Source organism: Enterococcus sp. AZ171, from assembly GCF_051714005.1.
Taxonomy (GTDB): domain Bacteria; phylum Bacillota; class Bacilli; order Lactobacillales; family Enterococcaceae; genus Enterococcus_B; species Enterococcus_B pernyi.
Window position 1 is genome coordinate 173,014 of record NZ_JBIORA010000001.1, and the last position, 57,671, is coordinate 230,684.

51 protein-coding genes and 1 pseudogene (1 of these 52 running past the window's edge) are annotated in these 57,671 nt (G+C 38.9%); 41 read left to right on the top strand and 11 right to left on the bottom strand.

The window, feature by feature from the left end; translation table 11 throughout:
* Positions 1-40 precede the first annotated feature (40 nt).
* The 6 genes from IGJ49_RS00850 (at position 41) to IGJ49_RS00875 (ending at position 6,500) form a co-directional block, all read left to right on the top strand.
* Complete coding sequence (locus IGJ49_RS00850) at positions 41-757, top strand: NAD-dependent protein deacylase (protein WP_438722180.1); 717 nt, start codon at positions 41-43, stop codon at positions 755-757.
* Complete coding sequence (locus IGJ49_RS00855) at positions 754-1,590, top strand: chorismate mutase (RefSeq protein WP_438722181.1); 837 nt, start codon at positions 754-756, stop codon at positions 1,588-1,590. Before IGJ49_RS00850 ends, IGJ49_RS00855 begins: the two co-directional genes overlap by 4 nt.
* A gap of 4 nt (positions 1,591-1,594) precedes the next feature.
* Entirely contained in the window at positions 1,595-2,122 is a 528-nt protein-coding gene (locus IGJ49_RS00860) for a transcription repressor NadR (RefSeq protein ID WP_010734380.1), read from the top strand.
* 25 nt (positions 2,123-2,147) lie between these two features.
* Positions 2,148-3,707 carry a hypothetical protein gene (locus IGJ49_RS00865; protein ID WP_438722182.1) on the top strand — a complete coding sequence of 520 codons (1,560 nt, stop codon included), beginning with the start codon at positions 2,148-2,150 and terminating at the stop codon, positions 3,705-3,707.
* Positions 3,708-3,771: 64 nt separating this feature from the next.
* A complete protein-coding gene (locus tag IGJ49_RS00870) occupies positions 3,772-3,987 on the top strand; it encodes a hypothetical protein (RefSeq protein WP_153829970.1) in 216 nt (71 codons plus the stop codon).
* A gap of 47 nt (positions 3,988-4,034) precedes the next feature.
* Positions 4,035-6,500: a hypothetical protein gene (locus IGJ49_RS00875; RefSeq protein WP_438722183.1), complete on the top strand. Its 2,466-nt coding sequence runs from the start codon at positions 4,035-4,037 to the stop codon at positions 6,498-6,500.
* A gap of 185 nt (positions 6,501-6,685) precedes the next feature.
* On the opposite strand, the gene def is transcribed toward IGJ49_RS00875, so the two are convergent.
* A complete protein-coding gene (gene def / locus IGJ49_RS00880; protein ID WP_010734376.1) occupies positions 6,686-7,249 on the bottom strand; it encodes a peptide deformylase in 564 nt (187 codons plus the stop codon).
* A gap of 242 nt (positions 7,250-7,491) precedes the next feature.
* Here def and rpsO point away from each other — a divergent pair, with 242 nt between their 5' ends.
* The 4 genes from rpsO (at position 7,492) to IGJ49_RS00900 (ending at position 12,580) form a co-directional block, all read left to right on the top strand.
* A complete protein-coding gene (rpsO, locus tag IGJ49_RS00885; protein ID WP_010734375.1) occupies positions 7,492-7,761 on the top strand; it encodes a 30S ribosomal protein S15 in 270 nt (89 codons plus the stop codon).
* Positions 7,762-7,938: 177 nt separating this feature from the next.
* Entirely contained in the window at positions 7,939-10,050 is a 2,112-nt protein-coding gene (gene pnp, locus IGJ49_RS00890; RefSeq protein ID WP_023518942.1) for a polyribonucleotide nucleotidyltransferase, read from the top strand.
* Between the two features lie 174 nt (positions 10,051-10,224).
* Positions 10,225-10,482 carry a GlsB/YeaQ/YmgE family stress response membrane protein gene (locus IGJ49_RS00895; protein WP_010734373.1) on the top strand — a complete coding sequence of 86 codons (258 nt, stop codon included), beginning with the start codon at positions 10,225-10,227 and terminating at the stop codon, positions 10,480-10,482.
* Between the two features lie 100 nt (positions 10,483-10,582).
* A complete protein-coding gene (locus IGJ49_RS00900; protein WP_010734372.1) occupies positions 10,583-12,580 on the top strand; it encodes a KUP/HAK/KT family potassium transporter in 1,998 nt (665 codons plus the stop codon).
* 137 nt (positions 12,581-12,717) lie between these two features.
* On the opposite strand, the gene pepG1 is transcribed toward IGJ49_RS00900, so the two are convergent.
* Positions 12,718-12,861 carry a type I toxin-antitoxin system toxin PepG1 gene (gene pepG1, locus IGJ49_RS00905; RefSeq protein WP_077151249.1) on the bottom strand — a complete coding sequence of 48 codons (144 nt, stop codon included), beginning with the start codon at positions 12,859-12,861 and terminating at the stop codon, positions 12,718-12,720.
* A gap of 259 nt (positions 12,862-13,120) precedes the next feature.
* Between pepG1 and IGJ49_RS00910 the strand changes: the two genes are divergently transcribed.
* Positions 13,121-14,419 carry a hemolysin family protein gene (locus IGJ49_RS00910; protein ID WP_010734371.1) on the top strand — a complete coding sequence of 433 codons (1,299 nt, stop codon included), beginning with the start codon at positions 13,121-13,123 and terminating at the stop codon, positions 14,417-14,419.
* 46 nt (positions 14,420-14,465) lie between these two features.
* Here IGJ49_RS00910 and IGJ49_RS00915 read toward each other — a convergent pair whose 3' ends face one another.
* The 3 genes from IGJ49_RS00915 to IGJ49_RS00925 all read right to left on the bottom strand — a co-directional run bounded on the left by IGJ49_RS00915 (position 14,466) and on the right by IGJ49_RS00925 (position 17,321).
* Complete coding sequence (locus IGJ49_RS00915) at positions 14,466-15,842, bottom strand: MATE family efflux transporter (protein ID WP_010734370.1); 1,377 nt, start codon at positions 15,840-15,842, stop codon at positions 14,466-14,468.
* Positions 15,843-16,059: 217 nt separating this feature from the next.
* Positions 16,060-16,383, bottom strand: a complete 324-nt coding sequence (locus tag IGJ49_RS00920; RefSeq protein ID WP_019722687.1) for a DUF960 domain-containing protein — start codon at positions 16,381-16,383, stop codon at positions 16,060-16,062.
* A 329-nt stretch (positions 16,384-16,712) separates the two neighbouring features.
* Positions 16,713-17,321: a 50S ribosomal protein L25/general stress protein Ctc gene (locus tag IGJ49_RS00925; RefSeq protein WP_023518943.1), complete on the bottom strand. Its 609-nt coding sequence runs from the start codon at positions 17,319-17,321 to the stop codon at positions 16,713-16,715.
* Positions 17,322-17,642: 321 nt separating this feature from the next.
* Between IGJ49_RS00925 and IGJ49_RS00930 the strand changes: the two genes are divergently transcribed.
* The 10 genes from IGJ49_RS00930 to IGJ49_RS00975 all read left to right on the top strand — a co-directional run bounded on the left by IGJ49_RS00930 (position 17,643) and on the right by IGJ49_RS00975 (position 24,819).
* Positions 17,643-18,359, top strand: coding sequence for a 16S rRNA pseudouridine(516) synthase (locus tag IGJ49_RS00930; protein ID WP_010734367.1), 717 nt, complete (start codon positions 17,643-17,645; stop codon positions 18,357-18,359).
* 84 nt (positions 18,360-18,443) lie between these two features.
* Positions 18,444-18,755, top strand: a complete 312-nt coding sequence (locus tag IGJ49_RS00935; protein WP_010734366.1) for a type II toxin-antitoxin system RelB/DinJ family antitoxin — start codon at positions 18,444-18,446, stop codon at positions 18,753-18,755.
* Complete coding sequence (locus IGJ49_RS00940) at positions 18,748-19,065, top strand: hypothetical protein (RefSeq protein WP_438722184.1); 318 nt, start codon at positions 18,748-18,750, stop codon at positions 19,063-19,065. The genes IGJ49_RS00935 and IGJ49_RS00940 overlap by 8 nt, the downstream gene beginning before the upstream one ends.
* Before the next feature lie 132 nt (positions 19,066-19,197).
* The gene (locus IGJ49_RS00945; RefSeq protein ID WP_010734364.1) at positions 19,198-19,893 is read left to right on the top strand and encodes a YjjG family noncanonical pyrimidine nucleotidase; all 696 of its coding nucleotides are present in this window, start codon (positions 19,198-19,200) and stop codon (positions 19,891-19,893) included.
* A gap of 83 nt (positions 19,894-19,976) precedes the next feature.
* The gene (udk, locus tag IGJ49_RS00950; protein WP_010734363.1) at positions 19,977-20,606 is read left to right on the top strand and encodes a uridine kinase; all 630 of its coding nucleotides are present in this window, start codon (positions 19,977-19,979) and stop codon (positions 20,604-20,606) included.
* A gap of 332 nt (positions 20,607-20,938) precedes the next feature.
* Complete coding sequence (locus IGJ49_RS00955; protein ID WP_023518945.1) at positions 20,939-21,541, top strand: TVP38/TMEM64 family protein; 603 nt, start codon at positions 20,939-20,941, stop codon at positions 21,539-21,541.
* A gap of 25 nt (positions 21,542-21,566) precedes the next feature.
* Positions 21,567-22,055: a GNAT family N-acetyltransferase gene (locus IGJ49_RS00960; protein WP_175401354.1), complete on the top strand. Its 489-nt coding sequence runs from the start codon at positions 21,567-21,569 to the stop codon at positions 22,053-22,055.
* Between the two features lie 434 nt (positions 22,056-22,489).
* Positions 22,490-23,863, top strand: coding sequence for a hypothetical protein (locus IGJ49_RS00965; RefSeq protein ID WP_023518946.1), 1,374 nt, complete (start codon positions 22,490-22,492; stop codon positions 23,861-23,863).
* The gene (locus IGJ49_RS00970) at positions 23,844-24,290 is read left to right on the top strand and encodes a YaiI/YqxD family protein (protein WP_438722185.1); all 447 of its coding nucleotides are present in this window, start codon (positions 23,844-23,846) and stop codon (positions 24,288-24,290) included. Before IGJ49_RS00965 ends, IGJ49_RS00970 begins: the two co-directional genes overlap by 20 nt.
* Positions 24,291-24,465: 175 nt before the next feature.
* Positions 24,466-24,819: a DUF2512 family protein gene (locus IGJ49_RS00975; RefSeq protein ID WP_438722186.1), complete on the top strand. Its 354-nt coding sequence runs from the start codon at positions 24,466-24,468 to the stop codon at positions 24,817-24,819.
* A gap of 191 nt (positions 24,820-25,010) precedes the next feature.
* Here IGJ49_RS00975 and IGJ49_RS00980 read toward each other — a convergent pair whose 3' ends face one another.
* Positions 25,011-26,756, bottom strand: coding sequence for an ABC1 kinase family protein (locus IGJ49_RS00980; RefSeq protein WP_438722187.1), 1,746 nt, complete (start codon positions 26,754-26,756; stop codon positions 25,011-25,013).
* A gap of 178 nt (positions 26,757-26,934) precedes the next feature.
* Between IGJ49_RS00980 and IGJ49_RS00985 the strand changes: the two genes are divergently transcribed.
* The 10 genes and pseudogenes from IGJ49_RS00985 to IGJ49_RS01030 all read left to right on the top strand — a co-directional run bounded on the left by IGJ49_RS00985 (position 26,935) and on the right by IGJ49_RS01030 (position 40,071).
* Positions 26,935-28,002 carry a D-alanine--D-alanine ligase gene (locus tag IGJ49_RS00985; protein WP_010734355.1) on the top strand — a complete coding sequence of 356 codons (1,068 nt, stop codon included), beginning with the start codon at positions 26,935-26,937 and terminating at the stop codon, positions 28,000-28,002.
* A gap of 197 nt (positions 28,003-28,199) precedes the next feature.
* Positions 28,200-29,552: a UDP-N-acetylmuramoyl-tripeptide--D-alanyl-D-alanine ligase gene (locus tag IGJ49_RS00990; RefSeq protein WP_062805855.1), complete on the top strand. Its 1,353-nt coding sequence runs from the start codon at positions 28,200-28,202 to the stop codon at positions 29,550-29,552.
* A gap of 316 nt (positions 29,553-29,868) precedes the next feature.
* Complete coding sequence (gene cshA / locus IGJ49_RS00995) at positions 29,869-31,404, top strand: degradosome RNA helicase CshA (protein WP_010734353.1); 1,536 nt, start codon at positions 29,869-29,871, stop codon at positions 31,402-31,404.
* A gap of 709 nt (positions 31,405-32,113) precedes the next feature.
* On the top strand, positions 32,114-32,464 hold the full coding sequence (gene acpS / locus IGJ49_RS01000) for a holo-ACP synthase (RefSeq protein ID WP_010736606.1): 351 nt from the start codon (positions 32,114-32,116) through the stop codon (positions 32,462-32,464).
* Positions 32,465-32,479: 15 nt separating this feature from the next.
* Positions 32,480-33,598, top strand: coding sequence for an alanine racemase (gene alr, locus IGJ49_RS01005; RefSeq protein WP_010736605.1), 1,119 nt, complete (start codon positions 32,480-32,482; stop codon positions 33,596-33,598).
* 10 nt (positions 33,599-33,608) lie between these two features.
* On the top strand, positions 33,609-33,971 hold the full coding sequence (locus tag IGJ49_RS01010; RefSeq protein ID WP_019722700.1) for a type II toxin-antitoxin system PemK/MazF family toxin: 363 nt from the start codon (positions 33,609-33,611) through the stop codon (positions 33,969-33,971).
* A gap of 649 nt (positions 33,972-34,620) precedes the next feature.
* Positions 34,621-37,326 (top strand): YhgE/Pip family protein, encoded by a 2,706-nt coding sequence (locus tag IGJ49_RS01015; protein ID WP_438722188.1) that lies wholly within the window; start codon positions 34,621-34,623, stop codon positions 37,324-37,326.
* A gap of 300 nt (positions 37,327-37,626) precedes the next feature.
* Positions 37,627-39,450, top strand: coding sequence for an APC family permease (locus tag IGJ49_RS01020; protein WP_010736602.1), 1,824 nt, complete (start codon positions 37,627-37,629; stop codon positions 39,448-39,450).
* A gap of 164 nt (positions 39,451-39,614) precedes the next feature.
* A pseudogene (mazE, locus tag IGJ49_RS01025) lies at positions 39,615-39,835 on the top strand (type II toxin-antitoxin system PemI/MazE family antitoxin).
* Positions 39,835-40,071: a type II toxin-antitoxin system PemK/MazF family toxin gene (locus tag IGJ49_RS01030; protein ID WP_010736600.1), complete on the top strand. Its 237-nt coding sequence runs from the start codon at positions 39,835-39,837 to the stop codon at positions 40,069-40,071. The pseudogene mazE and the gene IGJ49_RS01030 overlap by 1 nt, the downstream one beginning before the upstream one ends.
* A 318-nt stretch (positions 40,072-40,389) precedes the next feature.
* On the opposite strand, the gene IGJ49_RS01035 is transcribed toward IGJ49_RS01030, so the two are convergent.
* Genes IGJ49_RS01035 through IGJ49_RS01050 form a run of 4 tightly spaced genes read right to left on the bottom strand, consistent with a single transcriptional unit; the run spans position 40,390 to position 43,786 of the window.
* Positions 40,390-41,052 (bottom strand): ABC transporter permease, encoded by a 663-nt coding sequence (locus IGJ49_RS01035; protein WP_062806264.1) that lies wholly within the window; start codon positions 41,050-41,052, stop codon positions 40,390-40,392.
* Positions 41,053-41,057: 5 nt separating this feature from the next.
* Positions 41,058-41,975 carry an osmoprotectant ABC transporter substrate-binding protein gene (locus tag IGJ49_RS01040; RefSeq protein ID WP_023518952.1) on the bottom strand — a complete coding sequence of 306 codons (918 nt, stop codon included), beginning with the start codon at positions 41,973-41,975 and terminating at the stop codon, positions 41,058-41,060.
* Positions 41,972-42,613 carry an ABC transporter permease gene (locus tag IGJ49_RS01045; protein ID WP_375152639.1) on the bottom strand — a complete coding sequence of 214 codons (642 nt, stop codon included), beginning with the start codon at positions 42,611-42,613 and terminating at the stop codon, positions 41,972-41,974. Before IGJ49_RS01045 ends, IGJ49_RS01040 begins: the two co-directional genes overlap by 4 nt.
* A 3-nt stretch (positions 42,614-42,616) precedes the next feature.
* Positions 42,617-43,786, bottom strand: a complete 1,170-nt coding sequence (locus IGJ49_RS01050) for a betaine/proline/choline family ABC transporter ATP-binding protein (protein WP_023518953.1) — start codon at positions 43,784-43,786, stop codon at positions 42,617-42,619.
* 261 nt (positions 43,787-44,047) lie between these two features.
* Between IGJ49_RS01050 and queA the strand changes: the two genes are divergently transcribed.
* The gene (queA, locus tag IGJ49_RS01055) at positions 44,048-45,079 is read left to right on the top strand and encodes a tRNA preQ1(34) S-adenosylmethionine ribosyltransferase-isomerase QueA (RefSeq protein ID WP_438722189.1); all 1,032 of its coding nucleotides are present in this window, start codon (positions 44,048-44,050) and stop codon (positions 45,077-45,079) included.
* Positions 45,080-45,650: 571 nt separating this feature from the next.
* Complete coding sequence (locus IGJ49_RS01060) at positions 45,651-48,311, top strand: calcium-translocating P-type ATPase, PMCA-type (protein WP_010736593.1); 2,661 nt, start codon at positions 45,651-45,653, stop codon at positions 48,309-48,311.
* A 64-nt stretch (positions 48,312-48,375) separates the two neighbouring features.
* On the opposite strand, the gene IGJ49_RS01065 is transcribed toward IGJ49_RS01060, so the two are convergent.
* Positions 48,376-49,068 carry a DUF975 family protein gene (locus tag IGJ49_RS01065; RefSeq protein WP_438722190.1) on the bottom strand — a complete coding sequence of 231 codons (693 nt, stop codon included), beginning with the start codon at positions 49,066-49,068 and terminating at the stop codon, positions 48,376-48,378.
* A gap of 206 nt (positions 49,069-49,274) precedes the next feature.
* On the opposite strand from IGJ49_RS01065, the gene tgt reads away from it, so the two are divergent.
* The 8 genes from tgt to IGJ49_RS01105 all read left to right on the top strand — a co-directional run.
* Positions 49,275-50,420, top strand: coding sequence for a tRNA guanosine(34) transglycosylase Tgt (gene tgt / locus IGJ49_RS01070; protein ID WP_438722191.1), 1,146 nt, complete (start codon positions 49,275-49,277; stop codon positions 50,418-50,420).
* A gap of 93 nt (positions 50,421-50,513) precedes the next feature.
* On the top strand, positions 50,514-50,891 hold the full coding sequence (yajC, locus tag IGJ49_RS01075) for a preprotein translocase subunit YajC (RefSeq protein ID WP_010736590.1): 378 nt from the start codon (positions 50,514-50,516) through the stop codon (positions 50,889-50,891).
* A gap of 314 nt (positions 50,892-51,205) precedes the next feature.
* Positions 51,206-53,803 (top strand): bifunctional acetaldehyde-CoA/alcohol dehydrogenase, encoded by a 2,598-nt coding sequence (gene adhE / locus IGJ49_RS01080; RefSeq protein ID WP_019722420.1) that lies wholly within the window; start codon positions 51,206-51,208, stop codon positions 53,801-53,803.
* A 278-nt stretch (positions 53,804-54,081) separates the two neighbouring features.
* Entirely contained in the window at positions 54,082-54,336 is a 255-nt protein-coding gene (locus IGJ49_RS01085) for a hypothetical protein (RefSeq protein WP_010736588.1), read from the top strand.
* Positions 54,337-54,535: 199 nt separating this feature from the next.
* Complete coding sequence (bglB, locus tag IGJ49_RS01090; protein ID WP_010736587.1) at positions 54,536-55,642, top strand: beta-galactosidase BglB; 1,107 nt, start codon at positions 54,536-54,538, stop codon at positions 55,640-55,642.
* A gap of 16 nt (positions 55,643-55,658) precedes the next feature.
* Entirely contained in the window at positions 55,659-56,678 is a 1,020-nt protein-coding gene (locus IGJ49_RS01095; protein ID WP_010736586.1) for a TRAP transporter substrate-binding protein, read from the top strand.
* Between the two features lie 3 nt (positions 56,679-56,681).
* Positions 56,682-57,161 carry a TRAP transporter small permease gene (locus IGJ49_RS01100; protein ID WP_010736585.1) on the top strand — a complete coding sequence of 160 codons (480 nt, stop codon included), beginning with the start codon at positions 56,682-56,684 and terminating at the stop codon, positions 57,159-57,161.
* A gap of 10 nt (positions 57,162-57,171) precedes the next feature.
* Positions 57,172-57,671 carry the 5' end (the start) of a TRAP transporter large permease gene (locus IGJ49_RS01105; protein ID WP_194179636.1) on the top strand. Its footprint extends 796 nt past the window's final position, so 500 of the gene's 1,296 nt are visible here — the first part of the coding sequence; its start codon is at positions 57,172-57,174; its stop codon lies beyond the right edge, outside the window.

Here is a 57,671-nt window from a genome sequence, read left to right on the forward strand (position 1 = left end):
CATTTTATTTCGATTATAATAGAAGAGAGGTGAGTGATAAATGTTGGAACAAACAATTGAAGAAGCAGCGACAGCGATAATTGAAAGTCAAAAACTGACCTTTCTAACAGGGGCAGGTGTGTCCACACCTTCTGGAATACCCGATTATCGTTCACTAACAGGTGTTTACCAAGGGATGGATCGTCCAGAATATTTGTTGAGTCATCAAGCGATGGATGAAGAACCACAAAAATTTTATTCGTTTCTCAAACATCTTTATCATCCCGAAGCACGCCCGAATATCATCCATCGAGAAATCGTAGAGTTGGCTAAAGAAAAAGAGGTATGGGTCGTTTCGCAAAATATCGATAGGTTACATGAAAAAGCTGGAAGTAAAAAACTAGTTAATTTTCATGGGAATCTGTATCATTGTTATTGTCGAAACTGCCATCAACCTGTTGACTGGCAAGATTATCTGACCAGTGACAAGCATCAACTGTGTGGTGGCCAGATCCGCCCAGATATTGTGTTATATGGAGAAGGGTTCCAGGATGAAGTATTAGAGCAAGCAGCTTTTGCTGTCAGTCAGGCCGACTTGATTGTGATTGTAGGGACAAGTTTCCAAGTCCATCCTTTTTGTGATTTGATCCAGTTTCGCTCACCACAAGCGAAGCTATTAGTCATCAATCAGACCCCTGTCTATCTATCAGAGGCGTACCGATTTGTCCAAACAGATGGAACGAAGGTGTTCAAAAAAGTACAGGAGAGTGTAAAATGACAGCTAAAACAGAAAAAGAAAAAATGATCGCCGGTGAACTTTATTTTGCGGGTGATCCAGAATTATCAGCCGATAGAAAATTTGCTCGAAGTCAAAGCCAGATCATCAACCAAGCGGAAACAAGTGAACTTCGCAGTCAATTACTTAAAGAGACATTTGGTGCTACCGGTGAGAAGATTTATATGGAACCAACGATCAATTTTGATTACGGCTGTAATATTTACGTAGGTGAGAATTTTTATGCGAACTTTAATTGTACATTCTTAGATGCCAGTACGATCAAAATTGGTGATAACTGCATGTTTGCCCCTAATGTTCAGCTTTATACTGCCACACATCCACTACATCCAGTGAAGCGAAATAGTGGGTTAGAATTTGCTAAACCAATCGAAATCGGCAATAATGTGTGGCTAGGTGGTGGAGTGATCATCACTCCTGGAGTGACTTTAGGAGACAATGTCGTGGTCGGGGCGGGAGCAGTCGTGACCAAATCGTTCCCAGATAATGTAGTGATCGCAGGGAATCCGGCACGGATCATCAAACGCATCGATGAACCAATGCCTGAAGAGTCATTGGAAGAGTTGAGACAATCGATTGATCAAATCGATCACCAATTAGTAGAACTACTTGAAAAAAGAATGGCTACCGTCACGAAGATCGGTGATGTCAAACGAGCAACTAACCAAGCGGTTTACGATGGAAAAAGAGAACAACAAGTGTTGGATAAAGTTGCCAGTTGGTTGAAAACACCAGAATACAGTGAGACGATCTTAGCTACTTATGCAGATATCATGAAGCACTCACGAAACTATCAAAAGAAACGAATGGAGTAGATAAATGATTGAAGGAGAAACTCGCCGAAAAGAAATTATTGAAACGCTAGTTGATGCAGAGAAACCTGTCAGTGCCAGTAAGTTTGCTACTCGTTTTGGTGTCAGCCGCCAAATCATTGTAGGAGACATTGCGTTGCTACGAGCGGCAGGAGAAGCGATCGTGGCGACGGCCAGAGGATATCTTTTGGAAGATGAACAAGACAAAAATGGGTTCATCAGTAAAATTGCGGTACAACATCAGAGAGAACAAACAGAGGAAGAACTGCAGTTGATCGTTGCTCATGGTGGCGAGATACTAGACGTCATCGTTGAGCATCCCTTGTACGGCGAACTGACAGGAATGCTTCATATCAAGACAGCAGAAGATATTCGTTCATTTATGAAACGTTATCGGAAAAGTCAGGCTTCGTTATTGTCTGAATTAACGGATGGGATCCATCTGCATACGATCCGTTACTCACATAAGGAAGTATTGCAACAAATCAAACAAGGCTTGGCAGAAGCAGGCATCTTGTTCGAAGGGAATCAATAATTTACTTTATGAGATTGAGATAGGAGTGTTTTTACTTCTATCTCAATCTCATTTTTTCTTTATTTATAAAATAATTGATTTATGCTATGGCAAAACTTTAACTATAATGAACAGAAATGCTACAAATACTTTTATTGAAAGAGGGAGAAAAATGCTTCGAGGAACAAATCAAAAAATAATTCTTTGCTTTGGAGCAGCTGAAAGCACTTTGGAACAACAGTTGAATTATAGAGAACTCAGGAAAAAAACAAATCCATATGACCCATTGGTTTATATGGAAGAGTTAGTCGACTATCTCATTCAACAACCTTTTGAGAATTTCTCTCTTCAACCCAAAGAGTTGATTGACCAAATAAAAGCAGGCAGCAAATACCCACTCTGGGAAGATATTCAAGCCATCATGATGGAGGACCCAAGGTTTCAATTGCACAGGATCTACTCGGAGCCGTTTCTTGAAGAGTATCAACAATACAAGGAAACAGGACAATTTGCCAATCATTCAATGAGAGATACTTTGATTTACAGTATACGAATGCAACTGTTAAAAAAAACAGAATTATTGATGCTTGAAGTTGCGAAAAAGCGAAGTGATCTTGCGATTTGGATACCTTTGGATTCTTATGGAGAGAATTTTGTTTCGACGATCAGAGGGGAGCAAAACGAGTATGCCGATTTTACTTTGCGTAGTTTATATCATGAAAAAGACAACCTAAAAGCTTCAATTGTCTTTTGGGAGAATGGACAAGTCGTTGCAGCTCCTTGGGAAAGAAATGCTAGATTATGGAGAAATTGTGTGGAAAATGATTTGAGAAAATCAGCGGCTATTTTCCCGTCAGAGAGACATCTTCTAATCTACGGATTATGGGTAGCACGTATCCACTTTAAATATGAAGATCAAGTTTTGTTAAAGCATTTCCAATATAAGGACACAAATGATGTTAATATCGATAAGTATAATGATATTTTAATGAACAGTACTTTTGAATATATAAAACATTGTCCTACAGAAAAAAGTAGAGAAGAATTTTTTAGTCATTGGATTGATTACCTCCCCGAAAAGGAACGCTATTTACCATTGTGGGAAAAATATTATCATATCACACAAACGATTGAAAAATTTCAATTGAAAAACATCTTTAAAGAGGTCATTTCAGAAGACTATACACAATTTGATCGTCCAGAGATCAAGCAACACTTCATAAAAAAAGGCTGTAAAATAGGGCTAGAACTTACTTTGTTGTCTCAACATGTAACAGTAGTCTTTCTATTAGACGAACTTTGTGATTTAAGAGTAGTAAAAAAAGTCCCCGGTATTACTGGAAGTGAACTTCGATATATATATCGAAACTGGGAGCGGTTCAAGCAGCGAGTCGTTTTTATTGAAAAGAAAAAATTTGTTTCTCCACCTTGGGAGTCTGATCCGGAGTTTTGGGCGACCTATCAGCCTAAGTCAAAGAGCCTGGCACAACCAGAAGTGTCTATGCTTACTGAGAAAAAAGAATTTAAACAATTGAAAACATATGCAAAGACGAACAGTCAATCACAAAGCAAGCAAACGTTACGTGTCAAGGAGCGTTTGCGCTGACTGAGAAAAAAATACGTATTTGAAAACGAAAGAGTAAAAAATAATAATTATATGGAGGTCAACGATGTTAAATCAAACAACAACTGACTTAACGAATGACTTTAGAAAAAAGTTGGATTTATTAGCTTTGTCTTTATCACTACAAGAAAATATCAATCATTTTGGTTTAAATAAAGATTATCAATTATTATTCTCAACGTATATCCAAATGATTCATGACGATCAAGACGAATTTTTTATAAAAAAAAAAGCCAAAAAGAAAATATCATTGAATCGCTAAAACGGACCAAAGATTTTTATGATTTTGAGAAAAAAGAATAAGTTCAAATGATTTTTGAAAAATTGAGAAATAATGATTCAACAGATTTCATGTTGATACCTTCTTCTTTTTATCCAGGAGAGCATGGACAAGTTTCACCTCATACATGTGGATTGACCGTTTATAAAAAAAATAATTCTTTTGTAGTGATGAAGGTGGATAAAGAGAGGTACTTCGATGATCAAACGGTTTCTTATTTTGAAATTCCTCCGACAAATATTGCGGAACTAAGTGAACTGTTTCTTAAAGAGCGATTTCATGAAGTTCGCAAACCATATTTTGTATTGAAAAGGTTAGCAGCTCTTTCCACCCAAAACGAATCGATCGGTATACCAACCATCGTCATGAAAGGACAAAAGACTGGAAATTGTTCAGTTAACGAGGTTGATGCTGCGCTAAAAACAATTTTATTTCATTGTAGGAAAGATATCTTTTCTTTAGATACGAGTGAGCAAGTGACACCTAAATGGCATTCAGAACATGTGGAATCGATTTTAGAAATGCGTAAGCGATTTCTGATGGCTTTGAAAGGCAAGAATCCAGAGCTAAATCGGCAGCTTGATTATATATATTTTCATTATTTATATAAAAAAGGGCAGCTCAAAAGTGAATTTTTAGAAAACATTGATACTAAAAAGCGTCGATGGCATCTACAAATCCATTTTCTTTTTAAGGAAGATCCTTATATTTCAGCAATATTCGATCATCCTGGAGAACTTCCAACTATAGATGAGAACCTGATCCAAGAAAAATCCAACAATATCATTAAGTCACTGGGCATTCATTCTACGAGTAAGCTTGCAGAGATTTCTTCTGCTGATTTAATAGAATATCTTGATGAACAAAAGTATATAACCAACATAATTAATGGTCGTTTACCATTTATCCAGGTTCCGATAGCTAAGGAAATGACCCAACGAATGATAGCTAGCTTAGAAAAGAAAGAACAGGAAGTACAAGAGGAATTACACCAACGCCAAGTACCAAAAGAAACAAAGATCGAGCAGAAACTGAGCGAACCTGCCTTGATTCATGTCCCACAGAAAACGATCTCTCCAATAGAAAAAAATGTCGAGAAGTTAAAACACATATTGGTTTTTGGTGACGAACAGGATAGAAAAGGCTTAATGGAAAAATTGGATCATTTAGATCCTAGACAAAAAAAGATACCCCATGATTCGAAAGTTTACATAGAAATGATTTTTCACGCCTTAAGAAAACGTTCATTTAATTACAAGGATCTAGAAAGAGCAATACAGGACAATCCTCTACTTAAAGAAATTATTCAAGTAATGAGAGATAGCATAGATTTGAACACAAACGCTGTTTATCCAATCCAATCATTGGGAGAGAGGCAAGAGTATACACAAACAATAGAATATACTAATCAAGTCTTTGAAGAGATTGTAGATGCGGGGAGCCAAAATCCCTTGATCCACCGTTCTGAATTGATCCTGATTGAAGCTGTAAAAAAAAGAGAAGATGTTGAGCTATGGGTACCATTAGATTCGCCTCCCTATCAAATGGATCAAACAATTGACGGTTTTAGAAATGAGGTGTTCGATCATGCGCTGCGAGTCTTGTATCTTCAAAGAAACCAACTGCAAGGTAGACTTGTTTTTTGGGAAAATGGGCAAAGAGCAGTTGCACCATGGGAGCGTGATCCGGAATTATGGGCAAATCGTGTGCCAAAATCAGTTATCAAAAATGAACACTTTCCTATAGAGGATCTACATATAGGGGTGCCCAAAAAAGCAACTATCGATGTACTTCTACCGTTAAACGAAGAGACCAAGAAATGTGAACGGACATTCACTTCGCTAGATCAGATCGAACCACAAAAAGCTAAAGTAGTAGTCACTGATAACCTTAAAGATTTCAAGAGGGTCGTTACCCAATTAACCACGGTAGTAAAAAAAGGTCAAGTTGTAGTTGCCAAAATGCGTTCAAATGAACAAAAAAATGAATTAGATAGTTTCAAAAGCAGCTTATTTGGAAAAGAAACTTCACAAAACAAGGAAAGTGTAATAGAAGAATCCTTAGATGAGTTGAAGCTGTACAAAAATGTAAGTACACTATTTGGAAGAATAGCACCTGATATCAGAGGCGAAGTGAGGCTAGATCCACTACACAAACCAATAAAACGATTAATTGATCAAGCTACCGATCAATCAATTCAAAGAAAAAGTCAATCGTATCAAATAAAAGTGGTGGGGATGAATGATCGAAGCACGAACACTAGAGAGGAAGCTAAAAGTAAAACCCATTGCTTTAGTAGTATTGTGACTCGGTTCAATAATCTATTTGAAAAAGGGAGAAGCACTCCAGCAGAAAATGAGACTACCAAACAAATCAATTCAGAAAAAGTTAGGATGGCTACATCGTTAACTGATTTTCGGCAAACTAGATTTGGAAAGAATCTCGGGATGCACCAGAAAACAACATACCAACATAAAAAAATGTCGGAACGTTGATTCGCTAAGCTTTTTAACTTTAAAAGAAGATGTAAGAGTATTCGATACAAGGAACAAGTGTCTCCGTTTCTCCATTTCTTAAAAATGATGGAACAAGGCTAAGATGATTTTCTACGGTAGAAAAAATGAACAGAGAAAAGCAGATGCAACTGCCACTCTCTGTTCATTTTTGTGATTCTCCATTATTACTCGATCACCAAGACGCCTTCTTTTAAGGCAAAAGGATTTTGGTCGTTGATATGGTCATAGAACATTACGCCATTGATATGGTCAATTTCATGTTGCACCACGATGGATTCATAATTTTTTAAACGGATTTTTTGTTTCTCACCGTTTTTGTCATAATACGAAAGCGTGATTTTTGCATGGCGCACAACATACCCAGGAACTTCACGATCGACTGATAAACAGCCTTCACCTTCGCCTAAGCAAGCATTCTGGACGGAATGGCTCAAGATTTTTGGGTTATACATGACCGTACTCAACGTTGGTTCTGTGATTTCTGGATCTGGATTTGGTACGTGGACCGCAATGATCCGTTTTGAAATATCAAGCTGGGGCGCAGCTAGGCCGACACCACCACGTAAATTTAATTCTTCTGCTTTGATTGGATCTTGGCTATTTTTAAGAAATTCCAACATTTCTTCTCCTAATAAAAGATCTTCCTCACTGAGTGGAAGAGCGACTTCTTGCGCTACTTCACGTAATGTTGGATTGCCTTCTCGAATAATATCATCCATTGTGATCATGGAATATGTACCCCTTTCTTATCAAACACTCTCTTTTCGGTTAATAGTTTACCATAAATTTGAAAAAGTAGTAGCCTGATTGTTTAATCAACTAGATTTTCTTAAGGATTCTACACTTGATTTATTAGAAAGATTCAGGTAAAGTATAGCTGTATGTTTAAAGCATATGTCCTGTTACTTGGTTAAACGAATCACCAACGTTTTACTCAGTCACAGGGGAATAATTAAACGAGGTGAAAGAAATGGCAATTTCAAAAGAACGTAAAAACGAAATCATCAAAGATTACGCACGTCATGAAGGAGATACTGGTTCTCCAGAAGTACAAATCGCTGTATTAACTGAAGAAATCAACCACTTGAACGAACATGCACGTGTTCACAAAAAAGATCATCATTCATACCGTGGTTTGATGAAAAAAGTTGGTCATCGTCGTAACTTGTTAGCTTACTTACGTAAAACTGACGTTCAACGTTACCGTGAATTGATCCAACGTCTAGGCTTACGCCGTTAATTTTTAACAGAAAGTGGGGTTCGCGTGAATCTCACTTTTTTACTTTAAACTATCAAACATTTCTGTGAATCAGCTTGATGGACTCCTACTAACCAAATGAAAGGTGCAAAAGGTCGCTTTCGCGGTTTTCATTTGTTTAGTAGCGTCTAGCGTTCACGAGAAAGAAAAGGAGTATTTATGTCAGAAAAACAAGTTTTTAAAACGACATGGGGCGGACGTCCCTTAGAGATCGAAGTTGGCCAATTAGCCAAACAAGCCAATGGAGCAGTATTAGTTCGTTATGGGGATACGGTCGTATTAAGTGCGGCAGTTGCTTCAAAAGAAGCGAAAGATACAGATTTCTTCCCATTGACGATCAATTATGAAGAAAAAATGTATGCAGCTGGTAAGATCCCAGGAGGATTTATCAAACGTGAAGGTCGTCCAAGTACGGAAGCAACCTTGACTGCTCGTTTGATCGACCGTCCGATCCGTCCAATGTTTGCGGAAGGTTTCCGTAATGAAGTCCAAGTCACAAATATCGTGATGAGTGTAGAAACAGATTGTTCTCCAGCAATGGCAGCAATGTTAGGTTCTTCACTAGCTTTATCGATTTCAGATATCCCATTCGATGGACCGATCGCAGGTGTTGAAGTTGGCCGTGTCAATGGCGAATATGTCTTGAACCCAACAGTTGAACAAGCAGAGACTACCGATATCGAATTAAGCGTAGCTGGTACAAAACAAGCAATCAACATGGTTGAAAGTGGCGCAAAAGAAGTTTCAGAAGAAGATATGTTGGGCGCATTATTATTTGGATTTGACGCAATCAAAAAATTAGTCGCATTCCAAGAAGAAATCGTTCAAGCTGTCGGCAAAGAAAAAATGGAAGTTTCTTTATTACAAGTCGATGCTGACTTGAAAAAAGAAATTTTTGATGCATCGTATGGCACGATGAAAGAAGCGGTCATGACAGAAGAAAAATTAGCTCGTGAAGATAATATCGACCAAGTGAAAATCGATATTCGCGAAGCTTATGCAGAGAAATTTGCGGGTCATGAAGAGGAAGCACAATTACTAAAAGAAGTGAAACAAATTACGGAAGATCTTGAAAAAGACGTCGTTCGTGAGTTGATCACGATTGACAAAATCCGTCCTGATGGTCGTAAATTAGATGAGATTCGTCCTTTAGCATCAGAAGTTGGCTTGTTGCCACGTGTTCATGGTTCTGGATTATTTACTCGTGGACAAACACAAGCACTATCATCATGTACATTGGCACCTTTAGGGGAACACCAAATCATTGATGGCTTAGGTGTAGAAGTCAGCAAACGATTCATCCATCACTATAACTTCCCACAATTTTCTGTGGGTTCAACTGGTCGTGCCGGATCACCAGGTCGTCGAGAAATCGGTCATGGTGCATTAGGTGAACGTGCATTGGCACAAGTGATTCCTTCAGAAGAAGAGTTTCCTTACACGATCCGTCTAGTGGCAGAAGTACTTGAATCGAATGGTTCATCTTCTCAAGCAAGTATCTGTGCAGGTACTTTAGCATTGATGGACGCAGGTGTGCCAATCAAAGCACCTGTTGCTGGTATTGCTATGGGATTAGTATCTGATGGTGAAAACTACACGATTTTAACAGACATCCAAGGTCTAGAAGACCATTTAGGCGACATGGACTTCAAAGTTGCCGGAACAAAAGATGGAATCACAGCACTACAAATGGATATCAAGATCCAAGGTATCACGGAACAAATCTTAAAAGAAGCATTGGCACAAGCAAAACAAGCACGTATGGAAATCTTAGAAGAATTGACTTCAACGATTGCTACACCACGTGAAGAGCTTAGCCAATATGCACCGAAAATCGAAATGATCCAAATAGATCCTGCGAAAATCAAAGATGTCATCGGTAAAGGTGGCGATACGATCAATGGAATCATTGATGAAACAGGCGTGAAGATCGATATCGATCAAGACGGTAAAGTAAGTATTGCTTCTTCTGATAAAGAAATGATCCAAAAAGCAATCAAGATCATCGAAGATTTGACAAAAGAAGTCAAAGTTGGCGAAGTCTACCTTGGTAAAGTTGTTCGTATCGAAAAATTCGGTGCATTTGTCAACTTGATCAAAGGGAAAGACGGCTTAGTCCATATTTCTCAATTAGCGAATGAACGTGTAAACAATGTAGAAGACGTTGTGAAACTAGGCGATGAAGTGTTGGTGAAAGTGACAGAGATCGACAAACAAGGTCGTGTGAATCTTTCAAGAAAAGCAATGTTGAACGAAGAGGACAAGAAGTAATTCCATCGTTTTAAGATAAAAGTTTTTTAATAAGCGTACTACTACGAAAATAATTTTATATTTTCAAAAGTAGTACGCTTATTTTTTAAAATCGATAAAGAAAAGACATAAAGGGTCAATTTAAATTTTCTTAAAAAACACTTAGTTATTTAAAGTGCAAAAGGAGGAATGGAAATGATCCATTTTTTATTCTCATTGATAGTAGGTGGCATATTAGGATTCGTTGCTGGAGCTGTTCTTAATGAAGATGTACCAGGAGGCGTCACTGGAAATATTATCATTGGTTTCTTTGGAAGTTGGTTAGGTGAATTTGTGTTAGGCGATCTAGGTCCATCTATCAGTGGCTTTTATCTTATCCCATCCTTAATCGGGGCACTCGTTTGTTTAGCTCTCTACTCATTTACTGCTGATTATTTAAGAAGGCATCGTTGACTTAGTTATTTTTATCGAATTTATTGACACCAAGGTTGAATCCTTGGATAATTAGGTGAAATTTAGGTCAATCATAGGATTGGAGAAATGAGGGGGAACAGTGACAACAAAGCATAACACAAAAAAAATCTCGATGGCAGGGTTACTCGTAGCCATGGGAGTTGTTTATGGAGATATCGGTACGAGTCCGCTTTATGTAATGAAAGCAATCGTAGAAGACAATGGCGGCTTGCGAGGGATCAACCCAGATTTTGTTATCGGAGCAGTCTCCTTGATTTTTTGGACTTTGACATTATTAACGACGATCAAATATGTCGTGATTGCATTAAATGCAGATAACCATGGGGAAGGTGGTATCTTTTCTTTATATACTTTGGTTAGAAAAGGCGGTAAATATCTGATCATACCTGCAATGATCGGTGGCGCAGCATTGTTAGCAGATGGCGTACTGACACCTGCTGTAACGGTTACGACCGCTATTGAAGGATTACGTGGGATTCCACAATTCTTTGACCGTTTCGGCAATGACCAGAACATCATCGTCATTATTACTTTAGTTATTATTTTTGTTTTATTCATGGTCCAACGATTTGGTACAGAAGTCGTCGGGAAAGCATTTGGCCCGATTATGTTTTTATGGTTCACCTTTTTAGGCGCGATGGGCTTGTTTAATTTCAGTCAAGACTGGACAGTAATCCGTGCCTTAAATCCTTATTATGCGATCCAGTTGCTATTTAGTCCTGATAATAAGCTAGGTTTATTCATTCTAGGAAATATCTTTTTGGCAACTACTGGGGCAGAGGCGCTTTATTCTGACTTAGGACATGTCGGAAAACGAAACATCCGTTTAAGCTGGCCATACGTTAAAGTATGTTTGGTATTGAATTATTTTGGGCAGGCAGCATGGCTGTTGAATGTCTATCAAAATCCAGAAACACAAGCGATCGAAAACTTGAATCCATTTTTCCAAATGATGCCGGCTAGTTTTACTGTCATTGGGGTCATATTTGCAACGATTGCGGCTGTTATCGCTTCGCAAGCGCTAATTACTGGATCCTTTACTCTAGTTTCAGAAGCAATCAAATTGAAATTATTGCCTCGATTGAAAATCATGTATCCTGGAAGCAGTATCGGACAGATGTATATTCCGGCAGTGAATTTGATTCTATGGATTGCTTGTTCACTTGTTGTTGTTACCTTTAGAACCTCACATCATATGGAAGCTGCGTACGGGCTGTCCATTACCGTAACGATGTTGATGACGACTGCCTTACTTTATTTCTATTTGCTCCAAACTGGCTATCCGAAGTGGTTGGCTCATACAATTACCTTTTTCTTTGGGGCAATCGAAGTCGTCTTCTTTATTTCAAGTATCGTGAAGTTCTTCCATGGCGGTTTTGTCGCTGTGCTGATTGCTTTAGTCATTCTAGCAGTCATGTTTGTTTGGGAACAAGGAAATATCATTCGTGAATCGGTCGCAGAAGAAGTGGCATTAAAAGAATATATTCCACAACTTCAAGCATTGAAAGAGGACAAATCCTTACCAATGTATCAAACAAATGTGGTTTTCTTAGTGCCAGATATGGCAGATGGGAAGGTCGGTCGTCAGTTCGTGTATTCTATTTTAGATAAACGACCAAAGCGGGCGAAGGCCTATTGGTTTGTCCATGTAGAAGTAACCGATGAACCTTATACGAAAGAATATCAAGTGGATATGATGGGGACCGATTTCGTTGTTCAAGTGAACCTGTTCTTAGGATTCCGCGTGCAACAAGAAATCAATGTCTACGTTCGACAAATCATCCACGATTTAATGAAACAAGGACGTCTACCAAAACAACCACAGACGTATTCATTGACTCCAGGAAGAGAAGTCGGCGATTTCCAATTCATCTTGATCGACGAAGTAGTTTCCAATGTAACAACTCTTGGGAAATGGGAACGACAAATCATGCAAGCCAAACTTGCCATCAAGAAAATCGCTACGACGCCAGAAACATGGTTTGGTTTAGAATACAGTGAAGTCAAACATGAAACAGTACCTTTGCTGATTGGTGGAACAAGAAAAACGTGGTTGAAAGAACGAAAAAATAAGTAGATAAAAAATTAGTTTATGCTATACTAAATCTGAAAAGAGGAGTTGCGTCAACAACTCCCCTTTGACAGTACCGCTTAATTAACAGCGGCATATTTCAAGTTATTTTTTACAAAATAACCGTCCTAGGCCGAGGACGGTTATTTCTTTTTGTCGTCGCTAAGCAATGCTACAACCAATGTGACCAGAGTGATGGTAAACATACCAAAGCTGAGCATCAATTGGACTGTATCGAGTGCCGACAAAAGGCGTCTCCTTTCGTAAGATTTAGAAAGTATGTGCATACGCACCACCTCGCTTTCGAAGGATAGCCACCGTCATTAAACTGTACTGTCACGTAATAGCATAGCACATGCGCACATTTTAAACCTTAATTTATAAATTTTCTTGTTATTGAATAGCTGTTGAATGCTAGTGATACAAGTGAATAAATCCTCCCATTATTTAGAGTGATCTAGTGGAGAAGCAGAAATCAAAAGCCTCCTAGTTATACTCTTTTTACGAAAAGTTGTACAATTGAAATGGAAAAGTGAGGCGAAACAAATGGTATTAAATTTTGTCATATTATTTTTGATGATAGCAATCACTGCTTTTTTTGTTGCGAGTGAATTTGCTTTGGTAAAAATCAGACGTTCCCGTTTAGAGCAATTGGAAAAAGACGACGTGAAGAACGCCAAACTAGCGCTTCATGTGACCCATCATTTAGACGATTATTTATCTGCAAGTCAGTTGGGTATCACATTGACAGGCTTGATCATTGGTTGGGTTGGCGAAGGTTCTGTGGCAGCATTGTTGGAACCTTGGATCGGTCAACTTCCGATCGGACGGGGAATAAGTGCAACGATCTCTGTCGCATTAGGGTTCATTCTGGTGACGTATGTCGACGTTGTGGTGGGGGAACTTTTGCCGAAAAGTTATAGTATCGTCAATACGGAACAAGTGGTGTTATTCGTAGTCAGACCCTTGCATTATTTTTATCTGGCGATGTTTCCTTTCATCTGGGTATTGAATCATTCGGCAGCAAGCTTAGGTAAATTGCTAGGCGTGAAACTAGTATCAGAAGGTGAAGAGACACTCTCGCAAGAAGAATTGACTTTAGTTGCCCTCAATTCTTACCAGCAAGGCGAGTTGACAAAGGATGAATACCAGTACTTAGAAAATGTCTTTGAATTTGATGACACGCTGGCAAAAGACATTCAAGTAGATCGGACATCGATGCAAGTTTTTGATGCGTCAGATACAGTCAAACAAGCCATCAAGGAATCGATTGAACGCGGGCATACGAGATATCCTGTCATACTGGAATCCAAAGATAATGTGTTAGGATACGTGACATTACCTGCGTTGATCAAACAATCTTTAGAAGATGACCAGATAACGGTGGAGTCTCTGATTGAAGAACCAATCGTGACAGCAGAAACTATCCCCATCAAAAAACTATTGACGATCATGCGAAGAAAAGGAAAACATATAGCGATCTTAAAGGATGAATATGGTGGGACAAGTGGACTTGTCACGATCGAAGATATTTTAGAAGAGATCGTCGGTGAGATTCGAGATGAAACAGATGTGGACCAAGCGTTGATTGCGAAACAAGAAGATGGTAGCTATATTGTTTCAGGTAAGTTGACGCTTGATGATTTTGAACGCTACTTCAATGAAGATGTGCCAGAATTTGAAGAAACAAATTTCATCACTCTGGCTGGTTTTATGTCGAGCTATCAAAAAGATATCGAGGCAGGTACAGTGATTACGATCGATCAATTTCAATTCACCGTTTTAGAATATGATCATGCACATATCGACTATTTCAGCTTGGTGATTTTACCAACGAATCCATAAAAAAAAGTGTTCTTCCCATAATATAGGAGGAACACTTTTTTTGAATCTAATAACTGATTTCAGCATCTTCAATTGAAAATTGCTGTTGTTCGGCATCTAACTGTTTCAAATGTTTCACAGCGCGGATATAAGAGTAGAGCAAGACAATGACAGAACCAGCCCAAGCAAGTGGTGAAGCAAGAGCAGCACCTGGATAGCCCCAGATCCCAGTCAGAATGATCGCAGCGAAAGAACGCATGATCAGCTCCATCATCCCTGCAATTGTCGGTACTTTACTTTGACCAAGCCCTTGTAAAGTGTAACGTAAGATAAATAGGATAGCTAAGATCCAGTAAAGGGAGCCGTTGATGTTGAAATACGTTTGCGCCAAATCAAAGACGACAGTTTCATTTGGGCTGACAAACAAGCTCACCAATGGTCGGCCAAGGAAAATGACAATTGCTCCGGCTAAGAAACTAAAGCCAATACTCATGACTAATGTTTGACGAACGCCTTTTAAGATACGTCCATATTGTTTCGCTCCATAGTTTTGTGCTGCAAAAGTTGCCATCGCAATCCCAAAGGACATCATAGGTTGAACAGCAAATTGATCGATTCGACCAGCTGCGGCTTGGGCAGCTACGACATCTGTACCTAAGCTGTTTAATGCAGATTGCAAGACGATTGCACCAATCGCAATGATCGAAGATTGGAAAGCCATTGGTAACGCAACATTTAAATGTGTGCGGATCTCTTGTTTATCGAACGAAAAATCTTTTTTACGTAATTGAAGCATCGGAATCTTTTTCTTGATATAGACGATACATAATAGACTAGAAGCAATTTGCGCAATCACTGTTGCAATAGCAGCACCTTCTACTCCCATACCGAAGTTGATAATAAAGATCAAATCCAAGACAACATTGATAATTACCGCAACGATCAAAAAGAGTAAAGGCGTTCGACTATCACCAAGTGCGCGAATAACATTTGACAATAAATTGAAGCTGACGGCAGCAAAGATTCCCCATAGGATGATGACGATGAATGTTTGTGCTTCATCGATGATATCTGCAGGTGTTTGCATCAACTGGAGCATCGGACGAATAAATACTAAGCTAAGGACGGTTAAAATCACAGTAACAATGACACTAATCATGACACTTGTAGCAAAACTTTTTTTCAAACCACGGAAGTCTTTCGCACCATATCGTTGTGCTGTAATAATGGCTAAACCAGCGGTTAGACCTTGAGCAAAGCCAATAATCAAGAAAGTTAATCCACCAGTAGCTCCTACAGCTGCTAGTGAGTTTTTCCCTAATGTCTGCCCAACGATGATCATATCGACCATGTTGTAAAACTGCTGAAAAACATTGCCTATCAATAAAGGGACAGTAAATAGCAAAATCAGTTTGGCTGGGCTTCCTTTTGTTAAATCGCGCATCTTGTAAACTCCTTATTTCTTTTAAAATTTAGTTAGTAGTATATAGTGTTTACCCTTGGAATATCAATTAGAATCTCATGATAAATAAATAGCTAAAATGCTTTATGTTTTCTGAAAATTTTCAGAGAAGGTCATCATAAAAGTAGCCAAGAAGTGAGTCTGCGATGAAAATCAAAGAGTCAACTACTTGGCTATCGTGCAAAACAAAGGGTTTATTTTAGTACTGTTTAATTTCACTTGGGAGAAGAATGGTTTCTCTGGTCCCATCATCATAGGCAAATACTTGCGCCGGATACTGTGGAGAATAAGGGAATGGCAAATCAATCCCCATCTCAACGGTACTGCCCGCTTGAGAAAAATGCAAGGTTACTTTTCCATGATTGTTCATTAAATCAAAAGCTAAAATATTATCTAACGGAATAACACCCTTAAGGTCTAAATCAATAATGAACCAGATACTATCGATCAGTTCATCTGGTAAACTTGATACCACACCTAATGATGCGTATCGATTACGGTTATTATCAAAACTTTCAAACATCGGCTTAGCCTCCTTTGTCTAAAAAACCGAAATGACGAGAACAACATATTATTATCAGGATAAACGAGTTATACTTTTTTAACGTTGGTTCATTCTAATAAACATTTATACAAAATGCAACAATATTTGCATACTTTTTTTAAAAGTATAAGAAACTTTTAAGAGGACTTCAAGAAACCTTATTATATAAGGATTTTTGCGCTTATCAAAAAAACAAATAAGGGTTGATAAATAGGAATATACCATTCTTAAAACAATTTTTTTTTAAGTGGGAATTAAAAAAAAACGAAGCAATGACACAAGTCACTGCTTCGTTGATCAAAAGACGTTTATTCTTCAGTTGAACCAATCACTTCTGGTTCTGCTGCTTCACCAGTTGATTCTTCTTCTTCTGTTGGTGCAACAACTGCGGCGATTTGTTCTTCTCCATCAGTAATGATCGTGTATGCGTCATTTTTCGGTAGATCCGCTACAGTGATCGAATCACCTAATGCTAAATCAGTGATATCCACTTCGATGTTTTCTGGTAATTGATCTGGCGTAGCAGAAACAATCACAGTATATAAGTTTTGAGCCAATACACCACCAGATTTTACACCAGTAGATTCGCCGACAAGGACAACTTCTGTTTCGACTTCTGTTTCTTCTGTCATATTAACAGATAGGAATTCCACGTGTTCTAATTGGTTGGTAAATGTGTTTGATTGGATTTTATGAACAAGTGTGTTGACTTTTTTTCCTTCAATGTTCATTGTGATAACTGTGTTTGCGGCATTCTCACGCAATACTTTACTAAATGTCGCACTATCAAATGAAATTGGCGTGCTTTCTACATTGTAGCCATAAACGATTGCAGGAACTTTTCCTTCATGACGCAATTTGTTTCTCAATGAACGGGGACGTACTTCTCTTTTACTTACTTCTAATGATACTGACATAACCAAAATTCCTCCTTAAAATGTGACTGTCTGCTTTGGTGTCAGACAGATTTTATTTAAGTGAATGTCACATGGTCTCTTGCACATTATCAGGTAGCGCGAAAAAACGCAAAAAGACAGATGCGCGCATCTGCCCTTAAAAAGTCAGGATTCAACTTTTCTCCACCAGGTCATTACGCTGTGTATGAGAAATCCAATTCACTTTACTCTTTAACCGTAACGCGATTCACTGAGTAAGTCAAGGAAACAACTTAGCGTTTCCATTTTGCATGGTGTATGATTCAGGTTATAATGCTTATGTAGCTAGGAAAGGAAGCAGTTATGCGGTTAGATAAATTAATAGAAAAAGAATTAGAAACATCACGTAAAGAGATGAAACGACTTTTTGCGATGAAACTCGTACGTATCGATGGTAAAGTGGAACAGAAACAGAATCGTAATGTGGATAGTTTGCTCCACTGTATCGAAGTGGATGGCGTAAAGCTACATACAAATGAAGTATACTTTATGCTGAATAAACCGAAAAGAGCAGTAACAGCGGTGACGGACATTCACAAAACGACTGTTATCGATTTGTTGGCTTCAGCCGATCGCACACAACCTTTGTATCCAGTTGGGCGATTAGACCGAGATACAACAGGTTTATCGTTGATCACTTCCAATGGCCAATTAGGTTATGAAATGTTGTTGCCTGATAAAAAAGTACAGAAAACATATGTAGCAGTTGTCAATGAACAAGTGACAGAAGCTGATCGAATTGCTTTTGAAAAAGGAATTGTTTTTGATGGTGGTTACCAATGCTTACCTGCACATTTAGAGATTCTTGTCGCGCAACATAAAAAAAGTATCGTACGACTGACGATCGAAGAGGGGAAATTCCATCAAGTGAAAAAGATGTTTTTAGCTTGTGGAAAAAAAGTCACTGCATTGCAACGAATCAGCATGGGCCCATTACAACTAGATCCGCATTTGACTGAAGGATCTTATCGCTCATTGACGTTAGACGAACTAAAAAAATTAAAAAAATATTTTAAATAGTAATAATCATGAATTGATCGTTCATTCAATGAATTTGTTTTACACTCCTATTAGGAGTAAAATAGGAGTGAGAGGTGATGTTCTATGTCTGAAATCAAAGAAAAAGATAAAACCAACGAAAAAAAGAAAGTCCAAGTGAATATCAATAAGAATCTAGCTACTGACGTCGAAAGCATTTTAGATTCATTAGGAGTAAATCCATCAATCTTAATCACTGCTTTATATAAAAGGGTAGCTGCCAGAGGAGAAATTCCATTTGAGTTATCTTTAACAAGTAAAGAGAAGGCTGAACTGCAGTTAATGAGAGTTGCGGAAGAGTCTGTTGAAACTAATCCGCCAGAAAATAGCGGTGACCACGAAGATCTAGTGTCATGGATGAGAGATCTAGATGAATAGTCATGACGTGTTCTTGATCTATATTCCCTTTAACGATGGCGGTGGAGGGAAAACTCGTCCTGCTATTGCTATCCGTGTTCGAAGCAGAGGTTCATTCTTGATTCTTCCTATTACAAGTAAATATGAGAATAAATCAAAGGCGATCAAAAAGCGATATTATGAAATAAAAGACTTAGATTCTGCAGGATTAAACAAGAAATCTTGGGTAGGTACAGGAAACCGATTTGAATTGAAGAGTAATTTCAATCCCTACAGAGTCATTGGACATTTCTCAGAAGAAGATATTATTGGACTTTCTAAAATGATTTAGTGTCATTTAATAAGCAAGTGCACAGCCGGCGGTTCTAAGGCACTTGTTTATTTCTTTTATAGATAAACAATCAACAACCCACGAAAATGCAAATAAACGAAATATCAAATATAGAAGAAATAGGAGAATCAGATGAAATATCATACATTATTATTCGACGTAGATGATACGTTGTTAGATTTTCAACAAACAGAAACAGAAGCCTTGCACCAATTGTTTGCGGAACAAGGCATTGAACTGACACCAGAGATCAGAACAAGTTATAAAGCATTGAATCATCATTTATGGCGAGAATTTGAAAAGGGGCAGATGACAAGAGATGAAGTGACAGGCAACCGCTTTGGTCTGTTGTTCCAACAGTTTGGCAAGACCGTAGATAGCCAAGCAATGGATCAACGTTATCGACATTATTTGAATCAGGGCCATCATTGGATTCCTGGAAGCCATGAATTACTGGAAGCAGTGTCAAGTGAAGCAGAACTTTATATAGTGACGAATGGGGTTTCTCAAACCCAACATCAACGATTAACAGATGCTCGGATGATTCATTATTTTCGAGAAATTTTTGTCTCAGAAGCGATTGGCGCACAAAAGCCAATGAAGGCTTTTTTTGATCACGTGTTTGCTAATATTCCTGAGTTGGACAAAGAACGAACGGTGATTATCGGTGATTCACTGACTTCTGATATCAAAGGTGGAAATGAAGCAGGGATCGATACGATCTGGTTCAATAAAAATAAGTTGCCTGAAATACCAGAGATCCAACCAACCTATCGGATTGATTCTTTAGAAGAACTTTACCCGCTCTTGGAAATCTCACCTCATTAATTTTCAGAAAAATAGTGCATTTTCCTTTTTTTTCGCTATAATAGATTAGAATGAAAAAACGGATATGAAAGAGGTTTTAGTCAATGACAAAAAGCAAGCCAATTATCATTGGTGTGACGGGCGGATCGGGAAGCGGAAAGACAAGCGTCAGCCGAGGGATTTTTAGTCACTTTCCAGACCACTCCATCATGATGCTTGAACAAGATTCTTATTATAAAGATCAAAGTCATCTTAGCTTTGAAGAACGGTTGAATACAAACTACGATCATCCTTTTGCCTTTGATAATGAACTGCTGATCCAGCACGTTGAAAAACTACTGAACTATGAAGCCATTGAAAAACCAGTCTATGATTATGTTGCTCATACGAGAAGTCAAGCAACAATCATCCAAGAACCAAAAGAAGTGATTATTTTGGAAGGTATCTTGATTTTAGAAGACGAGCGTTTACGTGATTTGATGGATATCAAGATCTATGTAGATACAGACGATGACATTCGGATCATTCGCCGGATCAAACGTGATATGGAAGAGCGCGGCCGTACCTTAGATTCTGTGATCGAACAATATTTAACAGTCGTTAAGCCGATGTATCATCAGTTTATTGAACCAACAAAACGTTACGCTGATATTATCGTTCCAGAAGGTGGCGAAAATCACGTAGCTATTGACTTGATCACAACGAAAGTTGCTAGTTTTTTGAATCACCAGTAAAAAGATAAGAACAGGTGTTAGAACTGAAGTAGCCGTTATGCCTATCTTCTAAAACCAAATAAACGGCGTTTTATAAGTAACTTCTGCGGGTAATCAGCCATAAAGGAAGTGCTCAAATCCGAGAAATAAGCGTGAAAAACCGAAAATTTTTCTTCAAATTTTTGGGATTTCACGCTTATTTCTGAAGGAGCTACTTCACGTTGTTTACTCGGGCTTAGAAGGCACAAGAGGATCAAGCTTCTGTTGCTCGAAGTTGCATACGACGATTTTGTAGTTGTTCATTACTTGTTCTTTTATGAAACATAGAAAAATGAAAAGTGTAGGAGAAGCGTATGGTTGAGAAGAAAACATGGGTACATAGAACCATCCAAGTCGCACCACTCGTTGGATTAAGTATTTTTTTCATATTGATCATGTATGGCTATCGACATGGAATCTTTCAATCAGCAGATTCTTTGCAACAATTCATGCAACAGTTTGGGAGCTATGCGATCATTTTATTTATTCTTATCCAAATCATCCAAGTGATCATTCCGATTCTGCCAGGAGGGATTTCTTCTGTTGCAGGGATGTTGATGTTTGGAAATGTCTTTGGGTTGCTGTATAGTTGTATTGGCTTGATTATTGGTGAAGCAATCGGTTTTTTATTCGTGCGTTATTATGGTACGAGTTTTGTCCGTTTTATCTTATCACCAAAAAAATTCCAAAAATTTGAACAGCTAGTCATTGAAAAAACAAACAATATCAAAAAGGTATTGATCGTTACTTTACTTTTACCTTTTGCGCCAGATGATTTGATTTGTCTCGTCGCTGGATTGACGAAGCTTTCATTTAGAGAATACATGCAAATTGTTATTCTTTTAAAACCTTGGTCGGTCGCTGTATATAGTATGATCATGTTGTTTTTATTCCAGCAAGCACAAGGGCATTTTTAGTTCATTGAATGGAGGAAGTAAAATGTTGGAGAAAGTAGTAGTAACTGAGAAAGAACTCGATGAACTCGTGACAGTTATCCATGAAGTATGGCCCGAAGCCTTTACGCCGATTATCGGTCAAAAGCAAGTCGCTTATATGTTGGAGACGTATCAATCGAAAGAACAGATCGGAAAAGAATGTGCAGCAGGGGTCAACTATTTCTTATTGAAGTTAGAGGGAAAAACGATTGGCTATACTGCTTATGAAAAGATGGGTTCTTCGATCTATTTAAGTAAACTCTATATTCTTCGAGACGTACGAGGGAAAGGTTTGACCTCAGAAGTCTTTCGTTGGTACGAACAATTAGCAAAAGAAACAGAAGCACAGGAGATTTTCTTGCGTGTCAATCAAGGAAATCAACAAGCAATCGCAGTCTATCAACATCAGGGATTTGTCATTGAGGGAGAATTGATCAGCGATATCGGCGAAGGATTTCAAATGGTTGATTATAAAATGAAAAAAAGACTCGCATAAAATGGTAGCTTGTGTTAAAGTATACGTTATGCGACGGGTCGAGAAGATCTCTGAACGTTAGAGGTCTAATTGATTTTGGCGGCACATGATCCACCGATCACCTACCGGATGTAGGCGTGCTGGACAAGACTTTTGTGGAGAAGGACTTGTCTGTCTGATTCTTTCAGGCACCAGTGAGTGGCGAACAGAAATGTTCAGCACTCAAAAATAAGCAGGGATTCCCAAATTTGCTAGTCAAATTTTGTGGAGTTCCTGCTTTTTTGTCTATCGGTTGGCTGCGGATCAGTGGGCTGCTTTCACAACCTCTATAGGGTGTTGGCTGCTTTGCTCCTATGGTATAATCAGTTTTGTACCTATAGACATATGGGTATGCCTATAGAGATGATGCGTTGACATGACAAGTAACTCATGTTTAACACGTAAGGAGTTTTTATATGATTGATAATATCAAACGATTTGGGCGGAACTTTACCCAGACGACACCTTTTATTTTGAGTAATACGGTTATCTTGGTGCCGTATCTTTTATTTTTAAGTTTGAGTGATGGGAACCAATGGTTGTCGATTTTACCCTTCACTTTGTTCTATACCTTTCGAATGACAGGTCTGTTTTTAGTTAGTAGTATTCGCTTTGGTCTGGATAGTTATACCTTGTTGATGATTTCTTTATTGATGGGTGGCGCAGGTTCGTTGATCGGGATTTTTGGCGTCCTTTATTTCCCGCTGTATTATCTGTCAAGTGTACTTTTAGGGCTAAGTGCGGCATGGCTGATCCCCACAAATATCACAGTGAATTACCATGAAAAACAACAGGGATTCACGAACATGTCAGCAAATAAATTTCCATTTGCGATCCTGTTGTTGCTTGTTTTGTTTCGGGTGATCGAGCTTCCCGGGTCGACGCAAGTCGTGATGACGTTAGCGTTATATACATTGTTCTACATTATGGCATACCATACGATCAGTCATTATCCTCGCTATGAATTGGATTTTAAAGAGATGAAGTCGAATGTGGTAGTGACCAAAGAGTTGCTTTTATTTATCGGCTTTTTCGTTTTGTTGTTTCTTTTGAGAAATGCTCGTTTGTTGATTGATCCTGCATTATTTGACGTAGCAATCTATGGATTTATGCTGTTGTTTCTATTTGCAGCTTTTTATCTTGGAAGGGCTAGAAAGCAGTGGAAATTACCTACTTGGTTAAATAGTTTTACTTTTCTGAATGGCATGTTAGGTAATTTTCTTTTTTTATTCGGGACACTTTATATCGGCCGCGTCTATGGTTTCGACTATTTAGGCGTATATATGTATTTACCTTATATTGCAGGCATGGTGTTAGCCAAAATCATTGGCAATCAAGCAATCCAGATTCCCACGATCGAACCAGTCCTCATTCAATTAGCTGGATTATTTAGTTCGTTGATGGTTCTGTTACTTCCACAAATCGGCTTTGTGGTTGGTTTATTCTTATTAAGTTTTTGGCACGCGGTAGTAGGTAGTTGGTTGAATCGTACGTATTATGAGATCGATACAGAAATACCGATGGATAATCGTGTGATCAAAAAGTTTACGACACAAAACAAAGGAAGTGTGACCCATCAATTTTTATTGATGTCATTGCTGTTGGTGACGGCACGATGGTTGGACGAACCTGTGAGTGTATTGCTCCAATTGACTGGTAGTCTGAGCGTACCAAAAGCGATGATCCAATTGTTAGTTTACGTAAAATGGATAAATGTCAGTGTATTGATCCTGGGAGTAATCGCTGTTTATCTTTTATGGAGGAAAGAACATGCAAAAAATATTCATTGATGGTGACGGCTCCCCAGTGAAAAATGACGTGATTGAAATTGCGGCATCTTTTCAATTAGAGGTGATGATCGTGACAAGTGTCGATCACTATACCAATAAAGAGTATCCAAGCTATGTACAGTTTGTATACGTCGATAAAGGGGCAGACAGTGCAGATTATAAAATCGTCGGGCTGATCAAAAAAGGTGATTTTTTGATCACTCAAGATTATGGCTTAGCTTCATTGGTCTTACCTAAAGGTGTTCGAGTCTTTCATCAATCGGGGAAGGAATTTGATACCACGAACATTGATGGATTATTAGAACAACGTTATCAAAGCAGTAAGTTGAGAAAAGCGGGCATTCGGACGAAAGGGTCGAAGCCTTTCACTCATGAAGATCACCAAAGGTTCAAAAAAGCGTTGATCCGAGCGCTTGCAGAAATTTGAATAGAATATAAAATAGGTGAACATTGTTTCTAACTAAACAGAAGCGGTGTTCCTCTTTTTTATTACTAAAAAAGTACGATATCTTTGATTGATTCTATAACAAAAGATATAATTATGAAGATTATTTAATTATATAATCATATATTTTTAACCAAAAAAGAAGGGAGTGCAGAAAATGAAACATGTGAAGGCGTTGGTGGTAAAAGCAATCATGATTTGGGCAATTTTGTGGATCGTTTTAACGGGACTGTATGGTGTTAGTTTCATGGATTCAACGATTGTCGGAGTAATCATTGTTGTCATGATCTATGTATTAGGTGATTTATTGATTTTACGAAAAGTAGGAAATATCGCGGCTACAATTGCAGATGCTGGTTCAGCTGCAGCCATTCTATGGTTATATCTTTATTTTATGAACGATATGACGGATATTTGGATGAAGGTTTTAGTACCGGCGGTATTGATCGGGATCGCTGAATGGTTCTTCCATAAGTGGTTGCTCTCGCAAAGAATCGTACCAGATGAATGAAAAATGAAATAATCAAACCAAAAAAGCTAAAATTATCAAATAGATAGCGAGTAAAAGGCTACAGACTAAAAAACAGGAATAGTCGTATCCGCAACTCTAATCATCAAGCAATGAGGTTGTGTCAAAAGTATACAGTTAAAAAAATAAACGAGAACATCCGAAAATAGTTTCATATTTTGGGATGTTTTCGTTTATTTTCGTCTTTTTTTATAATAGTTGATCAGTGTATCAATGGCTAAAAAGAGAATGACCACAGCTGCGATCGTATACGTGAATATACCTAATAGTGTAATAAAATTGATTTGATCGTCTGGTGCAGCTTGGACAAGCAACGAAGAGCCGACGATCAATGCGGCGAGTATCACACCAAATACTAAACGGTTCACCATACTTTCGATCCGGTTCATCAGTTGGTCTTGTTTTTTTAGTTCCAAATTGATTTTTCCTTGTCCAGAACGCCAAGTTTCTAGAAGGTGATAGACTTGTTGCGGGATTTTCGGTACGGTTTTGATACCATCGAGTATATCTAAGCCCGCTTGCTTCAAGGTATCTTCGACAGAGAGATGTGCTAAGAAATATCGTTGTGCAATGGGCGTAGCGACTTCCATCAAAGATACTTCAGGATCAAGGACACGAATCACTCCTTCTAATGTGCTAAACGCTTTAAGCAATAACGTGATATCACGATCGATTTGTAAGTTGTTCTGGTGGCAAATCGAGACGATCTGCGCAAAGACTTCTTGCAAGTCGATTTCTTCAAGGGGGAGGTCTAAATATTGCGTCAAAAAGCTAGCGAGTTGTTGATGGAATTCACTTTCATCAAAAGGCCCTTCTTGTTGACATAAGTTGATGACGGCTTTTTCAATACGGTAAATATCTCGTGTATAAATCGCTAAAACGATTTCCATCAGCTTTTGTCTTAGCGAAGCGGAGAGACTACCCATCATACCGAAATCAATATAACTGATTGTATATGGTTGCAATGGTTCAGTGACAGTAGCAGTCGTTTTGAAAGAAATCGAGCCTAGTTGTTTTTTGTGTTCTTTTGTGTCTGTCGTTACATTTTCTGAAAGTTCTTCAACGCTTAAAGGATGGAACAATAAATTCCCAGGATGTGGATCGGCATGAAAAAAGCCATCGTCAAAGATTTGCTTCATAAAATGTTCGATCAATCGTTTAGCCACTTGTTGTTTCAATTGAGTATTCGTAAGTGTCTCAATGAGGCGTTCATCCGTTTCTTCAAGATTCATCAATTGGTTGAAGTTCTTTCCAGACATTTCTTCCATCACAATAACTTTTTTTGTGCAAAGTGCCTCATAGATTTTAGGGGATCTAATTTCATACCAATGGTTGTTTAGATTATAGAAACGTGCACCATTTTGACTTTCTTTGTAGAAGTCCAATTCGTTTGTCAATGAACGTTTGACTTCTTGCAACACGCCTTTTAAATCGATGACGCTTGTTTCAGGAATATATTTGATCAAAGGAATCGCCCGTTCGAATAACTGTAAGTCCATCATGATTTCCTTCGCAATATTTGGATGTTGGACTTTTACAACGACTGCATCACCATTCTTTAACGTTGCACGATGCGCTTGACCCATAGAGGCAGAAGCGAAAGGTGCTTTATTGAAGCTAGTAAAAATCGTTTCTAAGGATGCGTCTAATTCCTGTTCAATCGTTTTTTTCGTCGTGACAAAGGGATCACTTGGTACATTGTCTTGCAATGTTTTGAATGTCTTAGTAAACTCAGCAGAGAGTAAGTCATCACGGACAGAAAGCATTTGCCCAATTTTTATAAAGGTTGAGCCAAGTTCTTCAAAGGCTTTTTTTACTTGTTCAGGATTTTTTTGTTGGATCAGATTAGGCAGAACATTTTCTTTGATGAATACGTGAATGATTTCTGTTAACCGGCTTCGAGAAGTAGTTTTGGTCATAACTATGCCTCCTTTCTCTTATCATAACGATAAAGAAAAAGAGCGACAACTATTCCGCTGTTTTTTGAATAAAATGACATGTACCTCACCTTTTTTCAAATAAGCTGTTTGCATCTTTTGTTTTTGTGCTAAAATATGAAGTAAAAATGAATGATATCGAATACAGGAGGAAAATCTTTTGAAGATTACTTTATTATATGGTGGACGCAGTGCGGAACACGAAGTTTCGATTCTTTCAGCGTTTTCCGTTTTAAATGCTATTTATTATGCTTATTATCAAGTACAGCTCGTATTTATTAGTAAAGACGGACAATGGGTCAAAGGCCCGTTGTTGACTGAAAAACCTACAAGTGAAGAAGAATTGCACTTGACGTGGGACCCAAGTGGGAAAATGACAGAAGGATTTACGGGTACTGTCATCAATCCAGGAGAGATCAAAGAAGAAGGAAACATCGTCTTCCCAGTTCTTCACGGTCCAAATGGCGAGGATGGCACGATCCAAGGATTCTTAGAAACCTTGAATATGCCTTACGTCGGTGCGGGTGTACTGACAAGTGCTTGTGCCATGGATAAGATCATGACAAAATATATTTTACAAGCAGCCGGTGTACCGCAAGTACCTTATGTTCCAGTTTTGAAGAATCAATGGAAAGAAAATCCTAAAAAGGTATTTGACCAATGTGAAGGCTCATTGCTTTATCCGATGTTCGTGAAGCCAGCAAATATGGGATCAAGCGTGGGGATCACTAAGGCTGAAAATCGAGAAGAATTACAGAATGCCTTAGCAACAGCTTACCAATACGATTCACGTGCCATCGTTGAACAAGGAATCGAAGCACGGGAGATCGAAGTCGCTGTTTTAGGGAATGAAGACGTCCGCACGACCTTGCCTGGTGAAGTGGTAAAAGACGTGGCATTTTACGATTATGATGCGAAGTACATCAATAATCGCATCGAGATGCAGATTCCAGCAGAAGTACCAGAAGAAGTCCATCAAAAAGCACAAGAGTACGCAAAATTAGCGTATACGATGTTAGGTGGAAGTGGCTTGAGCCGTTGTGATTTCTTCTTGACGAATAAAAATGAATTATTCCTTAATGAATTAAATTCAATGCCTGGATTTACAGCATTCAGCATGTACCCCTTGCTATGGGAAAATATGGGCTTGAAATACGGTGACTTGATTGAAGAGTTGATCCAATTAGGCTTGAACCGTCATAATCAAAGACAAAGTTTCTTTGACTAATTGAAACGTAATCAGCACAAGTATGAATGTGTCGAAGTAGTATGTATAGCAAAATAAAGGTTGTGGATGATCATCTGGTACTGATTGAAAGCGAAAGATTTTTACTATTCGACGCTATCAGTATTGGCGATTTTCACCACCTTTTTTGTTCCTATTCCTATAGGACTACTGGTCTAAATCGAAAGGACAGAGAATGGATGAACATAACAATACAAGAAATTGCTCAAGCAGTTGGCAGTCATCATGAGTCAACCCAATCAATCACAGGAGTAGAATTTGATAGCCGCAAAATCAAAGAAGGCGATTTGTTCGTTCCTTTAGCTGGCACAAGAGATGGGCATGAATTTATTGAACAAGCTATCGCAAATGGGGCAGTTGCTTCTTTTTGGAGTTGGGCAGCCGAAAAGGCACCAGAGGGGATCGAGATCATACCAGTTTCTGATCCTTTAAAAGCAATGCAAGAGTTGGCGCAGTATTATTTAAAAAAAGTTGGGGCGGATGTAGTGGCTGTTACCGGTAGTAATGGGAAGACGACCACAAAGGATCTAACAGCTTCTGTCTTAGCGCAAGGATATAAAACTTATAAAACACAAGGAAATTACAATAATAATATTGGCATGCCTTATACGATCTTGCATATGCCTCAGGATACTGAAAAAATCGTTTTAGAAATGGGAATGGATCATGCCAATGAAATTACGGAACTCTCGTTGCTGGCACAACCAAAAGTTGCAGCAATCACGATGATCGGTGAGGCTCATATCGAGAATTTAGGGTCACGAGAAGGTATCGCCAAAGCAAAAATGGAAATTGCTGACGGGTTGCTACCAGACGGATTATTGATCGTACCGAATAATGAACCATTGTTAGAACCGTTGGTTGCTCCATTGTCTCAAAAAATCAAGACGTTTGGAATCGAACAAGGCGATATTTCTGCACAACAAATCATCGAAGAAAAGCAACAAACGACATTTATCGTTGAAGGCGAATCATTCACGATCCCTTTACCTGGTAAGTATAATGTGACGAACGCGCTGATTGCTTATGCGATCGGGCAGTTTTTCGGGTTGTCTCTGTCGGAAATCCGACGAGGTCTAGCAACTGTCTCAGTGACACAAAATCGAACAGAATGGCTGACTGCTGGAAATGGGGCAGCGATCTTAAGTGATGTTTATAATGCCAATCCTACAGCCATGGGATTAGTCTTAGATACTGTAGCAAGCCTCCCAGCAGCGGGACGAAAACTTGCCGTTTTAGCCGATATGTTGGAGCTAGGAGTAGACTCGCCTCTCATGCATGCTTCAATGAGTGAACATATTTCTTCAGACATCTTCTCGATGATCTTTTTGTATGGAAAAGAAATGCAGGCGTTAAAAGATGCTTTGGCTCAGAAATATCCTGATTTGCCGGTTTATTATACCGAAGAAAATAAAGAGCAATTGATTGCAGCGGTGATTGCTGAGATCCAGCCAGATGACACGATTGTACTAAAAGGTAGTAATAGTATGGGCTTGATTGAAGTGGTCGAACGACTACAAGAAATGAAATAAAAACTGTAAACTTGCAGAAAACAATAAATTATGCTAGAATAACCTATTGCCGAAAGATGAAGAGAAATTGGACTGGCTTGATGATGAAATGCGAAAGCCAGATGTCATAACAATGATAAAGCTGAACGCGACCCGTTTGGCTTTTCTAATGCCTAAACTTCGCAAAGTGATTTTTCGGTGGTGCCACAGGGGCTAAGAATGGATGGGAAACGTGCGTGGCCACTGTCAAAAAAGCAACAGACACTTTGACCGAACAAAAGACGGGGTAGCAAACTATAGCTACATCCTCAGTTAACAACCATATAGGAGGATTCATTTGAAATTTAAAGAACTAGAATTATCACCAGAATTATTAAAATCAGTAGAACGTGCAGGATTTGAAGAAGCAACACCGATCCAATCAGAAACGATCCCACTAGCCTTGGAAGGCAAAGATGTGATTGGACAAGCACAAACAGGAACAGGTAAAACTGCTGCGTTTGGCTTACCGATGTTAGAGAAAATCGATGCAAATCGTCAAGAACTACAAGGATTGGTTATTGCACCAACACGTGAATTAGCGATCCAAACACAAGAAGAACTTTATCGTTTAGGACGTGACAAACGTGTCCGTGTCCAAGCTGTCTATGGTGGCGCCGATATCGGTCGCCAAATCCGTGGATTGAAAGACCGTCCACATATCGTCGTTGGTACACCGGGTCGTATGTTAGACCATATCAACCGTCACACATTGAAACTTGGAACAGTTGAAACATTAGTATTAGATGAAGCAGACGAAATGTTGAACATGGGCTTCTTAGAAGATATTGAAAGTATTATCTCTAAAGTACCAGACCAACGTCAAACACTATTGTTCTCAGCAACAATGCCACCAGCAATCAAAAACATCGGTGTGAAATTCATGAAAGATCCAACACACGTGAAAATCAAAACCAAAGAAATGACTGCTGATTTGATCGATCAATACTATGTACGCGCAAAAGAATACGAAAAATTCGATGTGATGACTCGCTTGCTCGATGTACAATCACCAGAATTAACGATCGTCTTCGGACGTACAAAACGTCGTGTAGATGAATTAGCTCGTGGCTTAGAAGCTCGTGGCTATCGTGCAGAAGGTATCCATGGCGACCTTTCCCAACAAAAACGTATGAGCGTATTACGTTCATTCAAGAGTGGTCATTTAGATATTTTAGTTGCTACAGACGTAGCTGCACGTGGTTTAGATATCTCAGGAGTTACTCATGTATACAACTATGATATCCCACAAGACCCAGAAAGCTATGTTCACCGTATCGGTCGTACTGGTCGTGCAGGTAAAGGTGGTATGTCAGTAACTTTCGTTACACCAAACGAAATGGGTTACTTACATGTTATTGAAAACTTAACGAAAAAACGTATGACAACTTTACGTCCACCGACTGAAAAAGAAGCATTCAAAGGACAACTAGGCGCTGCTATTGAACAAATCGAAGAAAAACTTGAAGAGAATGGCTTAGATAAATATCTGCAAACTGCGGATAAATTATTGGAAGAATACTCTGCTCAAGATTTAGTCGCTTTATTGTTGAAAACAATAGCCAAAGATCCATCCGATGCAACACCAGTAAAAATCACACCAGAACGTCCATTGCCTATGCAGAAAAAAGGCTACAACAAAAATGGTAAACGTGGTGGCGGAAGTGGCGGCGGAAACAACCGTAATCGTCGTGATAATGGCAACTACCGTGGCAACAAAAATTCAAAAGGTAGCGGTAGCTACAGCAAAAACCATAACAAACAAAAAGACAATGGTGGAAAACGCACAAACGACAAAAAACGTGGTTTCGTGATCCGCACGAACAACGACTAATCCACATGTAAAGTGGTGGTCTTAGAAGGACCATCCGAATAAGCCCGTCAGATCCAAAAATAGCTTACCTATTTTTGGCCTTGGCGGGCTTATTTTGTATTGTTTATTTGGCAATGATAGATAATGAAAAAAACAAACATACTCTCTCTTTCATTACATAAAGAAGTAGAGATCATAGGGTAAAAACCTACTAATAATGGGAAGTCTAAGAGTATTAAGTATAAATTTAACGTAGTTCCTCTTTTTAGTAGGTAATTTAGATAACTTTAATAAAAATGTTATTTAAAAAAATAAAATATTTAGCTTTTTTAGGATATAGCAACAAATTTTTGTTTTTTTTGTTTATTAAGTAAAAATAATTTCTTTTTTTATGCGTGATCCATGGTAAATTAGAATTAATACCAATAAAATGATTTTATAAACAAACAAGGCGGAAAATGATTTATATATCAGCTGTTTTTCGAATTGTAAGTCTTATTTTTTTGAAAAACGTTCGTAAAAAAAGAAATGAAGTGACTTGAACTGTTTTCTTTGCATCAGAGATTTTTATCAATCAATTCTCAATGGTTTTTTATTGGAGAAAATGAAGAAGTGGGTTTTCACTAGGAAACAACTTTCATTTTTGTTATTTCTAGACTTATTGGTGGTAAATTGTCTAAAATTTGGTAGAATTAGAGTGTTCTAAAATTTTTTGAAAAGAGAATCGTGTATGATAAAAGGGATTGGGATTGATGCAGTTGAACTGTCGAGGATTGCTAAGATCATTAAAGAAAAGCAAAACTTTATTGATCGTGTACTGACACCAAGTGAAATCGAAATGTTTCGTTTGCTGCCATTTCATCGTCAGGTTGAGTTTTTAGGCGGTCGTTATGCATGTAAAGAAGCTTTTTCAAAGGCTTGGGGAACAGGGATCGGTAAAGTTACCTTTCAAGAGATCGAAATTTTAAAAAATGGATCAGGACAACCAATTGTAACGAAATCTCCACATGAAGGAGCAGTCTGGGTCAGCATCACACATACAGACGAGTTAGCTTTTGCACAGATTATTTTAGAAGACTAGAAAGAAGGAAGAACAATGGTTATTGCTTGGCATCGTCCGACAAAAGCAATTGTACATAAACAGGCAATTACAGAAAATGTAGCAAATGAAATAGCTCGATTGAATGGGAAAGAATTGTTTGCTGTTGTCAAAGCAGATGGTTACGGTCATGGAGCAATCGAAACAGCAGAAGCTGCAAAAAAAGGTGGAGCTTCTGGTTTTTGCGTAGCTACTTTAGATGAGGGAATCGAGCTGAGAGAGGCAGGTTTCACACAACCTATTCTTGTATTGAATATGGTTCCGATCGATGCGTTGACACTTGCAGTCATCCACGATCTATCTATTACTGCGGGAATAAAAGAATGGTTGGAAGCTGCGGCTACTTATATAGCAGAACGACATCTAGAATATTTATTGAAATTGCATTTGAAAGTCGATACCGGAATGGGAAGAATTGGCTTTCTCAATAGTGCAGAAGTGAATGAGGCAGTGGAAATCATCCAGGATAGTCCCAATTTAGAATGGGAAGGGATCTATACTCATTTTTCTACAGCAGATCAAGCAGATACCACCTATTGGGAACAGCAGAACCAAAAATTCAGTGAGATCATCGAAAGTCTACCTACTTTACCAAGATATGTCCACAGCAGTAATAGTGCTACTGCATTATGGCACGAAAAAGCTACAGGCAATATGATCCGCTATGGGGTAGCAATGTATGGCTTGAATCCATCCGGTCACGCGTTAGCGGAAGTGTATCCCCTACAACCAGCGCTTGAACTTGTATCTGAATTGATCCAAGTGAAAGAGTTGCCAGCAGGAGAAGGTGTAGGTTATGGAAAAACCTATACGACTTCAGCTTCAGAATGGATCGGAACTGTACCAATCGGTTACGCAGATGGTTGGTTACGGAAAATGCAAGGTTTCTCATTATTAGTGGAGGGGAATTATTGTGAGATCATTGGTCGTGTATGCATGGATCAATTGATGATCCGTCTGCCCTATCAAATGCCAGTAGGAACTAAAGTGACGTTGATTGGGGAAAATCAACAGGCTAAAATCACAATGCAAGATGTAGCAGATCAATTGGGTACGATCCATTACGAAGTCGCATGTGTGCTAGGGCCCCGCATACCTAGAGAATATCAAGAGTGAGGAGAGGCGTATGGTAAAAAGAGGAGATATTTATTTTGCTGATCTTTCTCCGGTGGTAGGATCAGAACAAGGTGGGACAAGACCGGTCTTAGTGATTCAGAACAATTTAGGTAATCATTTTAGTCCAACGGTCATCGTAGCAGCAATTACTGCGAAAATGGCGAAACCTAAATTGCCCACACATATAGGAATCAAAGCGACCGGAACAGGGATCGAAAGAGACTCAGTCATTTTACTTGAACAAATCAGAACGATTGATAAGTCCAGATTAAAAGAAAAAGTCTGTCATTTGGAACGATCGATCATGTTAGATGTCGATCGTGCATTAAAAATCAGTGTTGGTATCGAAGCGCTTGTCCCAGTGTCAAAATAAAAGACAAAAACAGCACGCTTATACATAAAAAATAGCACCGTGTGTTTAGTCAATCATTGCGCGATTCAGCGCTTGGCAACAACAAAAAAGAGGAACTTCAATGGTCTGGGACATTCGTCCTATCGCACCACCTAAAACCGAATAAACGGCGGGAACAGAAGTAACCTCTTCGAAAATAAGGCGCCATCCACAAAAATTTGAAAAATAATTTTCGTGGATGGTGCCTTATTTCTCGAAGCTAAACATTTTGATCCCGACCTCTGGCTGTCGTGCCTTTTTTTGTTTGTGTGGTTCAGTTTTGCCGGATTTTCCAGTTCTATCGGAAGATATGGTTTATAAAATAACAATATATATATTGAAAATAAGATTATAATTTTATGAGTAACCAATTTAGACATTTTTTTAGAAACTATGGTAAGCTTTTTATAACAGATTTATTTGACTACACATAAAAAATTTATCGGGATGCTACATTTGATAGTGGACTAGTGGATAAAAGAAGATTAATTATTTATTAAGCAAAAGATGACAACATTCGGACAGTTTGATTTAACTGTCAAAAAATTAGTTGCTGGATTGAAAATAGGATTGAAAATCGTATGGTTTTCATGATAAAGTGATGCAGCTGAAACAAAAAAAGGTGATGAATATGAAATCAATAAAAAATACAATAAACTTATATTTACTTGATTGGAAACGAATTTTTAAAAATCCTGTTGCGACTCTCTTGATCATCGCAATTATGATCATTCCTTCATTATATGCTTGGTTCAATATCAAAGCATTATGGGACCCTTATGGCAATACAGGGGAATTACCGATTGCTGTTTATAGTGCAGACAAGCCGGCTGAGTTTGAAGGACAAGACGTTGCCATCGGAAAAGAAGTACTGAAATCATTACATGAAAATAAAGATTTAGGTTGGCAGTTTGTTGACTCTAAAAAAGAATTAGAAGACGGTGTACGGTCTGGGGAGTATTATGCTGGTATCTATTTGCCAGAGAATTTCTCGGAGGATTTATTAAGCTTTACGAGTGGTGATATCAAAAAGCCGGAAATTGAATATACAGTCAATGAAAAAATCAATGCCATTGCACCAAAAATCACAGATAAAGGTGCATCTACGATCCAATCACAAATCTCCAGTGAATTTATTCGGACGGCGAGCGAAACTTTACTAAAAGTCTTTAATGAAATTGGGTACGATATCGATACAAATCTGGTAAGTATCAATAAAGTAAAATCAATGATTTTATCAACAGATGAAAACTTAGATACGATCGATGGCTATACCCAACAAGTACTTGATCTACAAAAACAACTACCAGATATCAAAGACAAATTAGCGAAAGCAAATGAATTTGTTGATTATCTCCCAGAAGTGGATGAGATGGGACAAAAGGTCGTTGAATTGAACGATAAAATGCCAGAATTAAAGGAACAAGCCAAAATCATTCTTGACCTTCAACAAAAAATCCCGGAGATCCAAGATGCTGGACGACAAATTGCTGAAATCGACAACGATTTTTCATCAATCGAAGAAACGATGAATCAAGGAATCGAGGAAGCAAAACAAGGATTGACCATCATCCAACAAGTCCAAGACATTTTACCTGATGTGAAAAATTTAGAATCACAAGCGAAGAATCTCGCAGAGGATACCAAAACGGGCGCTGAACAATTAAAAGAAGCAGTACCAGGTATCACGACAAGCGTGAAGACGACGTTAGATTCGATTGGGCAAGTAGCGACCACAACAGGTTCATTAGCGAAAACAATCGAAAATGCTGTCAAAGATGGGCAATTGACAGATGATGAAAAAACGAATATCAATAACTTGTTAACTAATTTTATCAACAGTATTAATGAACAACAACAAGCAACTGACAAGTTGATTTCATTTTTGGAAGATTTACAAGCCAACGCTGGTAATACAAAACTACAACCTATTATTGATACATTGAAGAGTGTTAAACCAGTATTAACTGATTTACAAAATCGTTTAACACGATTAAATGAAGCTGTTCAAGCAGGAGATGTTTCTCAAGTTACTAGCCTTTTAGAAGAAGTACAAGCTGCTGCTAATTCTGTCAACAGATTGATCAGTAGTATCAATGTAAATGAAGTCAGCACCACCGTTGAATCAATCTTGACTCAAGTGATCGATACGATCAGTACGGCGCAAGGTGCGATGAGTAAAGCAGATCAAATCGACTTTGATTCGCTATTAAATTCAACCAAAGCAACCGTGACAAATGCGGTGGCGATCTTAGAGAAATATCAAAAAGAAATGCCTGCAATCGGTCAAGAGGTCCATGATGCAAATACGATGCTAAATGGTAATATGGAAACGATCGTAAATGGAATCAATAAGGGAGCTGACCTATACAATAACGACTTACCTGTATTAGAAGAGAAACTTGGTTTAGCTGCTGATTTTATCCAAAATGATTGGCCAACGATCAAAAATGAAATCAATACCACAATGACCACCGTCAACGATAAAATGCCAGAAGTCGAAACAGCAGTGAATGCTGCGGCAGACTTGATCACGAACGACTGGCCAAACATCAAAGCTGGTATCCAAAAAGCCGCAGACACGATCCGTAAAGGAGAAGAAGAGGTTGATCTTGGGGAAGTCATCAAACTCTTGAAATTAGATGCGACAAAGGAAAGTGAATTCTTTACGATGCCTGTGGAACTGCAAACTAATTCGTTGTATCCAATCCCTAATAATGGATCAGCAAGTACACCGTTCTATACTGCGCTATGTTTGTGGGTAGGTGCGGTCTTACTTTCAAGTGTCGCTACAACAGATTATTATTTAGATAAAAAAGCGCGTAAAAACTATACAAAACGGGAACAGTTTGGCGCCCGCATGTTGACCTTCTTGACGATGGCGATCGCTCAAAGCTTGATCGTTACTTTAGGGAACATGTTCTTGCTTGGTGTGTATGTAGTGAATCCAGTTTACAGTGTACTGTTTGCTGTTTTGATTGCTTTGTCATTTATGATGATCGTCTATGTTTTAGCAGCACTGTTTGACAATGTCGGCAAAGGGATAGCCATCATTATTCTTGTCTTGTCCATATCTGGTGGTGGTGGGAACTATCCAATTCAAGTTTCAGGGAAATTTTTCCAAATGATCAATCCTTTCTTGCCATTTACTCATGCAGTCAACCTCTTACGTGAATCAGCTGGTGGTATCTATTGGCCAAATGCGCTACATGCGATTTTGATATTAGTCGGCATATTTATTGTCGTAGGAATCGTTGGTACAGTATCCTATCCATTTGTAAGTGAAAAAATGAAGAAATTCAAAGAAGCTGCGCATGAAAGTCGAATCTTCCACTAGAAACGTGATGCCATCTATTCGTTTCTCGTAAAGGTTTGAAGTCTCAGTTTTTAAGTGAAGACGAGTTTAGGATAACGTTATTTTCCTAAGCTCGTCTTTTTTCTATACCAGAGAAAGCAAGTGGTTTAATTATGGAAATCACTCTAAAAATGAATTAAAAAAATATGGGGATTTTCTATCGATATTTTTCCCGAATTTTGTTGACATTTAAAGGTCAAGGGCGTACTATAACATCTTGTTTACTATAAAAAATGACACCTGTAATTCGTAGGGGAAAAGGTGTGTAAAGGAGCATAGAAATTGGATTACTTAAAAAGGTTGTTAGTAGGGAAGCCGTTGAAGTCGGCGGAAAACGACGAGCATAAATTAACAAGGTTTGCTGCGTTAGCACTACTATCTTCCGATGCGTTGTCATCGATTGCGTACGGAACAGAACAAATCGTTGTGGTATTAGTGGCGTTGTCTGCTGCTGCGATCTGGTATTCATTGCCAATTGCTGCATTTGTTATTATTTTATTGATTTCATTAACTCTTTCTTATCGGCAGATCATTCACGCATATCCACACGGGGGTGGAGCTTACGTTGTTAGTAGTGAGAACCTCGGTAAAAATGCTGGACTGATTTCGGGCGGGTCTTTATTGATCGATTATATGCTGACTGTTGCGGTTTCCGTCTCAGCCGGTGCAGAGGCGATTACTTCTGCTATACCAGCTCTATATGGGCATCAAGTAGCGATTTCAGTGACTATCGTCCTCTTGTTGATGATGTTGAACTTACGTGGACTGAGAGAGTCAGCTTCGTTTTTACTATTCCCAGTCTATACATTTATTCTCGTCATCTCCTTATTGATTGTCGTTGGTTTGTTTAATATTGTGACTGGGGCAGTACCATTACAAGCAACAGCATTGCCTGGTGCAGTTGTCCCTGGGGTTTCCGTCGCATTGATCTTACGGGCTTTTTCTTCTGGTTCTTCTTCATTGACTGGTGTAGAGGCAATCAGTAATGCAGTACCGTTCTTCAAAAAGCCACGGGCGAAAAACGCAGCGATGACCTTGACGATGATGGCATTGATCTTAGGATTCTTTTTTGTAGGGATCACGTTTATCAACTATTGGTATGGAATCGTTCCTGAAAAAGAAGTAACTGTTCTTTCCCAAATCGGACAAGCTGTTTTTGGACATGGGATCTTGTATTATATCTTGCAATTTGCGACAGCTTTGATTTTGGCAGTGGCAGCAAATACAGGGTTTTCTGCCTTTCCAGTATTAGCCTATAACTTAGCAAAAGATAAATTCATGCCTCATATGTACCAAGATCGTGGTGATCGTTTAGGGTACTCAAATGGGATCATCACGCTTGCATTAGGGTCGATTGTGCTATTGTTTATTTTCAATGGCTCTACTGAACGATTGATTCCATTGTATTCCATTGGTGTATTTATCCCCTTTGCATTATCGCAAACAGGAATGGTCATCAAATGGAAAAAAGAAGGCAAAAAGTGGTGGACGAAATCAATTGCGAATATTACGGGTGCATTTATCTCTTATGCCATCATTGCAATTTTATTTGTTTACCGCTTAGGGGATATTTGGCCGTTCTTCATCATCATGCCAATCGTCATGTTCGTCTTCTATAAAATTCATGATCATTATAAAAAAGTAGCAGAACAACTTCGATTAGAAGACGAAGTAAACTTACACGAGTATGAAGGAAATACGGTTTTGGTACTTGTAGGGAACGTTACGCGGGTAAATACCGGAGCGTTGAATTATGCGCGTTCGATTGGTGATTATGTTGTTGCTATGCACGTTTCATTAGATGAGGATATCGAAAAGGAAAAAGAGATCCAAGCAGAATTTAAAAAGCATTTTCCAGATGTTCGTCTTTCAATCGTCCATTCTTCTTATCGGTCGATTCAAAATCCGATTTTGCGTTATGTGGACATAGTCAGCAAGAATGCTGCAAAACAAAATTATACGACGACCGTATTGATTCCACAGTTTGTACCAAATCGCAGATGGCAGAATATCTTGCATAATCAGACGAGTCTGAGATTGCGTTTACGTCTTTCTTGGCGTGAAAATATCGTCGTAAGTACGTATAGTTATCATTTGAAAAAATAATTACATGATAGCGAGTAACAATTTTTGACCTTAGAACAGCACTTTGGTGTTCTAAGGTTTTTTTATAGTTACATGAAATTGGGTTGGGTATTCAATTTTACGAAAAATGTATTCACGTTGTATTTATATTATGATGATAATAGATAGAATGGAGGGCGAAGATTATGAAGACTAGGAAACAAGGTAATGCGATTGTTTTAACTGTACCTACTAAATTTGGCATAGAAGAAAATGTTGAGTATAGTGCTGTTAAGGGAGAAGACGATACAATCACGTTTATAAAAAAGAAAAAAATATTTTTGATGAAGCATTTGAAAATGATAAAACAATTGATGCAAGTGCTGGTTTTCCTGAGGATTCACTGGTAGGAAAGGAAATTATTTAATGGCATATACTATTAATGGCTATACGCCTAAACAAGGCGATTTTGTGATTATTAATTTCAATCCCAGTATAGGTAGAGAGATTAAAAAAAGAAGACCTGCAATTGTTGTCAGTGCGAACCATTATAATGCAGTAACAGGAATGTGTGCGGTTTGTCCAATTACTGATACGAAATATAAAAACCATATTGCATTAGATAAGAGGCATAAACTACAAGGATATATCAATCCTTTTTAAATCAAAACATTTGATTTTATGGAAAAGCAGAGAAATATACGCTTCGTAGAGAAAGCCACTCTGGCTGAATTAGGTGAAGTGGCGCAAATCATTGATATGGTGTTTGATTTTTCGTCATTATTGTCAGAGTGAGTAGCAACTCATTTATTTATAGTTTATGTAGAACTGTACATACCAGAAGATTCAGTCAATGACTATCTATCTGAATTTCAAATAAAAAAACACCACCAAATCAAGAATTTATTTCTTGAACTGGTGGTGTTTTCAACTATTTAAAAATAGAAATCCATTGGGTTCAATATGGATTCTCTATGTTCGTCATCTTGAATGCTTTGCCGCAGGGTCTAAACGGCGTTCGATGATCCCCAAGACCCAGTCGGTGATGATTGCCATGAAGGCTGTTGGCAAGGCTCCGGCTAAGATGATCGACGTACCATCTGTGGCATTTGTCCCACGAATGATGATGTCTCCTAGTCCGCCAGCTCCGACGAAGGCACCGATGGCGGTGATCCCGATGGCAACGACTAAAGCATTTCTAATGCCTGCCATAATGACTGACACAGATAGCGGTAGTTCTACCATAAAGAGACGTTGGCTGGCTGTCATCCCCATCCCTTTACCGACATCAAGGATATTTTTGTCGACTTGGATCATCCCAGTGTACGTGTTCTTGATGATCGGCAATAGCGAATACAAGAACACCGTGACGATCACGACATTGACCCCTAAACCTAAACCAATCATCAAAATCGAAACCATCGCTAAAGAAGGAATCGTTTGGATGATATTTGTAAAACGGATCACCCAATTGGCTAACTTACGTTTTCGTGAAATGAGAATACCAACGGGGATACCGACGATTGCTGCAAAAAGTACGCCATAGATCGAAATGAGAAAGTGACGTAGGAACTGTGAAAAGACATACGTACCATTCTCTTGAAAATAATAAATAAATTGTTCAAGCCAATTCATGTTTTCCATCATCGTCACTCCCCTCCAAAGTATTGGTTTTCTTTTAAAAAGCGTTCTGCGACGACAGAAGGCTCAACCAAATTATTGTCTGCTTCATAGTTCAATTGTTGCATTTTTTCAGTGCTGATCGTATTACTTAATTTTGTTAATGCTTCTGCTAAACCCGGCGTATCTTTTAATAGTTGATTATCTACAACCGGTGCAGCGTCATAAGGTGGGAAAAAACTCAAGTCATCTTCTAGCATGACTAGATCATAACTAGCAATACGTCCGTCTGTCGAATAACCTAAAACGATATCCATTCTCCCAGCTTCTACAGCGTCATAGACTAGACCGATCTGCATAGGCAAGATGGAATCAAATGAAAAGCCATATGTTTCTTTGAAGCCGTCATAGCCATCTCCTTTACGATTGATCCAGGAAGTATCCACTCCAGCGACAAGTTCATCGGCGACATTTTTCAGGTCACTGACTTTCTTTAAATTGTATTTTTCCGCAGTATCTTTGCGAACAAGAAAAACGTAGGTGTTCTCGAACCCATAAGAAGGAAACCAGGTTTGATCATACCTTTTTTCAAATTCACGTTTTACGATATCAAATGCTTTTTCAGGATCTTTCTCAGGCGGTAAATTAAGGGTAGTAGTCAAATCCGTCCCTGTATAGCGAGCGGCAGAAATAGACGCGTCGCCGTTCATCATTGCTTGATGATTGATCGTCGTCGTTGCTAAGTTATTGATGATCGTCGTATTTTTTTCCGTATAGTGTTCAACCATCCCAGCAACGATACTGGCAATGATCTGAGCTTCAGAAGTGATCCCACCGGTGATAGAAATCGTATCTTCATCAGTATTACTTGCCAATCCTGGGAAGGAGCAACTTGCAAGTAATAAGACGGTCAATACGAGAACGACACTATTTCTGATTCGTTTCATTCGTCATTCTCCTCCCTCAATGCGATCGGAGTTAACCGATTCTCCAATAGTCCTAATAAGAAATCTGCAAGCAATGCTAAGATCGTTACAGGGATCGTTCCAGCGAAAATCAAATCGGGTTGATAATTATTCAAACCGCTAAAAATCAAATCGCCTAGCCCGCCTGCGCCGATGTAAGAGGCGAGGGTTGCCCATGCAATCACATAGACTGCTGCTAACCGGATACCTGCCATGATCGTCGGCATAGCGATCGGCAATTCGACAGAAAAAATCGATTGGATATTTGTCATTCCCATGCCTTTTGCGACATCGCGGTAATTCCAATCCACATTTTTCATCCCAATATAGGTATTTCTTAAAATAGGTAAAAGGGAATAGATAAATAGGGCAATGATTGCAGGCAATTTACCGACACCGAATAAAGGAATCATAAGTGCTAATAGGGCAAGAGAAGGGACTGTTTGTAACGCACTGGTCAGTCCAATAACAATCGTTGCGACTTTAGGAAAACGCGTCAAAAGAACACCTAAAGGAACAGCAACGGCAATCCCGATGACCAATGCAATTGCTGAAATATAGAGATGTTCGAAACTTTTTGAGAGGATCTCAGCGCCATGTTGTTGAAAAAATTCGGCCATTGGTTAAACCTCCTTTGTTTCAGATGGCGTACCAATTGCATCAGTAAGCGATGGTTCTTCGCCCCAGATCACGTCATAGACGATGTCGACAAGAGAGGCTCGAGTTAAAATACCAACGACTTTATTTTGTTCATCAACTACTGGCACATATTTTAAACCACGTTTTAAGATTCGTTGTAAGGTATCACGTAAATAAGCAGATTGTTTTACATAAAAAACATCCTTGTTCAAGATATCGCCAACACTCGAGACTTTTCCACGTTTCTTATCGATTGTTTCAACATCGATAAATCCTTTTAAGGTATTTGAATTATCCGTCACTAAAAGCGTATCGACGCGTTTTTCACGCATCAATTTGATGGCTTCTTGCAATGATTTTTCTGGCGTGATCGTGATGGCTTGGTTCAGCATGACTTCGCCTACTTTTGTGGTATCTGGTTTGGCTTGAAGTAAGCGATCTTCACCGATCAATTCTTCGACAAATTCATTGGCAGGGTGGCGTAAAATATTTTGTGGCGTATCAAATTGAATGACTCTACCTTCACTCATGATCGCGATACGACTGGATAATTTGATTGCTTCATCCATATCATGTGTCACGAAGACGATGGTTTTTCCTAGACGTTCTTGCAGATCCTTGACTAAATCTTGTAAGGAATCTCTTGTGATAGGGTCTAATGCTCCAAAAGGTTCATCCATCAAAATGATGTCTTGATTCGCCGCTAACGCGCGAACGACACCGATACGCTGCTGTTGACCACCAGATAATTCATGTGGGTAACGATCAAGCATTTCACGAGGAAGTTCCACCAGGTCGATCATTTTATCTGCTGTTTTGTTCCGTTCTTCTTGGCTGACCTTCAATAATTTTTGGACAAGAGTGATATTTTCCCGGATCGTCATGTGAGGCATCAAACCGATACTTTGAATCACATAGCCGATTTGTCGTCGGAGTTCAACGGGATTGATTTCTTGGATCGACTTTCCATCAATCAAAATCTGACCTTCTGTCGGGTCCGTCATGCGGTTAAGCATTCGCATCGTAGTGGTTTTTCCGCTACCACTTGTACCGATAAAACAGATGAATTCGCCTTTTTCAAAAGAAATATTGACGTTCTCGACCGCGACTTTTCCACCTTTATAAATTTTTGATACATTCTGAAATTCGATCATCATTGCACCTCTTCTTTTCTTTTCCATAAAGAATGTTCTTATAATAGTATGCCTAAAATAACTAAGGAATACAAATTTGATGATTTATTTACTATACAAATAACTAGACTAGTAGGCGTTTTTTGAAATTATAAATAAAATATAGCTGAAAAGATAACGCAACCAATCATAAATGAATGGAAGGATAAGATTTTTGCTTTTTGGCATTGTCGGCATAAAATGGTAAAATAAAAGGGCCAAACAGAGAAAGTGAGTGACGATATGTTAACAACAGAAGATTTCGATTTTGAGTTACCCGAAGAACTGATTGCCCAAACACCATTAAAAGACCGGGATCATTCCCGATTACTTGTAGTTGACCGTAAGACAGGTGGGATGATGGATAAACATTTCCATGAAATCATTGAGGAATTAAATCCTGGTGATGCGTTAGTGATGAATAATACACGCGTATTGCCTGCGCGCTTATACGGTGAAAAAGTAGAGACGGGTGCCCACTTAGAAGTATTGCTTTTGACCAATACAGAAGGTGACACGTGGGAGACACTGATCAAACCAGCCAAACGTGCCAAAGTAGGGACAGAGATCATTTTTGGTGACGGCCGTTTAAAAGCAGTTGTGAAAGAAGAGCTGGATCATGGTGGACGAATCATTGAGTTTGCCTATGAGGGGATTTTCTTAGAGAATCTAGAAGCGCTTGGCGAAATGCCGTTACCGCCTTATATCAAAGAACGTTTAGAAGATCCAGATCGCTATCAAACTGTCTATGCAGAAGAGAATGGCTCAGCAGCTGCACCAACTGCTGGCTTACATTTCACGACAGAATTATTAGATGAAATCAAAGCAAAAGGCGTGGAGCTTGTGTATTTGACACTGCATGTCGGTCTAGGAACCTTCCGTCCAGTGAGTGTCGATAAAATCGAAGAGCATGAAATGCACAGTGAATTTTATCGTTTGACCGAAGAAGCTGCTACTCGTTTGAATCAAGTTCGCCAAAATGGCGGGAAAATCGTGGCAGTAGGAACGACTTCAATCCGCACATTAGAAACGATTGGTACGAAATTTGATGGGGAGATCAAAGCAGATAGTGGTTGGACTGATATCTTTATTACGCCAGGGTATGAGTTCAAAGTAGTTGAAGCTTTTTCTACGAATTTCCATTTGCCAAAATCCACTTTAGTGATGCTAGTCAGTGCGTTTGCTGGTAGAGAATTAACATTATCAGTTTATCAACATGCCATCGATGAACGTTACCGTTTCTTCAGTTTTGGAGATGCGATGTTTGTAAAGTAACTTTTTAAGATAAAAAAGACCCCGACTCTCGATTAGTCGGGGCTTTTGTGCTTCGGAAGGAAACAAATAAATAGAATTAGTGTAACTTTCCATAGAACATGCAAAGTACGGTGTTGAATTTCTTCTTGATAAACAAAAAATCTTGTTTTCTTTACATCTTCAACAGTTGAATCATCTCTTGTTCCTATTCAATTTTCAGATGTTCATGTTATTTAATTGTTACGTATCCCACTACTTCTTTTTTTGAACGATTTTCGTTTCAAACAATCATACGCATTCGCTATTTATAATGGTTACTTCACATGCTCGTTAAGGTGAAACTTGTACTTCTAACAACTTTGTTTGCTTATACTACTCTATCGAGAAATTCTTCTATCTATTTGTCTTTTCCTCCTTCCTTATGGTTAAATCATACCACGTTTTGGTAGCGTTTGCAATTGATATGTATTGATTATTTTAAAATATTTCTCTTCATATGTATATATGCGATATAGTTGAATTAATTAAAAAAATGATGTTATACTAAAATAGTGCGTTATACATAACGTATGATTTTTAAAGGAGGTATAGGATGGATAGTTACAAAAAAACAATAGAAGAAATAGCAGAAGAAACAAAAGTAGATATAGATCAAGGCTTGTCGATGACTGAAGCAAAAGAAAGAAGTCAAAAACAAGGCAAAAATCAATTCGAAGAAGCCCCCAAAGAATCACTCTTCAAAAAATTTATACGAAGTCTTTCAGATTTCACCACGATTGTTTTGTTAGTTGCCGCAGTCATTTCATTTTACACCGCATTTGCAACTGAACATGGAGACCTGTTCGAAGGACTCTTGATCATTGCGATTGTTATCATCAATTCAGTTCTAGCGATTGTTCAAGAAGGAAATGCAGAAAAAGCATTAGAATCCCTACAAGATATGAATAAACAAACCGCTACGGTCCTCAGAGATGGTAAAGTAGAAAAAGTAGATGCTGAGAATCTAGTTGTCGGGGATGTGCTGGTATTAGAAGCAGGATCAGCGATTGCTGCGGATGCTCGCTTAGTTGAAACATCACAATTACGTGTAGAAGAATCAGCTCTAACCGGTGAAAGTGAGGCTGTCGAAAAAGACGCAGGTTACATAAGTCAAGAAGATGACTCTCTCGGTGACCAATTGAACATGGTCTTTAAAGGTTGTACCGTTGCTGCTGGTCGTGGGAAAGCGATCGTCACAGCGATTGGTATGCAGACCGAAATGGGAAAAATCGCCGGATTATTAAATGACCATACAATGCAGAAAACACCACTACAAGTCCGTTTGAATCAATTAGGGAAGCGAATCAGTGTGATTGCATTAGCAGCTGCTGCCTTAGTCTTTTTGATTGGTGAACTTCAAGGGGAACCGTTACTTGAAATGTTCATGACTTCGATTTCCTTAGCTGTTGCCGCAGTACCAGAAACATTAACTGTTATCGTTACATTGACACTTGCTTATGGTGTACAGAAAATGGCGAAAAAACATGCGATTATTCGTCAGCTGCCAGCTGTTGAAACGCTCGGTACTGCGAATGTCATCTGTTCGGATAAAACCGGTACACTGACACAAAACCGGATGCGCGTACGTCGTGTGTGGAGTAAAGAAGATGAGGTAACAGATGTCGAAGATTCAATGACAAATAGCGCGATGGAAATTTTAAAAATGGCTGCATTATGTACAGATGTGACGGTTGAAAAAGAGGACGATGAATTGATCGTCAAAGGTAATCCAACGGAAGCAGCAATTGTACGTGCAGTTGAGGAAAACTATCATACAAAAGAAGAATTAGAAGAAAAATACCCAAGGGTTGACGAACTTCCATTCGACTCTGATCGAAAAATGATGACGACTGTCCATAAAATGGGTGATAAGTATATCTCTATCACTAAAGGCGCATTTGATGTCTTAGCACCAAAATTTACGTCTGGAGACGTTGAACAAGCAGAAGTGGTCAACGACCGTTTTGGGAAACGTGCCTTACGTGTAATTGCAGTAGGTTATCGAACGTATGACGAAAAACCACAAGAAATCACTTCAGAAGCTTTAGAAAAAGATCTACGTTTGATTGGCTTGATCGGTATGATCGATCCGCCGCGTCCTGAAAGTAAAGGTGCTATCAAGCGTGCGAAAAAAGCTGGTATCAAAACAGTGATGATCACTGGGGATCATGTCGTCACTGCCAGTGCGATTGCCAAAGAATTGGGAATTTTGACCAATAGTAACGAAGCTCTTTCAGGTGCGGAACTCCGTGCGTTATCTGATGAAGAGTTGGATGATCGAGTAAAAGATTTATCCGTTTATGCTCGCGTAACCCCAGAAGATAAAATCCGAATCGTCAAATCATGGCAACGAACAGGTGCTGTGGTCGCAATGACAGGTGATGGTGTGAACGATGCGCCAGCATTGAAAGCGAGTGACGTTGGATGTGCGATGGGGATCACCGGTACAGATGTAGCGCAAAGTGCCGCTGACATGATTTTGACCGATGACAACTTCGCTACGATCGTAGATGCAGTTAGCCAAGGACGTTCCGTTTATCAAAATATTCGAAAAGCGATCAACTTCTTATTAAGCTGTAATATCTCTGAGATTTTTATCGTATTGATTGCGATGTTAGTTGGTTGGGGGGCACCATTTACAGCCGTTCAACTGTTGTTCGTAAACGTTGTTGCTGATGGACTACCTGGTTTCGCTCTAGGAAGAGAACCAGCAGAGGAAGGGATCATGAATGAAGCACCAATTCCTAAAAATGAAGGAATTTTCGCTCGTGGTCTAATGAAGAAAATTGCCATCAATGCAGGAATATTTACGGTAGTCACTTTATTTGGTTACTACTTAGGAAGCTTCGTCGATACGATCAGCCCTTGGGTTGATGCTAGTCAAGAAGTTGGCCAAACCGTTGCATTTCTAGTATTGGCTTACTCTTCGATCATTCATGTCTTTAATGTTCGTAGTAGTCAATCGATTTTCAAAGTGAACTTAGCAACGAATAAATCGTTAGTGGAAATGGCGATTCTTTCCCTTCTTATCACGTCAGCAGTCGCTTTATTACCATTCACGCAAGAATTATTTGGGTTAGTTCATATTAGTTTGAATCATTGGTTCTTAGTAGGAATCTTGTCGCTCATACCGATTGGGGTCAATGAATTGATCAAGTTCCACCAATTGCCAGATGAGGAAGAGACAGTAGAAGCACCAGAATCTGAAATGTAAAAAAATAAACACCAAAAAAGGATTGGAGATTTTCCAATCCTTTTTATTATGGTGAAAAAGCTGATTAAACTTGTTTTGGTAATTGTTCGTAAAAAGCAGCTTTAGTTGCAGTGATGTATGGATTCAACCATAGATAACCGATACCGACTGTGGCAATTGCTAAGATGTGCCATCCGATAAACGATAAGTCTAACCAGAATAATTTTCCTTTGTAGCCATCCATCAATTTACGGCTTGCTGTAATCGTATCAAGGATTTTTGGTTTTTCACCTGTTTCTGTTACGACATCATAGTAAATGAAATAACTTTGAGAATAGGCATACCCTTTGATGATCCCAGGAATGACTAAAAGCAATGCCCATAACGTAGTGAAAATTGTTGTCACTATTGCTAACAATAGAACGCCACCGAAGAATACGCCTGAAAAACCTCGGAAAGCATCTTTGAATGGTTCGATCGTTGTTCGTTTCCCACGGATAATGTCTAAATAGGTCCAAGAAATCCCACTCATGAATAATGCACTGATGATCGTAGAAACGATCCCTCCACCTGAACTACTGCTACTTGAGCCATTCACCATTTCTTGTATTGAACTACTGTCTTGCATCGATGCAATCAGTAAAGCGGTAGGCAAAGCTAAAATAAGAATAATAGCAATTGTGATCAATGTTGGAATCAGATTCAACAAAATTGCTTGCCCCCAGCGTCCCTTTAAGCTATCTTTTGCTTGTTTTTTTAGTTCCCCAGAAGATACCATACACTTCACTCCTTTTTTTGATACCCTTAGTATATCAAAGAAGGGCCGAATTAGCTCAGGGATTACTCTTTCATTATTGAAAGGTTCGCAAAAAAAGCAGGTTAAAAAGAACTATAAAAAAAGAGAAGCTCTTGCAAAAAGTAGTTGAAAAGATTATGATGGTGGGAGTTGCAAACGCGATTCTATAAAAGAAAGTAGGGAATTGAATGACAGAACCTGCCATTCGTTATCGTTTAATAAAAAAAGAAAAACATACAGGCGCCCGCCTTGGTGAATTGATTACTCCCCATGGAACTTTTCCAACGCCGATGTTTATGCCTGTGGGTACACTAGCTACCGTTAAAACTATGTCGCCGGAAGAACTAAAAGAAATGGGTGCAGGCGTGATTTTGAGTAATACCTATCATTTATGGCTTCGTCCTGGAGAAGATTTGGTCGAAGAAGCAGGTGGCTTGCATAAATTTATGAATTGGGACCAGCCGATTTTAACTGATTCTGGTGGATTTCAAGTCTTCTCATTAAGTGATATGCGTAACATCGTTGAAGAAGGTGTGCATTTCAAAAACCACTTGAACGGCTCAAAAATGTTCTTGTCTCCTGAAAAAGCCATCAACATCCAAAATAAATTAGGTTCTGATATCATGATGAGTTTTGATGAATGTCCTCCATTTGATGAGAGCTATGATTATGTGAAAAAATCAGTTGAACGAACTTCTCGTTGGGCAGAACGTGGATTGAAAGCTCATGCGAATCCAGATCGTCAAGGATTATTTGGTATCATCCAAGGAGCTGGTTTTGAAGATTTACGTAAACAAAGTGCGAAAGACTTAATCAGTATGGATTTCCCTGGGTATTCCATCGGAGGTTTATCTGTCGGTGAACCAAAAGCTGAGATGAACCGTGTCTTAGAATTTACGACGCCATTGATCCCAGATCATAAGCCACGTTATTTGATGGGGGTAGGAGCTGCGGATTCATTGATTGATGGCGTGATTCGTGGAGTCGATATGTTCGACTGTGTTCTACCAACCCGAATCGCTCGTAACGGAACATGTATGACATCGCGAGGACGATTAGTCGTAAAAAATGCGCAATATGCCCGGGACTTCCGTCCAATCGATGAAAAATGTGATTGCTATACTTGTAAAAATTATACGAGAGCATATATTCGTCACTTGATCAAATGTGATGAAACATTTGGCATCCGTTTAACGTCTTATCACAATCTATACTTCTTATTAAACTTGATGAAACAAGTTCGACAAGCGATTATGGATGATAACTTATTAGAGTTTCGTGCAGCCTTTTTCGAAGAGTATGGGTTCAATAAAGAAAACGCAAAAAGTTTCTAGCAGGATTTGTGAAATTTAGTTAAAAAACTAGTTTCTAGCGCCTTTTTCTGCTAAAGTGTTTAGTGTAGATATTTAGTTAGTGAGGTGAAAAAAATGGGTTCATTACCAATGTTAGTGATGTTCGTTGCCCTATTAGGGATGTGGTTCTTTATGTCACGTACACAAAAGAAACAACAACAAGAACGTCAAAACTTGCTTGATAGTATGAAAGCTGGCGATGAAGTAGTCACGATCGGTGGACTTCATGGCGTAGTCTCAGAAATCGACGAGACAAATCGTACAGTTGTTTTAGACTGCGAAGGGATCTTTTTAGAATACGATCGAGCAGCCATCAAAACGGTAAAACCAGGTACAGGCGCGATGACAAGCACACCAATCGCACCAGTAGAAGAACCGACAGAACCAGAAGTAATTGAAACTGTTGAAGTTCCAGAAACACCTGAAGAGAAAAAAGAAGAAAAAGAATTATAGACACCGGTTGTTTGCCACGCGTGGGCTAAATGTATACGGAGTTCGATCATTCTTTATCAAAAAGACTGTCGTCATTCCTATCTCGTATAGAGATAAGAAGGCGATCAGTCTTTTTTGTGTGACTTTGCTAAATAAATCACATCTGCCATTATGGAGCGGTCACTCGATAATCTCTCTTGTGGAACGGACTGTTTCTAAAGAAAAATATAACTGTGAAAAAAATCACAAAAAAGTATTTACATCGAAAAAAAAGTGTTGTATGATGTGTATGTGAAATAATTAACAAATAACCATGACTCAGTAGGAGGAACATAATGGCTAAAATAATGGAAAAAGAAGAGACAAAAACTGTTGATGTACAAGCGATGATCGACGATTTAGCGACAAAAGCAAATGTTGCGTTGAAAGAAATGGAAAGTTTTGATCAAGAAAAAGTAGATCACATTGTGCATGAAATGGCAATGGCTGCATTAGATCAGCACATGCCTCTAGCAAAAATGGCTGTCGAAGAAACTGGCCGTGGCATCTATGAAGATAAAGCAATCAAAAATATGTATGCTTCAGAATATATTTGGAACAGTATCAAATATGACAAAACTGTCGGAGTAATCAATGAAGACACTCAAAAAGGATTGATTGAGATTGCTGAACCAGTCGGCGTCGTTTGTGGCGTAACACCAACAACAAACCCAACTTCAACAACAATCTTTAAATCAATGATCGCTTTGAAAACCAGAAACCCAATCGTTTTTGCTTTCCATCCAAGCGCTCAAAAATGTTCCGCTGAGGCAGCAAGAGTCGTTCGTGATGCAGCCATCGCAGCAGGTGCGCCAGAAAACTGTATCCAATGGATCGAGCATCCATCGATCGATGCGACTTCAATGTTGATGAACCACCCAGGAATTGCAATCGTATTAGCAACTGGTGGCGCAGGCATGGTAAAATCCGCTTATTCAACTGGTAAACCAGCTTTAGGTGTTGGACCGGGTAACGTTCCTGCATATATCGAAAAAACAGCAAAAGTAAAACGTGCAGTGAATGACTTGATCGTATCAAAAACATTCGATAACGGCATGATTTGTGCTTCTGAGCAAGCAGTCATCGTAGATAAAGAAATCTATGCAGCCGTAAAAGCAGAATTCCAAGCTCACCAAGTGTACTTCGTCAAACCAGCAGAGCTTTCAAAATTAGAAGATGCTGTCATGAATGAAGGTAAATACGCTGTAAATCCTGCAATCGTGGGACATTCAGCAATGGATATTGCAAAATTAGCAGGGATCAATGTACCAGAAGGAACCAAATTATTAGTGGCAGAATTAGAAGGCGTAGGGCCTGATTATCCACTTTCACGTGAGAAACTTTCACCGGTTTTAGCAATGGTCAAATCAAACAGTACAGAACATGCTTTCGAATTATGTGAAGGAATGTTGAACCTTGGTGGATTAGGGCATACAGCTGTCATCCATTCAGAAAACGAAGAGTTGCATGTTCAATTTGGACTACGCATGAAAGCTTGCCGTATCTTAGTCAACACACCATCAGCAGAAGGCGGAATCGGAAATATCTACAACGAAATGATTCCATCATTGACACTAGGTTGTGGTTCATACGGAAAGAATTCTGTTTCAAGAAACGTATCAGCAGTCAACTTAATCAACGTCAAAACTGTAGCGAAACGGAGAAATAACATGCAATGGTTCAAATTACCACCAAAAATCTTTTTTGAAAAGAATTCTTTGCTTTACTTGGAAAAAATGGAAAACGTTGAACGTGTCATGATCGTTTGTGACCCAGGTATGGTCCAATTCGGCTACTGTGACACTGTAAGAGAAGTATTAGCACGTCGTAAAAATGATGTGAAAATCGAGATCTTTTCAGATGTTGAACCAAACCCTTCAACAAATACAGTTTACGCTGGTACAAAAATGATGGCGGACTTCAAACCAGATACAGTGATCGCTCTTGGGGGCGGATCAGCAATGGATGCGGCGAAAGGCATGTGGATGTTCTATGAGCACCCAGATACTTCATTCTTTGGCGCAAAACAAAAATTCTTAGATATCCGTAAACGTACGTATAAAATCGACAAACCTGAAAAAACACAGTTTGTATGTATCCCAACAACATCAGGAACTGGTTCAGAAGTGACACCATTCGCAGTAATCACAGATAGCGAAACACATGTGAAATATCCATTAGCTGACTACGCATTGACACCAGATGTGGCAATCGTTGATCCACAATTTGTGATGTCAGTTCCCGCTTCTGTTACAGCGGATACAGGTATGGATGTATTGACACATGCTATCGAATCTTATGTCTCTGTGATGGCTTCTGATTACACTCGTGGGTTGAGTTTACAAGCAATCAAATTAGTCTTTGACTACTTGGAAAAATCAGTGAAAACACCAGATATGGAATCACGCGAAAAAATGCATAATGCGTCAACAATGGCTGGTATGGCCTTTGCCAATGCCTTCTTAGGAATTTGTCACTCAGTTGCGCATAAAATCGGTGGAGAATACGGTATCCCTCATGGACGTACAAATGCGATCCTATTGCCGCATATCATCCGCTATAATGCGAAAGATCCACAAAAACATGCGATGTTCCCTAAATATGACTACTTCCGTGCGGATACAGACTACGCGGATATCGCGAAGTTCTTAGGTTTGAAAGGGAAAACAACAGCAGAGCTTGTAGAAGCATTGGCAACAGCTGTTAGCGACTTAGGAAAATCTGTTGGTATCGACATGAGCTTGAGAGCGCAAGGCGTGACGCAAGAAACATTAGACACAACAGTTGATCGCATGGCTGAATTAGCGTATGAAGATCAATGTACAACAGCCAATCCAAAAGAACCATTGATCAGTGAGTTGAAACAAATCATTATCGACGCATATAATGCGTAATTCATAACTAAAAGTTGTCCCAACAACGAATCAAGCATGAGAGAATCTTCTCACTTGGTTCGTTGTTTTTTCTTTTTAAGATAATGTCTATCAAGCGATACACCAGAAGAATTTCCGGAAATAATTTTTGTAGAATCGCTCAATATGTTGTTAGAAGAGAAAAATGTCGTAGCTTTTTTTTCTAATATCTAAAAAAAGAAGTATTAGATAACTCGAATAATAGGTATTTTGATGAATATGCTATGCTACTATTTTTCTATAAAAAAGGAGATGAGATCTTGAAGAAATATATTGTTACTTTGTTGATTGCGTGTGTCGTTTCTCTTGGACTATCCTTTCTTTTGGAACGAGAAATCTTACGTAACATTGGCATTGGGTTACTTTTGATCGGAATTGCACTTTCTGGCACAGCAGTTTCAGGGGATCGCATGCGAGCGAATCAGGAAAATAGCGAGTTGGGTTTTCGTAAGAACTACTTTTGGTTTCCTTTACTTGCATGTTTGCCATTTTTTATGGTGTATACATTTTTATAAACGGTTGATTTTGAAGCCATGACGAGCGGTAGGCGTCATGGTTTTTCTTTTGATAGGGCTCTTTTTTACAGAAAACCCATTAATAATCTCGTTATGTCAATTTTAGATAGTTTTTGTTCAAATGATGCTATTTATTGAGAAAGCGTTTACTGATATATTAACAGCATAGAATGAAAGCGTTTAAAAAGGAGAGGGGAAATTGATTATTAAAGAGGAACTATTTGTACAGAAAGAAGTTGTAGAAGGAACGATTGACCGATTAGTGGAGAATTTGACGACGATCAACGATGATTCAGGTGAATTTTTATTGGATTTTGATGGGTTAAAGGTGGATGACAAAAGTTGGTCTATTTGGAACTGGCCACAAGGTGTAGGGCTATACGGTATCTATAAAAATTATCAGTTGACTAAAAATCCTCGTGCGGCGGAAGTGGTGAAGGAATGGTTTGAAGCACGGATGCAAGAAGGCGCACCGCCGAAGAACGTCAATACGATGGCACCAATCCTCACGATGGCGTATTTATATGAGGAGACAGGTGATACACGCTACTTGCCTTACTTGAAGCAATGGGCGGAATGGGTCATGAATGATATGCCTCGGACAGAGGAAGACGGATTACAGCACGCTACATATGGACCGGAAAATAAGAATCAATTGTGGGATGACACCTTGATGATGACGGTTTTGCCATTAGCCAAAATCGGTAAGCTCCTAGATCGTCCAGAATACCTAGAGGAAGCCAGATACCAATTTATGATCCACATCAAATATTTGATGGATAAACGTACAGGTCTTTGGTACCACGGGTGGACCTTTGAAGGTAATCATAATTATGCGGAAGCATTTTGGGGAAGGGGAAATTGTTGGTTGACGATTGCGATTCCTGAAATCATCGCGATTCTGGAACTAAAAGAAGGAGATGCTTTCCGTAAATTATTAATAGAAACGCTAGAAGCCCAAGTGCAAACCTTAGCAGATCAGCAATCAGAAAGTGGCTTATGGCATACCTTGATCGATGATCCAACCTCATACTTAGAATCATCTGCGACAGCAGGTTTTGCTTACGGTATTTTAAAAGCAGTGCATGAGCGCTACTTGCCAAAGAAATATTTAGAAACCGCCTATCGTGCGATCCAAGGGTTGCTTGAGCAAGTAGATGAAACTGGCGAAGTTCAAAATGTTTCGGTAGGTACAGGGATGGGCGATGATTTAGAGTTTTACCGTACGATTGGCAAGACAGCGATGCCTTATGGCCAATCGTTACTTGTATTATGTCTGACAGAATTACTTGTGTCGTATTGTTGATAGAAAGGAGAAAAAAATGAAAAAAACACTTGCTTTTGCTTTTTGTTTACTGGGAATCATCGGTTTGAGTGGTTGTAGTAGTCAGTCAAGTGTTGGTGTTGTCGCAAATGCAGAGGAAGAAGCAACGATCACTTTACGTTTTGCTTATGCCAGTAATAGTCAGCCAGTCATTGATGCAATGAATAAATTCGGAGAGTTAGTAGAAGAAAAAACAGCTGGCTCAGTCAAAGTAAAATATTTTCCTGATGGTCAATTGGGGGGAGAACGTGAATTGATCGAACTGACTCAATCAGGTGCGATTGATTTTACGAAAGTCAGTGCTTCTGCGTTAGAAAGTTTCTCTAAAGTCTATTCGATTTTTTCAGTTCCTTACTTGTTCAATGATGAGCAACATTTCTTCAATGTCATGGAGAACGAAGAGATCATGCCACCCATTTATCAATCAACGACAGATTTAGGTTTTTCTGGTCTCACCTATTATGATTCAGGGCAACGTAGTTTTTATATGGTCGATGGCCCGATCCACACACCGGATGATCTAAAAGGGAAAAAAATCCGCGTGATGCAAAGTGAAACGGCCATTAGAATGGTGGAACTACTAGGTGGATCACCTGTGCCGATGGGCAGTGACGAAGTATATACTTCGCTACAGTCAAACTTGATCAACGGATCAGAGAACAATGAATTTGTTTTGTATACAGCCGGGCATGGTGGTGTAGCCAAGTATTATTCCTATGATGAGCATACACGAGTGCCGGATATCATCATCATGAACGATGCGATCAAAGAACGTTTGACTGCTGAGCAACAACAAGCAATCGAAGAAGCGGCGAAAGCATCAACGATTTTTGAAATCGAAGCATTCGCTCAAGCAATCGAAGAAGAAAAAAGAGTGGCAACGGAAGAATATGGCGTCCAGTTCAATGAAGTGGACAATACGCCATTTCGTGAAGCAGTCGCACCGTTGCATGACGAATTCAAAAATCATCCGGATTTTCAGACGCTTTACCGAATGATCCAAGAAGAAGGGGTGTAATCGATGAAAAAAGGAATCAGTCGGCTGTTAGAATTTCTAGGAGCATGTCTGTTGATCGGTATGATCATCATTGTCTTGTGGCAAGTATTCTCGCGAACGATTTTGGGTAATCCAAATACTGTAACAGAAGAATTAGTGCGTTTTGGATTAGTCTGGTTTGCGATGCTATCTTCCGCTTATGTAGTGGGTCAAAAAGGGCACTTAGCAGTTACACTGTTAAGTGAGAAACTGACTGGTAAGAAAGCGAATGTATTGGAGATCGTCGTTCAGTGTCTTTTTCTGGCTTTTGCAATCACGATCATGGTTTATGGTGGTTGGAATGCTGTGACATTGACGATGGGGCAAATTTCCCCTTCATTAGGGATTCCGATGGGCTATGTCTATTTATCGGTGCCGGTCTCAGGTGTTTTGATCATTATCTACAGTTTGATCAATTTGATTGAAGCAATGAATAGGAAGTCTGTCGTTCAGGAAAAGGGATAGGAGGAATTTGATGGCTTTAGAAGCAGGTGCAATTTTATTTTTTGTTTTTGTCTTTTTATTGATTGTTGGAATGCCCATTGCAATCAGTATCGCTTTTTCATCGATGCTCACGTTGTTATTAGTGATTCCCTTTGATGTCGCAGCGTTTAGTTCTGCGCAAAAAATGGTCGGGAGTATCAATAGTTTCTCATTGATTGCCATTCCATTTTTCGTTTTTTCAGGAATCATTATGAACCATGGTGGGATTGCTAAAAAATTAGTTGATTTTGCTATGTTGTTTGTTGGTCGGATCCCTGGGTCTTTGGCCCATACGAATGTTTTAGGAAACGCATTGTTCGGCTCAATCTCCAGTTCGGCGATTGCTGCTTCGACAGCGATTGGGGGCGTGCTGATTCCGCAACAAGTCGAAGAAGGGTACGATCGTAAATTTGCGACAGCAGTCAATATTGCTTCGGCACCTACAGGGATGGTGATCCCACCAAGTACAGCATTTATCATGTATTCTTTAGT

Coding starts and splice junctions, on each gene's coding strand:
- IGJ49_RS00965 (WP_023518946.1), top strand. CDS start 22,490: ATGATTGATAATATCAAACGATTTGGGCGGAACTTTACCCAGACGACA.
- IGJ49_RS00980 (WP_438722187.1), bottom strand. CDS start 26,756: ATGACCAAAACTACTTCTCGAAGCCGGTTAACAGAAATCATTCACGTA.
- IGJ49_RS00925 (WP_023518943.1), bottom strand. CDS start 17,321: ATGTCAGTATCATTAGAAGTAAGTAAAAGAGAAGTACGTCCCCGTTCA.
- pnp (WP_023518942.1), top strand. CDS start 7,939: ATGTCAGAAAAACAAGTTTTTAAAACGACATGGGGCGGACGTCCCTTA.
- IGJ49_RS00940 (WP_438722184.1), top strand. CDS start 18,748: ATGAATAGTCATGACGTGTTCTTGATCTATATTCCCTTTAACGATGGC.
- udk (WP_010734363.1), top strand. CDS start 19,977: ATGACAAAAAGCAAGCCAATTATCATTGGTGTGACGGGCGGATCGGGA.
- IGJ49_RS01065 (WP_438722190.1), bottom strand. CDS start 49,068: ATGGTATCTTCTGGGGAACTAAAAAAACAAGCAAAAGATAGCTTAAAG.
- IGJ49_RS00910 (WP_010734371.1), top strand. CDS start 13,121: ATGGTATTAAATTTTGTCATATTATTTTTGATGATAGCAATCACTGCT.
- IGJ49_RS00945 (WP_010734364.1), top strand. CDS start 19,198: ATGAAATATCATACATTATTATTCGACGTAGATGATACGTTGTTAGAT.
- alr (WP_010736605.1), top strand. CDS start 32,480: ATGGTTATTGCTTGGCATCGTCCGACAAAAGCAATTGTACATAAACAG.
- rpsO (WP_010734375.1), top strand. CDS start 7,492: ATGGCAATTTCAAAAGAACGTAAAAACGAAATCATCAAAGATTACGCA.
- IGJ49_RS00870 (WP_153829970.1), top strand. CDS start 3,772: ATGTTAAATCAAACAACAACTGACTTAACGAATGACTTTAGAAAAAAG.
- def (WP_010734376.1), bottom strand. CDS start 7,249: ATGATCACAATGGATGATATTATTCGAGAAGGCAATCCAACATTACGT.
- IGJ49_RS00975 (WP_438722186.1), top strand. CDS start 24,466: ATGAAACATGTGAAGGCGTTGGTGGTAAAAGCAATCATGATTTGGGCA.
- IGJ49_RS01035 (WP_062806264.1), bottom strand. CDS start 41,052: ATGGAAAACATGAATTGGCTTGAACAATTTATTTATTATTTTCAAGAG.
- IGJ49_RS00860 (WP_010734380.1), top strand. CDS start 1,595: ATGATTGAAGGAGAAACTCGCCGAAAAGAAATTATTGAAACGCTAGTT.
- IGJ49_RS00915 (WP_010734370.1), bottom strand. CDS start 15,842: ATGCGCGATTTAACAAAAGGAAGCCCAGCCAAACTGATTTTGCTATTT.
- IGJ49_RS00895 (WP_010734373.1), top strand. CDS start 10,225: ATGATCCATTTTTTATTCTCATTGATAGTAGGTGGCATATTAGGATTC.
- queA (WP_438722189.1), top strand. CDS start 44,048: ATGTTAACAACAGAAGATTTCGATTTTGAGTTACCCGAAGAACTGATT.
- IGJ49_RS00955 (WP_023518945.1), top strand. CDS start 20,939: ATGGTTGAGAAGAAAACATGGGTACATAGAACCATCCAAGTCGCACCA.
- IGJ49_RS00930 (WP_010734367.1), top strand. CDS start 17,643: ATGCGGTTAGATAAATTAATAGAAAAAGAATTAGAAACATCACGTAAA.
- IGJ49_RS01040 (WP_023518952.1), bottom strand. CDS start 41,975: ATGAAACGAATCAGAAATAGTGTCGTTCTCGTATTGACCGTCTTATTA.
- IGJ49_RS01010 (WP_019722700.1), top strand. CDS start 33,609: ATGGTAAAAAGAGGAGATATTTATTTTGCTGATCTTTCTCCGGTGGTA.
- IGJ49_RS00850 (WP_438722180.1), top strand. CDS start 41: ATGTTGGAACAAACAATTGAAGAAGCAGCGACAGCGATAATTGAAAGT.
- adhE (WP_019722420.1), top strand. CDS start 51,206: ATGGCTAAAATAATGGAAAAAGAAGAGACAAAAACTGTTGATGTACAA.
- IGJ49_RS00875 (WP_438722183.1), top strand. CDS start 4,035: ATGATTTTTGAAAAATTGAGAAATAATGATTCAACAGATTTCATGTTG.
- IGJ49_RS00855 (WP_438722181.1), top strand. CDS start 754: ATGACAGCTAAAACAGAAAAAGAAAAAATGATCGCCGGTGAACTTTAT.
- tgt (WP_438722191.1), top strand. CDS start 49,275: ATGACAGAACCTGCCATTCGTTATCGTTTAATAAAAAAAGAAAAACAT.
- yajC (WP_010736590.1), top strand. CDS start 50,514: ATGGGTTCATTACCAATGTTAGTGATGTTCGTTGCCCTATTAGGGATG.
- IGJ49_RS01100 (WP_010736585.1), top strand. CDS start 56,682: ATGAAAAAAGGAATCAGTCGGCTGTTAGAATTTCTAGGAGCATGTCTG.
- IGJ49_RS01095 (WP_010736586.1), top strand. CDS start 55,659: ATGAAAAAAACACTTGCTTTTGCTTTTTGTTTACTGGGAATCATCGGT.
- IGJ49_RS01050 (WP_023518953.1), bottom strand. CDS start 43,786: ATGATCGAATTTCAGAATGTATCAAAAATTTATAAAGGTGGAAAAGTC.
- IGJ49_RS00990 (WP_062805855.1), top strand. CDS start 28,200: ATGAACATAACAATACAAGAAATTGCTCAAGCAGTTGGCAGTCATCAT.
- IGJ49_RS00935 (WP_010734366.1), top strand. CDS start 18,444: ATGTCTGAAATCAAAGAAAAAGATAAAACCAACGAAAAAAAGAAAGTC.
- acpS (WP_010736606.1), top strand. CDS start 32,114: ATGATAAAAGGGATTGGGATTGATGCAGTTGAACTGTCGAGGATTGCT.
- IGJ49_RS00970 (WP_438722185.1), top strand. CDS start 23,844: ATGCAAAAAATATTCATTGATGGTGACGGCTCCCCAGTGAAAAATGAC.
- IGJ49_RS01015 (WP_438722188.1), top strand. CDS start 34,621: ATGAAATCAATAAAAAATACAATAAACTTATATTTACTTGATTGGAAA.
- IGJ49_RS00920 (WP_019722687.1), bottom strand. CDS start 16,383: ATGTTTGAAAGTTTTGATAATAACCGTAATCGATACGCATCATTAGGT.
- pepG1 (WP_077151249.1), bottom strand. CDS start 12,861: ATGCACATACTTTCTAAATCTTACGAAAGGAGACGCCTTTTGTCGGCA.
- IGJ49_RS01045 (WP_375152639.1), bottom strand. CDS start 42,613: ATGGCCGAATTTTTTCAACAACATGGCGCTGAGATCCTCTCAAAAAGT.
- IGJ49_RS01060 (WP_010736593.1), top strand. CDS start 45,651: ATGGATAGTTACAAAAAAACAATAGAAGAAATAGCAGAAGAAACAAAA.
- IGJ49_RS01030 (WP_010736600.1), top strand. CDS start 39,835: ATGGCATATACTATTAATGGCTATACGCCTAAACAAGGCGATTTTGTG.